The sequence below is a fragment of the Rhodothermales bacterium genome, assembly GCA_041391505.1.
Taxonomy (GTDB): domain Bacteria; phylum Bacteroidota; class Rhodothermia; order Rhodothermales; family JAHQVL01; genus JAWKNW01.
Genome location: JAWKNW010000005.1, coordinates 115,344 through 173,014, shown reverse-complemented (window position 1 = coordinate 173,014; position 57,671 = coordinate 115,344). Strand labels below are relative to the sequence as shown.

Sequence of the window (57,671 nt, the reverse complement as noted above, 5' to 3'; positions counted from 1 at the left end):
AACCGTGGGCACCGTCGCCTGAGCTTCCCCCATCCGCCTCGTTTCCTTCAGACGTCCCCTGTATTCCCATGGCTTCGCATTCCAACGATTCCCATCTGCTCGAGAACCGGTTTCGGGATCTCTTCAACGCCAACGTGGGCAAGGCGCTCAACGGCCATCATGCCGCCATCCGGCACATGCGCCAGGAAGCGATCGACCGCTTTCTCACGCTCGGCTTCCCGAACCGCAAGTCCGAGCGGTGGAAATACACCAACCTGTCGCAGACGCTGTCGCACCCGTTCGCGTTGCGGCTGGAGAACGATCCGTCGGGCGTGACCTGTGAGATCGTGGACCGGCACGCGATCCCCGATCTGGAGGTGTACCGCATCGTGCTGGTCAACGGCTATTTCCAGCCGATGTTGTCGGACCTGGCCGGGCTGCCCGCCGGCGTGGTCGTGAGCGGGCTGGACTCTGCCGGCCAGGCGCATGCGGATCTGTTCAACGCCCATTTCGCGCATTACGCCAGCCACAGCGACGAGCCGTTCATCGCGCTCAACACCGCGTTCGTGGTGGGTGGGCTCTTCGTGCATGTGCCGGCCGGGCTCGCGCTGACGCGCCCGATCCACATCCACAACATCGTCACCGGCGCGAGTGACGTGTTCGTGCAGCCAAGGCAGTTGATCGTCGCCGGCGAACTCGCCTCGTGCACCTTCATCGAGTCGCAGTATAGCCTGGCGTCCGCCCGCACGTTCACCAACAGCGTGACCGAAGTGGCCGCCGGCCGCGAGGCGCGCGTCGCGCACCACACGATCCAGCGCATGCGCCCCGAGGACACGCTCCTCACGACGCTGCACGCATACCAGGAGGCCACGAGCCACCTGACGGTGACGACCGTCACGCTCGACGGGGGCATCGTCCGGAACAACCTCAACATGCTGCCCGATGCCGAAGGCTGCGAGACGCATCTGAACGGGCTGGTGCTGGGGCGCCACACGATGCATGTGGACAACCATACGCTGGTGGACCACGCCAAACCCAACTGCTTCAGCAACGAGCTGTACAAACACATCCTCGACGACCAGTCGACGGCCGTGTTCAACGGCAAGGTGCTCGTCCGCCTCGACGCGCAGAAGACGAACGCCTACCAGTCGAACAAGTCCGTCACCCTCACCGACCGGGCGCGGATGTTCTCCAAACCCGAACTGGAGATCTACGCCGACGACGTGAAATGCAGCCACGGCGCCACGACCGGCCAGCTCGACGCCGAGGCCCTCTTCTACCTCCGCTCGCGGGGGCTCAACGAGCGGCAGGCCCGCGCGCTGATGCTCACCGCCTTCGCCCGCGACGTCATCGAGACCGTGAAGCTCGAACCGCTCCGCGCGTACCTCGACCGTGAGATGGAACGCATCCTGCAGGACTAACCACGCACCGACCATGCCGGCCCCATCCGACCTCGCCCATCCGTCCGTCGACGCCTTCGACGTCGCCCGCATCCGGGAGGACTTCCCGGCGCTCCACCAGGAGGTGCACGGGCAGCCGCTGGTGTATTTCGACAACGCGGCCACCTCGCAGAAGCCGCGCGCGGTCATCGACCGGATCACGGCCTACTACCAGACCGAAAACAGCAATGTGCACCGGGGCGTCCACACGTTGAGCCAGTGGGCGACGGACGCCTACGAAGCCGGCCGGGCAAGCGTCCAGCGCTTCATCAACGCGCGGCACAGCCACGAAATCATCTTTACCCGCGGCACGACGGAATCGATCAACCTGGTCGCGACGAGCTTTGGCCGCGCCCGGATCGGCGCCGGCGACAACGTCGTCATTTCGACGCTGGAGCATCACTCCAACATCGTCCCGTGGCAACTGATCTGTGAGGAAAAAGGGGCGTCGCTGCGCGTCGTGCCCGTTTCCGAGGCCGGCGTGCTCGACCTGGACGTCTACGGCGCGCTGCTCGACGAGCGCACCCGGATCGTGGCCATCAGCCACATCTCGAACGCGCTCGGCACCATCAACCCGGTCCGTTCGATCATCGAGGAAGCGCATCGGCGCGGCATTCCCGTGCTGCTGGACAGCGCGCAGGCCGTCCCGCACGAGGCGGTCGACGTCCAGGCGCTGGATGTCGACTTCTGTGCCTTCTCCAGCCACAAGATGTTCGGCCCCACCGGGATCGGCGTGCTGTACGGCAAAGAAGCCCTGCTCGACGCCATGCCGCCCTATCAGGCGGGGGGCGACATGATCGAGACGGTATCCTTCGAAAAAACGACCTTTAACAGCCTTCCCCACAAGTTCGAAGCCGGCACCCCCCACATCGCCGGCGTCGTCGGTCTCGACGCCGCGATCAGGTACCTGGAAGGGATCGGGATGGATGCCATCGCCGCCTACGAGCGGGACCTGCTCGCCTACGCAACCCGCAAGCTCGCGACCCTCAACGGCATCCGGTTCATCGGGACGGCTCCGGACAAGGCGAGCGTGGTCTCGTTTCTGCTGGGCGACATTCATCCCTACGACACGGGGGCCGTGCTCGACCGGCTCGGCATCGCCGTGCGGACCGGGCACCACTGCACCCAGCCGCTGATGGATCGACTGGGGATTCCCGGCACGGCGCGCGCGTCGCTGGCATTCTACAACACCCGCGAGGAGATCGACCGGCTCCACGCCGGCCTGCTCAAGGTTCAGGCCCTGTTCTCCTGACGACGCGATGACCGAGACGCAACGACGCGAACACGACATCATCGAGGAGTTCGACCTGTTCGACGACTGGATGGGGCGCTACGAACACCTGATCGATCAGGCCGCGAAGCTGCCGGCCATCGATCCGGTCTACAAAACCGACGCCTACAAGATCAAGGGCTGCCAGTCGCAGGTCTGGCTGCACGCCGAACGGCAGGACGGCCGCGTGATCTTTACGGCGGACAGCGACGCCGCCATCACGAAGGGCCTGATCGCCCTCCTGATCCGGGTGCTTTCGGGGTTGTCCCCGGATGAGATCCTCGCGGCGGACCTCGCGTTTCTCGACGCCATCGAGATGAAAGAGCACCTGTCGCCCACGCGAAAAAACGGGCTCAACGCGATGATCAAACAGATGAAACTGTACGCGGCCGCCCTCTCCGGCGCGGCCCCTACTTCTTCCTGAGAATACGCCATGCAGAGCGAAAACGACGTCACCGACGTAAGCGACGAAGAACTTGAGAATCGCATCCTCGAGGCGCTGAAGACGATCTACGATCCCGAGATCCCGGTCAACATCTACGACCTGGGGCTGATCTACGAGATCAAGGTCTTCCCGGACCGTTCCGCGTTCGTCCTCATGACGCTGACGGCGCCGGGCTGCCCGGTGGCCGGCAGCCTGCCGCAGGAAGTCGAAAACCGCGTCCGCGAGGTCCCGGGCATCACCGACGCCCGGGTGCAGCTCACGTTCGATCCGCCCTACACGATCGACATGATGAGCGACGAAGCGCGCCTCGATCTGGGGTTCATGTAAGTTGAAGCTGGCGCAGACGATAGCGATTGCCCGCCGGCTGCTCGCGGAAAACCGGGCGGCCGATGTGGCGCGGATGCTCGAACCGGTGATGACATCGGAGGCGACGCCCGGCCAGGCCGTCGTACGCGCGCTGCTCGCCCGTGTCGCCCTGCTGGACCGGAGCGACCCGGACACCGCCCTGTCGTGGCTGCTGGCGGTGGACCTCCCCGCGCTCGAGCGCCAGGCTCCGGGCGCCGCCGCGGAAGTACGATTCTGGATGGCCTGGAGCCGGCTCCGCCAGATGCCGGCGTCGCCCTACTGTGCGCTCCGCAGCGTCGACGAGGCAGCCGTCGCCTTTCGCCGGGCCTACCGGATGCCGGACTATGCCTGGGCGCGCCTCGCCCGGGCGGAAGCGTTCGATCGGCTCGACGAGCCCGCCCTCGCAGCCGATGCGCGCCGCGAAGCCGTCGCGATCTTTCAGTGGATGCCCGATGCCCAGGCCGCGCGGGTAGCGCCGGCGTCGACGGACGCCCCGGCCTGGCCGAGCGAAGCCATGCGCGCCGTGCAGGCACGGCTCGACCTCCTGTCGTCGTCGCGGCTGGCCCTCCTGTTCGCCGGCGAGCGCGGCGCGGGCAAGATGTCGCTCGCGCGCTCCCTGCATCAGCGGCATGACCCCGGCGCGCCCTTTATCTCGTTCCGGTACGACGCCTCGTCGTCCGCCTACGCGGACGCGCGGCTCTTTGGATCGGAGCGCGACGCCGGCGCCTGGACGGACGCGGCCGGCGGCACGCTCTACCTCCACGAAATCGCCGACCTGCCGGCCGGCGCGCGCGAGCGCCTCTTCGTCCGGCTCGACGCCCCCGACGGCTCGAGGCCGGCGCGCGTCATCGCCGGGACGCGCCGGTCGCTCGACGAGCTGGCGCTCGGTGACTACGCGGACATCCTGGAGCGGCTCGGCCCCGGCGCGGTGGAGGTGCCCCCGCTCCGGATGCGCCGGGAGGACATCCCGATCCTCGCGCACACCTTCATCGCGGCGTTCACGCCGGCCAGTGCGCCGGCGGCCAGCGTCACCGATGCGGCGGCCGAAGCGCTCGCCCTGCACCACTGGCCGGGCAACGTGCGCCAGCTCCGCAACGAGCTGGAACGGATCGTGACGCTCCTGCACAGCGAACCCGCCCCCGTCATCGATCTCGCCGATCTCTCGCCCGACTTGCGGGTCCACCGCCCGCCGGCGGACCGGCTCGAAGAGCCCGTCCGGCAGGCCGCCGGCTCCCTGGGCGACCTCCTCGCGCAGACCGAACGCCGCGCCATCGTCAGTGTCCTGCGCCAGCATGGCGGGCACATCACGTCGTCGGCGGAAGCGCTCGGCCTCACGCGCCAGGGGCTCTACAAAAAGATCAAGCGCCTCGGCATCGCCCTGGATCGGCTTACGCTCGAAACGACTTACCCCATGAATTGACCACGCATCGTTCCATGTCCACGCCGTCATCCTCACCCCCGTCGCCTCGTTCCCGCCCGGTGCGCGCCAGCGCCGCGCTCCGGCTCACGCATGCCGCGATCATGACGGCAGATCTGGACCGGGCGCTGTACTTCTACGTGCACATCCTCGGGCTGTCGATCCGCGTACGGGAAGAAGACCCGATTCGCAAGGGGCGGATGCGCGCCATGCTCGTCGACATGGAGGGGCTGGATGTGATGGAGATCATCGAGATGCCCGAAATGATGCATCCGAGCATCCCGGGCCGGGGCGGCATCCACCATGTGGGCTTTTGCCTGCCGCAGCGCGACTGGCACGCGCTCCGTGCGCGGATGGATGCGGCCAGTTACCCGTACGACGAGATCGAGGGCCGGCTCTTCGTGCGCGACGCCGACCAGCTCATCCTGGAGATCGAGACCACCTGAGGCTCACCACCCCCCCGAGGCCCCACCTCCGCCGAACGACCCGCCACCGCCGCTGAACGAACTCCCGCCCGAACTCGACGACCCCGAGCCGCTGCTCTGGAAGTTGCTCGGCGTGACATGGAAGGTGTGCCCGAACACGTGAATGGGCACCTTGCCGCCATTTTTCTCCGCCCGATCCCACCGCGCTGAAAAAGCTTGCCATCGGGGGGAACGCCGGATGTAGATCGCGAAGGCGATGTGCCCGATGATGTAGATGGCGAGCAGCACGAGCGCGATGCGGGGAGAGGACGTTAGCACGACGCTGCCGGTGCCGATAAACGGGGCGAAAAACAGAATGACGAACCAGCGCCCGATCCCCTTCCCAAATGCCGACGTCAGCGAAATCACCAGCGGCATCCCGACGAACATGATCCCGAAGACGATCCGGAGAAACCAGGGCATTTCCGACACGTCGTCTTCGCCCTCGTAGCTGCCGGCGATCGCATCCATGATGGCGATCACGCCGGCCCGGATGCCGCCCTCATAATCTTCCTGCTGGAAATAGGGACGAAGCTCATTCCGGATGATGCGTCCCGCGACCGCGTCCGTGAGCGACCCCTCGAGCCCGTAGCCCACCTCGATGCGCATCTTTCGGTCCTCGACGGCGACGAGCAGGAGGACGCCGTTGTCGCGGCCGGCCTGCCCGAGCTCCCAGGCGCGCGCCACCTCGAGCGAATAAGATTCAAGATCGGCGCCGTCCAGCGAACGGATGGTGAGGACGGCGATCTGGTTGGACGTGGAATCTTCGTGCGCCGCCAGCAACTGCTCGAGTTCACGTTCGGCGCCGGCGCTGAGGATCTCCGCGCGATCCACCACGCGCCCGGTAAGCGGCGGCACCTGCTGGGCGAAGGCGAGGGGGGCCGCCAGCGGAAGCAAAAAAGCGATCAGCACCAGCACCGCGGCGCGACAACGTCGCATACATCACCCCTCGTCGGAAAAACGGATATCGTTGGGTAGTTCGTTCGTATCGTCGGGCTGGATGAGCACGCCCTTGCGGTCGAGCAAGCTGCCGCACATGTCGACCGCGCGTTCCAGCCCATCTATGAATCGATTCTCGATGATGCCTTTGCGGATTTCGGCCACCACGCCGGCCCAGTCCTCGACCGTCACCTTGCGGTTGATCCCTTCGTCGCCGATGACCTCGATGCGATGTTCGAGGAGCGAAATGAACAGCAGGATGCCCGTGCGATCCTTGGTATTGAACACCTCTTCCTCGACAAAGGCACGCATCGCCCGGTTGTGCACCGTACGGTCGAGCAGCGTCGCACCCGCCATGAAGCGTTTCAGCGGATCGACATACGCGCCCGCGAGCGCCCCGAGCGCGCCGGCGACGAGCGCCATGAACGCGACGCCCTGGCCGGTATACAGCCAGGCGAGCCCCCACCCCTGATAAAACACATGCAATAGCCCTACGAGCCCCATCGCCACGATCGCCGCCATCGAGGCGCCGCGCCAGACCGTGATGTCGTACCGATCGCTCTGCGAAACCACAAACGGGACGATCTCGCCCGACGTCTGCCGCTCCGCACGCGCGACGGCTTCGCGAATCCGCTTTAATTCCTCTTCCGTGAATGTATGTCGCATAGCGTCCGTTCTGGGTTGCGTGGCGGCGTTATGAAGCGGTCCGACTCGCGCCGCCGGCGAGGCACAAGGTACAACGCGCGTTCGGACTTTGCATCGGCCGGCTTGCCGACGCGATGCCCCGCGTTACGTATCGCCTTCCCGCGGGTTGTGTAGCCGGCGAGAAAGCACCGTATGAATGATGAGGCTCAGGATGGAGATGCCCACCGCGATCCACACAAGCCGCCAGGCGCCCGCGTCGCCGCCGACCTGGTTGAGCCGCGTGAAGATCGCCAGCGGCAAGGTGCGGGTTCGGCCGGGGATGTTGCCGGCCAGGACGATCGTCGCGCCGAATTCCCCCAGCGCGCGCGCAAAAGCCAGCGTGAACCCCGCTGCGATGCCTCTGCCGGCCAGCGGCAGCACGACATAACGAAACGCCTCCCAGGTCCCGCCCCCGTAGACATAGACGGCTTCCTCCCACTCGGGGCGAATCTGTTCGATGGCCACACGGACGGTCTGCACCAGGAGCGGAAACCCGACGACGCCGGCGGCGATGCAGGCGCCCGTCCACGTAAAGGGGATTCGGATGCCGAAGGTCCCCAGCAAAAACGCGCCGAGCGCCCCTTCCGGCGAAAAAAGAACCAGCAGCAGGTAGCCGGTCACAATCGGCGGCAGTACCAGCGGCAGCTGCACCAGGTTTTCGAGCAGAAACACGCCGGGAAATGAGCGGCGGGCCATGTGATAGGCCAGCCACACGCCGGGAGGGAGCGCCACCAGCACGGAGACCAGCGCTACCCGCAACGACAGGGCGATGATGGCCCATTCTTCGCCGCTCAGCATGGCGCAGCGCCCGTCGTATCCGCCGCGACGCACCGGACAAACCCGTACCGTTCCCAGTCGGCGGCACGCGCGTCGGCCATCAGGAACGCCACCAGTTGATCCGCCTGTTGAGGATGCGTCGACTGCCGCACGCGCCCCAGGGTATAGCGGATGTCGGGCTGGCAGCGCGACGGAAGCACGAAACGCACGTCGACCGCCGGGACCGACGGGATATCGGTTGCGTAGACGATGCCATAATCGGCCACCCCCTGATCGACAGTGTGCAGCGCGGCGCGGACATCCAGCGCCGGCAGGACCGACGCCGCGAGGCGATCCCATTGCCCGAGACAGACCAGCGCTTCGCGCGCATAGATGCCGGCCGGCACGTGCTCGGGGTCGGCCAGCGCGATCGTCGCGTTGGCAGGAAGGCGGAGCAGCGAATCCACGGCCGGCGCGCCGCGGCGGGCAATCAAAACCAGCCGGTTGGATACAGGCCGGCGCACCGTCCCTTCCACGCGGCCGCGATCCACGAGATAATCGCTCCAGGCCTCATTGGCCAGAAAAAAGACGTCAGCCGGCGCGCCTTCATCGATCTGCCGGGCCAACACGGAACTGGCCGCGGCGTGCACCCGGACGGGCATCCCGGGATGCGCCTGTTCGAACGCCCGCGCCATATCCTCAGCCACATCCGTGAGGGAGGCGGCCACGAAGAGCGTCAGTTCGTTGTCTGTCGCCGGCGGCGCACATCCCGCGAGGAGGCCCAGCGCCAGCGTCAACCCGTACGCCAGACCCCGGGCCCGATCACGAATTCCCATTCCGGCCGAGCGTCCTGATGTTGGCAAGCATCACCTCGGCCTGACGATAGAGCGGATGTTCGGGGCCGACAAGCGTCTTCACCTTTTCGAACTGGGCGACGGCCTGATCGATTCGGCTGATCTGCATCAGCATCACCCCGTAATAGAAGTTGCCCTCCAGGTGATTGGGGTCCGTCTCGAGCACCTGGCGGATTTGCATGACGCCCTGCATCGGCGCGCGGGTGTTCATGTAGGCCATCGCCATGGCCGTGCGGGCGACGAGGTCGTCCGGCCCGAGGGCGAGCGCCTTGTCGTACGCGTCGGCGGTGCGCTGGGCGATATCCATCCGTTCTTCGCCCTGGACCGACTCCATGTACACGTACAGGGCATCGCCGGCGGCCTTCCAGGCTTCCGGCGTGTTGGCCTCGCGCGCCCACGCCTCGCGCAGCTCGGCCACCCGGTCGGTGCGGCCGGCGCCGGCGAGGACTGCCGCGAGTTCATCCTGTTTGGCCTGCAGCGCCGCGCCGGTGAGGCCGGCGAGTTCGTCTTCCAGGGCCGCGACCTGATCGGCCAGATCGCCCGATAGCGGCGGGGCCTGCCGGGCGTCGGTGCCGTTGGAGGACGAGCGCGTCTCGGCGACGGGAGCCTCCGGCTCGGCGGCGAAGTGGATCTTGCTCACGCTCGTGATCTGGTAGAGCGCAACGACGATCAGCACGGCGGTCGCGATCAGCACAAAGATGTGCTTGCCCGGAGGGGCGGAGACCGGAGCGGCCTGCGCCGCGGCAGGCGGGGCTGCCGACTTCCGTTTGCCGGCCGCTTGCGTTTTCTTGCGGGAGGGCGTCCGGGCCGGCGCGGGTTTCGCCGCGGTAGCTACCAGCGCCGTGCCGCAGGCGCTGCAGAACCGGGCGCCGGCCGGGTTCTGATGGCCACACATGTGGCAAAAAGGGGCCGGGACATTCATCGCAGGCTCCTCGGCAGGGGCCGCTGCCACGGCAACGCCCTCGTCCGCCGCTTCGTCAATGGCCTCGGACAGCACCGCGTGTACGTCCGTCCCGCACAGGTCACAAACCTGCGTATCGGGTTCCAGCATTGCGCCGCACGAAGGGCAGCTCAAAACCGACTCGTTATCCATCTGGGGTGGGGTTATTTTTTGACGCGGTGCCGTTTGCGGGCCGCGTCCATGACTACCGTGCGAAAGCTTTGCGAGGGTTTGAAGACGGGCACGTAGCAGGCCTCGACCTCGACCTCTTCGTTGGTTCGCGGGTTGCGCGCGATGCGGGGTGCGCGCTCCTGCACTTTAAAGGAGCCGAAACCCCGGATCTCGATGCGTTCTTCGTCGACGAGCGCATCCTTCAACACAGTTAAAAAGCCATTGATCACCGCTTCCGTCTCGATCTTCGTCAATCCGGTTCCGGTTGCTACACGGTCAATAATATCGGCTTTGGTCACGACGGTAAGGATTCTGGTTCGTATGTCGCCGCACGATGCTCCATCGCGTTCGATGACCACCTAAACGCACAAGGGGCCGCCGATGATTCACGGAAGGCCCGGAAGCGGTTGCGCCGGAACCTCTTCGGCCCATCGCGGCGACGCCGACGGCACAAAAGAGTCTCAATTCGATCTGGTCCGCGCGAGCCGGCCGGATGGGCGGCCGGCGATCGCCTTACAGGCCGATGCGAAGGTGAGCCCCGGCGTATCGAGAGGGTGTATTTAAGGACGGAATCATGGATCCGACACTGAAACCAGGCAATAAAGGATCGCGCGCCGGCAATCTCTACCGCTATAGCAATGCCGGCACGCCATTTGCGAACCGACTTATATAAGGCGATCGATATCCTACCTGTCCCGTTTCGATCGTTTCAGACTGAAGTACCGCCATCACGTATGCAAGGATTGTTTTATAGCGTAACCACGACGTTCTCCGCGCTCGTCCTCACCCTGTTCCTCTACGTCATCCAGCACAAGGAAGAACTGGCGACGAACCGCGCCCAGGAAGCGTACATGGCCCAGGCCCAGGCCGCCTATTTCATCCAGTCGCTCCAGGATGACATCGAGAACATGTTCACACCCGAGGCCGGCGCGGGATCGGAATCGCCGGTGACGTGCCGGCTCAGCATGACGCGCAATGGCCGCACCCGGAGCTTCACGTTCCCGACGCTGCGGTATCGCAATGGCGATTCGGAGCCCTCGATCGTGCATGTGACGTATGAACTTGAGGGACAGGCGCGCCAGATCGAAACGCGCAAGGGGATGCGCGATCTGTACCGCCTGCGCCGGTTCATCGACGAGGGCGACAACGTCCTCACGCTCGGCGGCAGCAGCACCCAGATCGTTGACTTCCTCGTCGAGCTCTTCCCGCATCTGCCCGACGGCAACTCGGATCTGCGCGTCCTCTCCGGCGATTGCCCGACCGACCTCAACCAGGTGCGCGTCGAATTTCGCATCGCCGTCCCCGAAAACAGTTCGACCAACGCCTGGTCCGACTCCACCGTCTACACGACCACGGCCCGCTACACGGCTACCGTCCATCCCCGCAACGAGGCCATGAGCATCCCGCAGGTGCAGGCGGACTGAGCGGGTCTGGGGTCTGGGTTCGACGTTCCAGGTTCGACGTTCCAGGAGCGGCCGGGACACGGGTCAAGGTTTACGTTTTTCTAAGAGGCTCGGAGCCCTGTAAGGCTCCGGGCCTTTTTTATGCTCCCGGCCGCAGTTTTTTGTACCGCCGGCCAAGGTCGGAGCCCCGTGCCGGCTTCCACTCCCATCGTGGGTCTTTTTCCGATCCACACGTCTTCCCCGGAAACCCGCGAGAAAGATTTGGATTATAGCAATGGCTTACCTTAGCTTAGTCAGGTTAATCCAAACACTCACTTTGGCGTGCTCCAAACATACTGCGCCAGCTCCCCGGCACGTGCGGCTCCCCCGGCTCTGAAGGCACGTCGAATGCGCAGTAGTACGTCAATGGTATGACCGCAAGGCGGCCGGCGTGAAGCTGCTTGCCCTGCCGACTGGCACGCCCTTCGCCTGAGGCGGTCATACACAAGGCTGCTTGCCCCCTTACCCCGGTTACAGGCATGAAACAAACGATGCTTGCCTTTCTTGCTATGGCGATATTTTCGTTGCTCGCGTTTACGCAGCAACGGGCCGCTTTACGCTATCACGGGCAGGTATACGGGCGTGACATCGAGCGGGCCGCGCTCGATTTCGGTCTCCAGCGCATGGCCGAAATCGAGTCCAAGGCCTTCGACGAAACGGACATGGGCAATCCGGAACTGAGGGTCGATGTATCCGGGCTGACCGGAAATATTGGCCCGGACGCCGACGAGTACGGTCCATCCACCTTCGATGACATCGACGACTACAACGGGTTTTCGGGCCCCTTCGTCCATGTCTTCAACAATGCGCAGTATGCCTTCGACCTGGACGTGTCGGTCCGCTTCGTGACGCTCGCCGACCCCGAGGTCGAAATGACCAGTGGCGCGTCGCTGGCGAAGGAAGTGACCGTGCGAATCACGGAGCAGGAAACGCCGCTGGAACGCGCGCCCGTCGAAGTCACCCTGAAACGCACGCTCTCGCCTGCCGGTATGTTTTTGCACTGAGCCCCCGATAGCCCCCCGCTATGCACGTATTGCTCGATCATATTTCGTCGATCATTGTCGCGACGATTCTTTTCGTCTCGCTGATCGCCGTGGTCAATCGCAACCGACAGAATTCGGTTGAGATGCAGATCGGTCAGATCATCGAGAAGCAGGCTTTTGAATTCGCCCGCACCGTCGAGCGCGATCTGGAGAACATCCGGAGCAAGGAGCAGACGCAGCTCTCGCTCGGCCGGCCCGAAGAATGCCTCATCGAGCGGGACGGCACGGGCAACACCACGCGCATCATCTTCCCGACGCTCGAAGACCCGTCCGCCGGCGCGGCCTCGAGCATCGTCCATGTTGAATACCGCCTCATTCCCGACGACACCACGACCATCGCCGTCGACGGGGCCAACGTACAGGTGTACCGCATCGAGCGCCGGCGCAAGATCAACGACCTGACCTTCGTCGACGACGGCGGCAGCGGCAATTTTATCACGCGTTTCGATGTAGGCATGATCGAGGAGGGCGCGCTGTCGGCCCCGACGGGCTCCCTGATCGACATCTGCCCGGACGAACTGGATCGCATCCATATCGAATTCCAGGCCGCGATTCCAACCATCGACAAGCGGAGTTCGGACCAGCGATCGACCAGCAACCTGAACATCGTACGGTACGGCAACACGATATATTCGCATAACCGATAGCGGGCCCTATCGCCCCCAGACACCATCGCTATGGGTAATTCTGCACTGATCATCGTCGCCGCCACGGTTCTAAGTGGCATCCTCATTCTCACGAATGTGCAGCGGATGTCCACGGAGTCCCAGATCGCCCAGACGCACATGCAAGAGGATGTGCTCGCTCGCGACCTGGCGCTCACGGGCAGCAACCTCGTGCTGGCCGAGATGCTCAGCAACCCCAGCGGCCTGAGCACCGCCCTCACGTACGGCACGGCGCCGGTCCCCTACAACGGCGGCTCGTTCGTCGTCGACGGCTACTCGATTGGGACCAACAACATCATCGATCTGCGCGTGGTCGGCATCTACGGCGACGCGCAATACCTCATCCACAGCCGGTACCGGATGCGTCAGGACCTGCCGGCGATGGTGATCGACACGCCTAACCTGACCATCACGGCCAGCGACAGCGCCCGCGTGAACGGCGGCCCCGACAACAAGGAAATCTGGATCGGCACCAGCGAACTGGAGCGGATGAACGCCATCCCCGAGTTGGCCGGCCTCGTCGATCTCGGGCAGATGACTACCGAGATCAACGAACAGCTCCAGAACGCCGACGACGGCCTGCCGGGCAACATCACCGAAGTGACGATCAAGGACGACGAAGAGGCGCTCAACGACGAGTTGCCGGACATCGACGCCACGCAGGACCAGTCCTGGCTGCAGGAGTTCTATTACAAGACGCTGGACAAGATGACGCTGGACGGCACGACGGCCGACGCGTTTTTCCCGGGATCGATGCAGTTCGGCAACCCCAACCCGGGCGGCATCATCGACGAGGGCGACACCAACCCGTACGCCTTCAACTTCGGCACCGCCGATAACACGTCGATCGTCCGCATCAAGGGCGACGCGACCATCCGTTCCGGAGCGTCCTTCAGCGGCTACGGCATCCTCATCGTCGAAGGCAGCCTGAAGGTCGAGCCCGGCGCCGCCCTCAACTGGGACGGCATCGTCTACCTCCGCCCGACCGACTCCTATTCGCAGACCCGGTTCGACGGCCTCGTGGACATCCGGGGTTCGCTCCTCGCCTACCAGGAGGCCGTGCCCCCCGGCAGCCACATGGACGTGACGACGCACCGCGACCTGACGGGCGTATGGGCGCTTCCCCGCGGCACGGAAGCCAACCAGGGCGGCATCCCGATCGCCGGCCCCTGGTTCGTGCACCAGCACAAGTGGGACACCGAGTGGACCGGACGCAGCGTGCCGTCGCCGGCGCCGATTTCGCCGGACCGGCTCGTAACGTTTCTCCGGAACGGGGCATCGCTGCCCGCCCACGAAGTCTCGCTCCGGTTTGCCGAGACGCTCGACGACCTGGCCAGCGCCGGCGTGACCGAGATCTATTTCAAGCTGGACCACAAGTCGCAAAGCGGGATGGGGATCATGAACCTCGTCTACACGGATCCGGTTACCGGCATCCAGAAATCCCGCTCCGGCTCCGTGGCCGCCGGCTTCGATGGCAATGGCAGCATCGTGAGCCCCGTGATGCGTCCGTCGAACCTCGTCACCCTCGAAATGCAGTTCCGCAGCGTCCGCATGCTCCAGCTGCAGCGCGACCCCGAAGGCACCCTGTCCGAGAACGACGGCGCGCACCGCGTCAGCAACGACTACGACCGCCAGGGCAGCTTCCATCTCGAATTGTACGACGCTGCGACGGATCGCCTGCTCATGACGACCTCCGTCTACCAGCACATCCGTGACAACGAGAGCGAGGAGTACGAGGCGGAACTCGACCAGCTCCGGAACGACATCATCAACGGGCATTTCGGTCTGAACATCGTGCTCGGCCCCTACACGACGATCGTTCAGGACGACCAGACGGTGACGAACGCGATGCGCCGCTTTGACCGCGCCCCCATCGCCCACATCGGCACCTGGACGCAGCGCTGCAACCAGGTCGACGCCAACTGCAATCTGGTCGGCGCGCCCTGACCCTTTGCGCCCCTTTTTTTCGAGCCACGCCGGCCCCTGCCGGCGTGGCTTTTTTCATGCGCCAGGAAGATCCAGCGAAAGCCGGCGGGTATGTGTATCTTGGGCTGTCGACTCAACCACAGCCATCACGATGCCTGCCACAGCCCTCCGCCGCCCTCTTCCCCTGCTGACGCTGCTCCTCGGCGTAATCCTCGCCGGCTGCGCGCCCCGGCCGACCCCATCGGCCGCGCCTGAAAGCGTCCGCGTGATGACGTTCAACATCCGCTACGCCAACCCGGGCGACGGCGTCCACGCCTGGCCGATGCGCAGGGACCGGGTCGCCAGCATCATCCGCTTCAATCAGGCCGACCTCTTCGGCGTCCAGGAAGCGCTGATCGGGCAGCTGCAGGACCTCGATGCGCGCCTCCCGGGTTATGCCCGGCTGGGGGTGGGCCGCGACGACGGCAAGGAGGCCGGCGAGTTCTCGGCCATCTACTACCGCCGCGACCGCTTCGAGCCGATCGAGAGTGGCACCTTCTGGCTGTCGACGACGCCGGAGGTGCCCGGCAGCGTCGGCTGGGATGCCGCGATCACCCGGGTGGTCACCTGGGCCCGGTACCGCGACGCCGGCACGGGAAAGACCTTCTATCATTTCAACACCCACTTCGACCACCGGGGCGAGCAGGCGCGGACGGAAAGCGCCCGGCTGATCGTGGAGCGGATCGCTTCCATCGCCGGCGACACGCCTGTCGTGCTGACGGGCGATTTCAACTTCGATCCTACCGCGCCCGGCTACGGCGTCCTCACGGCCGCGCTCACCGATACGCAGCACGCGAGCGAAACCGGTCATCACGGACCCGAAACGACCTTTTACGGCTTTACCTTCACCGGCGACACGGGCCGGCGCATCGACTACATCTTCACCTCCCGGGGCGCCAGGACCCTCCGGCACGCCACCCTGAGCGACAGCTGGGACGGCGCGTTCGCGTCCGACCACCTGCCCGTGTTCGCCGAGATCGCGTTCGAGCCATGAGCGACGAAACGCCGGCATCGCTCCTGGCGCTCCTCGCGCCGGACGCCGAGCCGCCGGCGGGCGGCATGACGCGCGAGGATGTCGTCGACCTCGTCGCGGGCTACGTGACCGCCCTGCTAGATCGCGACCGGGGCTATCTGCTCAGCCTCCTCTACCGGATCGACGTGCGCGAGCGCGATGTCAAGGAGGCCTTCGCCACGACGCCGCCGGCGGCGTTACCGCGCCGGCTGGCCGAACTGATGGTGGCGCGACACGAAGAAAAGCTCGCTACGCGCCGGGCGTATGCCCGGCGGCCTCCACCGGAGACTTGCTGATTTGCGGGCGTCTTCTCATCTTAGCGTGGTTTTTCGCAGTACCTGCCGTTCATTATGAAGCACCTCTTTCCGTACACCTTTGGCGAATCGGTTTTACGACTGGTCGGTTTTCGCATCATCCGTAGCATCTGGGATATTGAGATGGCCGGCGGCGGCAAGCTGGCAGACCTGGAGCGGCCCTGCTTCGTGTACGGCAACCATTCCCACAACTTCGATCCCTTCATCTTCAACATGTTTATCCCGTGGGGCCAATCGACCCGCGGGGTATTGACGCAGGAATACTTCCGGGGACCGATCATTCGGAAGATCCTGAACGATATCGAGCTGAGGCCGACACGCAAGCACGTTCCCGAGCCCCATCTCATCCGCGATATTTACCGGATGATCGCCGCTAAATATGCCATCGTGATCTATCCCGAGGGCGGGAGGCGCTGGGATGGGCGGCCGGCGCCCTGGATCGAGAGCACGGCCAAGGTCTTTGTCAAAAGCGGCATTCCGATCTACCCTGTGGTGACACACGGCTCCTACACGGCGTGGCCTCGCTGGGCCAGCTATCCGCGCCGCTCGAAGATCCGGGTGGAGGTGAAGCCGCCGCTGCAGTTCGACCGTCATACGCCGTTCGAGGAGGCTCTTGCTCTGCTGAAAGCCCAGATCGATATCGACGAAACCCACGTGCCGGACGACCTGAAGCCCTACAAGGCGTACAAGCCGGCCGCCGGCATCCACCGGCTCCTGTACCGGGATCCCGTCTCGGGAGCCAACGGCGGGGTCTTCACCAAAGACGGGACGTATGTCGAAAACACCGCCGGCACGTTCCGTTACCGGATGCTCAAGGACAGCACCCTGCTCGACGAAAAGAGCGGCGACATCGTCATCCCGAGTGTGCTGTACGATGCGATCCGGGTGCTCCCGCTCGACCGCAGGGATAATGACGCCATTGTCCGCGCCACCGTGGTGATGCACTCGGAAGACCAGTTCCCTCGTCTCGATGCCCACGGGGAGGTCGAAATCGCCCTTTTCCCGGACGAGATTCAGATCAAGGGAGCTTCCATCAACATGCGCCTTCCGCTCGAAGATGTGTTGTATACCGGGATCGAGCGCAATTCCAAGCTGCAAGTCTTCATGAGTTCGGAGATGCTGCAGTTTACCTTTAACGGGGCCGGCAGCGCCCTGCAGTGGGATCACTCCATCCAGCGTCTCAAAGCAGGTTCAGCCGAACCCGCCAGCCAGCAGGCACGCGCATGAATCTCTGGGACCTGCGCATCACCGTCGGCGATGCGGCCCTCGACATCTCCATCGTCAGCGCCCTGCTGCTGCTCGGACTCCTGTGTCGGCGCTACATCGGCTTTTTTCAGCGCTTCCTCATCCCCAGCGCCCTCATCGCCGGCTTCGCCGGCCTCCTGCTCGGTCCCGAGCTGCTCGGCGTCATCCCGTTCGATCTCGACAGGATGGGCGCCTATCTCTACCACCTGCTGGCGCTCACCTTTATCGGCATCGGTCTGCAGGGCGCCGGCGAGGAGCGCTCGCGCGGCGCGACGCACGTCGGCTTCATCTTCATCGTCTGTTACCTCATCCAGATCCTGATCGGACTCGGCGTGGCGCTCGCGCTCGTGTACACCATCTCCCCGGACCTCGTGCCCGCCGTCGGCATGCTGCTGCCGCTGGGGTTCGGTATGGGCCCGGGGATCGCCTACTCGATCGGGCAGTCGTGGGAAGCGTACGGGTTCGCCGGCGGCGGCAATGTGGGGCTGACGCTGGCCGCCGTGGGGTTTCTGGTGGCGTATTTCGCCGGGATCTGGCTCGTCAACCGGGGCATCCGCGCGGGTTCGAGCACCCTGGTCGACAGCGCGCACGGGGTGGATGTGGCGCTGCGCACCGGCATTCTGCAGGAGGACCCGCTGCCGAGCGCCGGCCGGCTCCAGTATCACGGCGGCACCATCGAGCCGCTGACGCTCCACTTCGCGCTGATCGGCGGATTGTATCTGCTGACCTACCTTGTGACGGCCGGCCTGGCCGCCTTGATGCAATCGGCCGGTCTGGAGAAGGAAGTCGCCATGCTCTGGGGCTTCCATTTCATCATCGCCAACCTGCTCGCCCTCGGCTGCCGCAAACTCCTGGGGCGCTTCCCCGCGGCGCTGCCCGTCGACAACGGGCTGCTGCATCGCCTCACCGGGTGGATGACCGACTACATGATCGCCGTCGCCGTCATGGCGATCAGCCTGAGCGTGGCGTGGGCCTATACCGGCCCGATCCTGCTGATGACCCTGCTCGGCGCGCCGGCGACGTATTTCGGGATCCGCTGGGCGGTCCGCCGCGCCTTCGACGACTATCCGTTCGAGCGGCTGCTGGGCATTTTTGGCGAGATGACGGGCACCATCAGCTCGGGCCTGGCGCTCGTCCGGGTGACGGACCCCGACTACCGGACGCCCGTCGCGCAGGATCTGGGGCTGGGAAGCGGGATGGCGCTCGTGCTCGGGTTTCCGTTGCTGATCCTCATCAACCTCCCGTTCACCCTCTTCGACGGCGCCATGAAAGGGTACGGCTTCGTTATGGGCTGTTGCGTCGTCTATCTGCTCGTGATCGTGTTTTTCTGGAAACAGTTCCTGCTGAAAAAACATCATAAGGCGGACTGAACGCCGCGCCTTCCGCAACCCGCCACCGTCTGACCCCGCCTTCATGAAAGAAATTCCGGAATCCAGATCACGTCTCGCCCGCCGCCTGCCCCTGCTTGCCCTGCTCCTCTTCGCCGCCTGCACCGACCCCCGGGATCCCCAGGCCATCATCGACCGGGCGATCGCGACGCATGGCGGGCCGGTCATCGACCATAGCGTGATCGATTTCGACCAGCGCGGCCGGCACTACCGGGCCACCCGCGACGGAGGCGCGTTCACCTACGAACGGATCTTCACCGATTCGACCGGCGCCGTGCGCGACGTGCTCAGCAACGACGGCTTCTACCGCGAAATCGACGGGCAACGCGTGGATCTGCCCGAGGAACGCGCCCTCGCCTTCGAATCCTCGGTCAATTCCGTGCTGTATTTCGCCCTGCTCCCCTACAACCTCAACGACGCGGCCGTACAGAAGCGGTACCTGTCCGAGGCCGTCGTCGAGGGCGAGCCCTATCACAAGGTCGAGGTGACGTTCCACCAGGAGGGAGGCGGAAAAGATTATCAGGACCGATTCGTGTACTGGGTCCACCGCGATCGATCGACCATCGACTACATCGCCTACGACTTCCTGACCGACGGCGGCGGCTCGCGTTTTCGTAAGGCCATGAACCCGCGCGTCGTCGAAGGCGTTCGCTTCGCCGATTACCTCAACTACATCGCCGACGACCTGCAGCAGCCGGGCCTGCTCATCGAATCGTACGATGAAAAGCTCGAAGCCGGCACGCTGCGTCTGCTCTCCGAAATCAACATCGAGAACATTCAGGTGGTCGCAAAATGAACATCGTCCACGGCGCATGACGCCGCATGGCAAAGGTTCATCCCCTCCCATATCGAATTTCCTTGATCGCTACGCGCTAATCATGTCCCTCCCCGAAGAACCCTATCTCTTTTCCCCCGAAAGCGGCATCTCGAAACCCCTGAGCGAGCAGGTGAACCTGCTGGGCGCTACGCTGGGGCGTGTGATCCGCGAGCAGGACGGCGAGGCCACGCTGGAACTCGTGGAGGAGCTGCGCCGGCTGTGCAAGGAGGCGGCAAACAACGACGAACCCTCCAAACGCGAGCGGGCCGCCGCGCGGATCACGACGCTGTCGCTGGATCAGATCGACATGTTGCTGAAGGCCTTCACGGACTTCTTCCACCTCGTCAACAAGGCCGAGCAGCAGGAGATCATCCGCATCAACCGGCAGCGCTCGCGCAACAGCCGGCCCGACCGGCCCCGCAAGGAGTCGATCGCCGAGGCCGTGCACACCGTGCAGCAGGCCGGCATCTCGTTCGAGCGCCTGCTGGACCTTCTGGCCGGGATGGACATCCAGCCGACGCTCACCGCGCACCCGACCGAGGCGCGCCGGCGGAGCATCATGTACAAGCAGAAGCGCATCGCCACCCTGCTGGGCGAGTTGTGGGAACGCTCGCTCACGCCGGACGAAATCGCCACCATCGGCGACGAGATCTACCGCCAGATCCGTCTCCTGATGGTCACCGACGAGGTCCGCGTCGAGCGGCTCACGGTGCAGGAGGAAGTCGACAACGGCCTGTTTTTCCTCCGGAACACCATCTGGGATACGCTCCCCCGCATTTATGACGATGTGCGCGACGCCGTCAGGCTCTACTACGGCCGCGAGATCGAGCCGCCCAGCTTCCTGCGGTTCCGGTCGTGGATCGGGAGCGACCGCGACGGCAACCCGAACGTCAAGCCCGAGGTGACGCGGCAGACCGCCATCACACACCGCCGGACGGCCGTGACGCTGTTCCTCGACGAACTGACCAACCTCCGCCGCGAACTCAGCCTGTCCGAGCGCGCCGTCGCGATTCCCGAGGCGCTGCAGGCATCCATCCAGGCGGACAGCGAGCGCTACACCCTGCCCGAATACTGGGAGCGGCAGTACCGCTACGAGCCCTACCGCATCAAGGTGAGCTATATGCTCCTGAAGCTGGAGGAGGTGCTTGCCAACCTGGAGACGGCGTTTCTGCCCGGCGAAGAGCATGCGGTCCTCTACAACAGCGCCGCATTCATCGAGGATCTCAGGGTGCTGCACCGGTCGCTGGTCGACACCGGGTTCGAACACATCGCGCAACATGGGCTGCTGAACAAGCTCTACACCAACGCCCGCGCTTTCGGTCTCCACATGGCCGCGCTGGACATCCGCCAGCACAGCCGGATGCACGACGGCGCCGTGGCGGCCATCCTGGCCCGCGCCGGCGTGACGGAGAGCTACAGCGACCTCCCCGAGGCCGACAAACTCGCCCTCCTGACCGCCGAGCTCCAGAATCCGCGTCCGCTTTTGCCCCGGGGCGCCGTGCTCCCCGAGATGGCGCAGGAAGTCCTGGACACCATGGAGGTCGTCCGCGACATCGTCGCACAGGAGCCGGAAGCCATCGGGAGCTACATCGTGAGCATGACACACGATGTGAGCGACCTGCTGGAAGTGATGCTGCTGGCGAAGGAGGTGGGGTTGTGGACGCTGGAGCACGGGGAAGTCCGCTCGCCCATCGATATCGTCCCGCTGTTCGAAACGATCGAGGACCTCGAGGCCGCCGAGGGCTTCATGCGGTCGATTTTCGGCAACACGGTCTACCGCCGGCACCTGGCCGGCCGGCAGAACATGCAGGAAATCATGCTGGGGTATTCCGACAGCAACAAGGACGGCGGCTACTGGATGGCGAACTGGGCCCTGCACAAGGGGCAGGCCGCGCTGGGCCGCGTATGCAAGGAGTTCGGGGTGGATTTCCGGCTCTTCCACGGGCGCGGCGGCACCGTGGGCCGCGGCGGCGGTCGGGCGAACCAGGCCATCCTGGCGATGCCGGACGTCAGCCACAGCGGGCGCATCCGCTTCACCGAACAGGGCGAGGTCATCTCGTTCCGCTACGCGCTGCCGGACATCGCGCACCGGCATCTCGAGCAGATCGTCAATGCCATGCTCCTGGTCTCGGCGGAGGCCGACCGCCCCTCCGAGGAGCACTCGACCACCGACGACGCCGAGGGCCAGATCATGGAGTCGATCGCCGAGCGCTCGATGGTCGCCTATCGCGGCCTGATCGACCATCCCCGCCTGTGGCCGTGGTATATCCAGGTGACGCCGATCGCGCAGATCAGCCGCCTCCCGATCGCCTCGCGCCCCGTGTCGCGAAAGTCGGCCTCGGAAGTCGACTTCGACAGCCTCCGCGCCATCCCCTGGGGGTTCGCGTGGACGCAGACGCGGTACATGATCCCTGGCTGGTACGGCGTCGGCGCCGGCCTGCGCCGGGTGCTGGAGGCGGACCCGGACAACCTCGGCCGGCTGAAGAGGGCATACAAGAACTGGACGTTTTTCCGGGCCGTCCTCAACAATGCCCAGCTCGAGATGGCTCGCTCCCGGTTCGACGTCGCCCGCTACTATGCCGACCTCGCCGAGGGGCAGTCCTTCCACGACGTCATCCTCGAAGATTTCGCCCTCGCGCGCGACGCGATCCTGCAGATCACCGGGCAGAAGGAGGTGTTCGACTACAACCCGGTCATCCAGCGGTCGATCACGCTGCGAAATCCCTACACCGACGTCCTGAACCTGCTTCAGGTAGAGCTTATCCGCCGGCACCGCGCGGCGGACGAATCCGACGAGCGGGAGGCGCTGGCGCGGGCGATCTTCCTGAGTATCAACGGGATTGCCGCGGCCATGCAGAGTACGGGGTGAGCCCGGCTATTTCCGCGTCGCCATCAGCGGCATGCCGGCGACGTCGTAGGTGAGGTTATCGACCGTGCCGATCAGCAAGTCGCCGTCGAGTGTGGCTTTAACCTTGAGCCGGCCGCTCTGGGGACCATCGACGTCGAACATGAGGATGCCTCCGTCGAAGGTGGTGTTGGTGACCGTGAGGGCTCCGATGGGCTGGTCCGATTGCATCGCAGCCGCGACGCCGGCATCGGTTTTGGTGACGACGAGATTCCCGGTGTACACCTCTTCAGGGGCCTCAACCCGATAGCTCCATTCCCCGACGACGGAGTTTTTGCCCGAGCGCCCCAGCAGGCTGCAGGCGGAGAGGCTGGCGGAGAGGACGAGGAGAACGACGAGGGTGCGAAGGGTGGTCATGGGACGGCTCGATGGGGGATGGGATCGCGTTGGGGGCATGACGCGTCCCGAGCCGGCGAGGTTACACCGCGGCATACGGCATCGCGTGATGGCCTTTTGCCTACCCCGCACTGAAGTGCGGGGCTTGTTGGGGCTCTTGCCATTCGATCGACGGCATGCATCATCTCCCTGGCTTTACGCCATGCCCAGGATTTGCTGCAGCCGCTTCTTGTTGTTGGCGTAGTTCATCGCCGTCTCGCTGGAGATTTTACCGGCCTTGAGCAGCATCGCCAGGTCCTGCTCCAGCGTCACCTGGCCCTGGGCGCGGCCTTCCCACATCATCTGGTAGATCTCGTTGACGTTGTTGCTCTTGATGGCGGCGCGGACGGACGGCGTCACCCAGAGCACCTCCTTGGCCATAATCCGGCCCCCACTGGTCGTCGGCAGCAGCTTCTGGCTGATGATGCAACGGAGCACGTCGGCCAGGCGGTAGCGGATGCGCTCCTGCTCCTCCGTCGCATATTCGCCGACGATACGCGCGACGCTTTCGATGGCGGAACTGGTATGCAGGGTGGAGAAGACCTTGTGGCCGGAGTCCGTCACTTCGATCGCGGCCGAAATCGTCTTCGGATCCCGCATTTCACCGATGACGATGATGTCCGGGTCCTGACGCAGCGACTGCACGACGCCGTCACTGAAGGAGCCGACGTCCTTACCGACTTCACGGTGCCGCACGATGCAACGCTTCGACGCGTGCATGAATTCAATCGGCTCGCCGATGATCACGATGTGCCCCGGGGTGCGGCGGTTGTTGGCGTCCACGATGGCATCCAGCGTCGTGCTCTTCCCGGAACCGGTCACGCCGGTGACCAGGGTCAGGCCGTCGCGGACGTGCTCGAAGAGAAGCCCTTTCTGGATGGTAGGATGGAAACCGAGCGACTCCAGGTCGCGCAGCTCGTTCGTGATCGACCGGACGTTGAGCGCGAGGTTGTCGTTGTCGAAATAGATCGTCATTCGAAACCGGTGCCACTCGCCGTTGTCCTTGCCGGCCTGGAGCTGGTAAGAGAAGTCGACCGCGTAGTTCTTGAGCAGGTTCATCGTCTGTACCTCGCTCAGCATGTTCAGAAAGAACACGTTGCACTCCGCCGGCGAATAGTTGCCCAGCTTGCCGTGCGGCTTTTTGTCGCCGTGGATGCGGTACCATACATTGCCCCGGCAAGAGTCTCCGCCCATGTCCAGGTCGCTCGCGTCGATGTGGGTCATGTGCCGCACCAACGCCTCGAGATGGAGGGTGATCGACGCTCGAGGACCCTCGTCGAGGCTGCGCAGCGCCTTGGCGACACCCTTGAGCAAGTCCATCCCGCGCAACGACTTCGGAACGCGGTTCAGCACTTCCTGACAGGCTTCCGGAGCGTACGGCGTGACGGGGGGTTCTGCATCCGGGCGATGCTTTCTGAGACGAACGGACGCGGGTTCGACCGTGGCGAGGGCGGCGGACGCTGCTGCGTCGTCGCCGGCGGAATAGGGATTCATACCGTCGATGGATAGCGATGGCGGATGGCGCGAACGGACCGCGGGGGTGGCGGGATCGTGGGTCCGGTGTGGTACGCGCAGGTGGCGTAAGGAAGGGATCGACGCACCGGCGGCGATATTAAGCCGCCGCGACGGAACGGCCGCTCACGCGGCGGAGAAAGGCAATGGAGAGGTCGTTAAACACGTCGGGCTGGTCGACATTGCAGACGTGGCCCGAGTTTTCGATGATTTGCAGCACGCTGTTCTTGTGCCGGGCCACGAGGGCCCGCACGGGTGGGAGAAAGAGATGGTCCTCCTCCCCCATCAGATACAACGTCGGCGCCGGCAGCTCGCGTTCGCGGTAGAACCTCAATAACGGACTCAACTCGTACGTCAGCTTGAACCACCGGAGAAACTCCTTCTGGCAGAGCTTGCGCGCCTCGTTGATGAACAGCAGGCGCGACTCGCGATGCCGCTTCCGGGGCATGATGATCCACGCGAAGAGGCTGTACAACCACAGATACGGCATCACCCGCTTGAACAGGTTGCCGACGCCGACCAGGAAGCGGGATCGAAAATCCAGCCGAACGATCGCGCCGCCGAGGACGGCAGACTGCACCCGATCCGGCGCCATCTCCCCCAATACCCGGATGATCAGCGATCCGAGCGAGATGCCGATGAAATGCGCGCGCTGGATGCCGGCGTCGTCGAGCACATCCACAATCTCCCGGCTGATCTCCTCGAACGAATACGTCCCGGGGTGACGCTGATCGACATGGTCCTGGGATTTGCCGTGGCCCCGAAGATCGACCAGCAGCACGTTGAAATGCGCGTTGTAGGCCCGGAGCTGCTTGAACCAGATGGACGAACTCCCGCCGGCGCCGTGAACGAACACCACCCAGTCCCGATTCGGGTCGATTTCGTGTTTCTTGTAGTACAGCAACGGACTAGCGCGATGTGACTCGCGAGGAGATTGCGGGGTATGCAAGCTTCAGGGTTCTATCCGAAGGATCGGCCAGCGTGCACATAAACCATACACGCGGATCCACGAACGAACCTAGTTCCAGAACAGCCCATCCTTTTGCGCGTTGAGATCCGATATGTTTCATCAGCCGGCCTGGCCGGCGTACAGCCCTTCCGTGCGCATGAACGTCGCCCGATATTCGCTCTTTTTTTCGCTCCTCCTCGCCGGCGCCTGCGCCTCGACCGATCCGCAGCCGGTTTCGACCGTGGCGAGCCAACCCGCGCCGACTGTCGCGATTATGCCGGCAGGCGCAGACTCGCTCCCGCTCGACCCGGCCGTACGGGCGGGCCGGCTGCCGAACGGGCTCCGCTATTTCATCCGGCACAACGAAGAGCCCCGCAACCGCGTGGAGATGCGCCTGGCCATCAACGCCGGCTCCCTCCTCGAGGATGACGACCAGCGCGGACTCGCCCACTTCCTCGAACACATGCTCTTCAACGGCACCCGCCGCTTCGAAAAAAGCGAGCTGGTGGACTTCCTGGAGCGCACCGGCATGCGTTTCGGCGCCGACGTCAACGCCTATACGTCCTTCGACGAGACGGTCTACGAACTGACGCTGCCCGCCGATAGCGCTTCGATCCTGGCGAAGTCGTTCGACGTGCTCGAAGACTGGGCCGCCTACGCGACCCTCGACCCGGAAGAGGTCGACAAGGAGCGCGGCGTGGTGGTCGAGGAGTGGCGCCGCAGCACCCAGAACGCCGGCGGCCGCATCCGCGAGCAGACGTTACCCGTCCTCCTCCACGGCTCGCGCTATGTGGAACGCATCCCGATCGGGGACACCACCACCCTGCGCCATGCGCCGCGCGAAGCCATCGAACGCTTCTACCGCAGCTGGTACCGCCCGGATCTGATGGCCGTCGTCATCGTGGGTGACATCGACATCGACGCGATGGAGGCGGAAATCCAGGCGCATTTTAGCAATCTGCCCTCACCGGCCACACCCCGCGAACGGGCAACCTATCCTGTGCCAGGGCACGAGCAGCCGCTTTACGCCATCGTGACGGACCCCGAGTACCCGTTCACGACCGTCGCCACCTACTACAAGCGCGACGCCCAGCAATTCATGACCGAGGCCGACTACCGCAAGCGGATCGTCGCCGGCCTGTTCAACAGCATGCTGAACAAGCGGCTCAGCGAAATCGCCCAGCAGCCGGCGCCGCCGTTCGTGGGCGCCAGCGTTTCCCAGGGCAGCATGGTTCGCTCGTCCGCCTACCACAGCCTCGGCGCGCAGGTACAGGACGACAGCGTGCTCGTCGGCCTCCAGGCCCTCCTTCAGGAGGCGCGGCGTGTCCGCGAGTACGGATTTACGGCCACCGAACTCATGCGCGATAAACAGGAGACCCTTCGCGCCTACGAACGCGCCTACAACGAGCGTGAGAACACCCAGTCCTCCAGCTTCGCCAACGAATACGTCTCGTATTTCCTCGAAGCCGAACCCACGCCCGGCATCGCCTATGAGTACGATCTGGTGCGCGAACTCATGCCCGGCATTACGCTGGACGACGTAAATCGCCGCGCCGCCGAGCTGCTGGCGGAGCGGAACCGCGTCATCATCGTGACGATGCCGGAGAAAGCCGGCCTGACGCCGCCTACCGAAGCCCAGCTCGCAGCCGTCTTCCAGCGCGTCGAAGCGGAACCGGTCGAGCCCTGGGTGGACGCCGTGAGCGACGCGCCCCTGATGGCGGCAATGCCGGAGCCCGGCCGTGTCGTCGAACGCGCCCGGATCGAGGAACTGGACGTGACGCAGCTTACCCTGTCGAACGGCATACGGGTGTACATGAAGCCGACCGATTTCAAGGAGGATGAAGTCCGCTTCAACGCGTCGAGCCCGGGCGGCACCTCGCTGGCGGACGACGACGCCTATTTCACCGCCTCGAGCGCGACGATGCTGGTCGGGCAGAGCGGCGTCGGTCCGTTCGATCCGATCGAACTCGACAAGGCGCTCTCGGGCAAGGTCGTCTCGGTTCAGCCGTTTATCGGCGCCTACGAAGAAGGCCTGGGCGGCGGCGCCTCGCCGGCGGACCTGGAAACGCTCTTCCAGCTCATCCATCTGTACTTCACGGATTCACGGGTCGATAGCTCGGCGCTGACCTCCTACCAGAACCGAATGCGCGCCTACCTGCCCAACCGGGCCGCCACGCCGCAGGGCGTCTTTCAGGACTCGCTGCTGCAAGCCCTCTACCATAACCACCCGCGCGTGCAGATCCCCACGCTCGACATGGTCGAGTCGCTCGACATGGAGGCCGCGCACCGGTTCTACGAAGACCGCTTCGCGGACGCCGGCGACTTCATTTTTTCGTTTGTCGGCCACTTCGACCCCGCCCAGCTCGAGGACCTCGCGGTGACCTATCTCGGCAGCCTCCCGTCCACCGGGCGCGGCGAAACCTGGCGCGATGTCGAGCCCGAGCTGCAGGACGGCGTCGTGAACGTGTCGGTCCGCAAGGGCATCGCGGACCAGAGCCAGGTGCTGTTGCTCTTTCATGGCGACTTCGACTACACCCGCGAAAACCGCCACGCGATCCGGTCGCTCGTCGACGTCTTCAACATCCTGCTGCGGGAGGACCTGCGGGAGGCGCGCGGCGGCGTCTACAGCGTCTCCGCGCAATCCAGCGTGGATGAGAAGCCGAAGCCGGCGTATCAGATCTCGGTGAGCTTTACCTGCGATCCGCAGCGCGTCGACGAGCTGATCGGCGCGGTATTCGATCAGATCGCCGCATTAAAAAACACCGGCGCATCGGACGAGAACCTCGCCAAGATCAAGGAACAGCAGCGCCGATCCCGCGAAACCCAGAAAGAAACGAACGGCTTCTGGACCGGCATCCTCGACTTCTACAGCACGCATCCGGACGAGCCCTGGCTGGACGTGCTTCATTACGAAGACATGATCGAGGCCATTGATTCGGACGATATCCGGGCGGCCGCGCAAGCCTATTTCAACGAGAGCGACTACGTCCGCGCCGTGCTCTACCCCGAGGCCGCGACGGAAAGCGGCTCATCCAGCCAGAACTGACCGTGTCGCATCCTACCGATCCACGGATCTGGCGCGAGTCGTTTCGCGTCCGCGCCTACGAAGCCGGCCCCGATCAGCGTCTGACGATCGCCTCGCTGTGCAACTACCTGCAGGAAGTCGCCGGCAACCACGCCCAGGCCCTCGGCGTCTCGGTGACGCAGCAGCCGGGACTCACGTGGATGCTGAACCGGCTGCACGTGCGGATCGATCGCCTGCCGGTCTGGGGCGACACGGTGACGGTGGACACCTGGCCCTCGGGGCACAACGGCCTCCTGGCCTGGCGCGAGTTTCTCGTGCGGGACGGCAACGGCGCCCTCCTCGTTGCGGGCGCCAGCGCGTGGGTGATGATCGACATTGAACGCCGGCGCCCGATCCGGCTGCCGGCGTTCATCGACGCCATCCCGCTGCCCGACGCCGAGCGCCCCATCGCCGATCCGTTTCCGAAACGGGTACCGCCGCCCGTGGCGACGCATGCCGCCGCGTTCACCGTGTATCCGGGAGACCTGGACCCGAACGGTCACGCCAACAACGTCTGTTTCGCCGGCTGGGCGCTGCACGCGCTCCCTCCGCAGGCCGGCGCGCTGCGTAGCTTGGAGATCGACTTCAAGGCCGAGGCCCACCTGGGCGATCGCATCGTTTCCGAAGCCGCCCCGTCCGGCGAGTCGGCGTTCGCGCACGGGCTCTACCGGGAAGAAGACGGGGGCAGGCGCCTGATCGGGGTGGCTCGCACGACGTTCGGCTGACGCGATGACGGGAGCACGTCAGGATTGCCGCATGATGGCATATCCCCCATCACCCAAAAGAGCACCATCATGCCTGTAGTCTCAGACTTCACCATCATCCACGGCGTCGGCACCGGCCTCGTCATAGGCGACAGCGGACATCATCCCATTTTCGAAACCCAGTTCAACACCGGCGGCCGCCGTTCGACCGGGCACGCCATCATCACGTTCATGGTGCGCGGCTTGACCGCCGCGACGCAGGGACCCCAGATCAAGATCAACAACAAGTTCGCCGGCCGGGTCGAACCCGCCCGCGGCGCCGACCCGGGACACTGGTTCACGCAGACGATCAACATCTCGGGAGCCCTGCTGAACGACGGATCGAACGAATTCGAAGTGCACGCCGCCCCGAATCCGCTGGGGACGGATACCTACGACGACTTCGTGCTGAAAAACATCATCTGCCACTTCCAACAGGAAGCCTGACCACGCATGCCCCGCATCGCCTATCCGGATACGCCCCTCGCCGGCGACCACGTGCGCCTCGCCCCCCTACAACCCGACCACCTGGACGCCCTTTGCGCCGTAGGCCTCGATCCGGCGTTATGGACCTGGAACCCGCGCCAGGTGACGAACCGGGACGACCTGGAGGCGTACCTGCAGGTCGCCTTCGAGGGCAGGGACCGGGCGAGATGTTGCCGTTCGTGATCGTCGAGCGGGCGACCGACACCGTCGTCGGCAGCACCCGGTACGGCGCCGTCGACCTGGCTAACAGGCGGTTGGAGATCGGGTGGACGTGGATCGGCCGACCCTGGCAGCGTACGGCCGTCAATACGGAGACCAAACTCCTGCTGCTCACCTACGCCTTCGAATCGCTCGGCTGCCAGCGCGTCGAACTCAAAACCGACGTGCTCAACGAAACCTCGCGACGGGCCATCCTGCGCCTGGGTGCGAAGGAGGAAGGGACGTTCCGAAACCACATGGTCGTCGCCGGCGGACGCGTGCGCGACACCGTCTATTTCAGCATCGTCGACACCGAGTGGGAAGACGTCAAACGCCGGCTGCAGGATAAACTGTCCCGACGGAGCCAGGCCTCGCCTAGAACGTGAAGTCGACGCCGATGCGGGGCAGCACCACGTCGGTGCGCGATTCCAGCACGTCGAACGTCACCTGGCCGTTTTCGCGCCGGATCGAGCCGCGTTTGAGGTACGAGGCATTGCCTCCGAGGAGATAGTCCGCCCCGACATGCAGGAGGAAGGAGGTCGTGTGACCCGTCTCGCTGGTGGTGCTGCCGAGGACGAAATCTACGCCGGCGCCGATGCCGTAGCTGGCCGCGATATCGTCGAAGTTGGTCGATGAGGCCACATCCTCGTCGGACCCGATGTCCTTGATGGACGTCTGGGTGAAGAGGTATTTGAATCCGAGCAGCGCCTGCGCGTAGGGCTGGACGCGGTTTGCCGTGGGCTGGAAGCGAAAGAAGAGGTGGCCCAGCGCGATATTGTTCGTGGTTTCGACGCGGACGCGGACGTCCGGGATCGTGGTGCTGAACGGCTCGGTCCGGCGCTCGAACCCGTAGACGAGGTAGCCGAGGTCTATCCCGAGCATCGCCGGCGAGGAGCCGAACTGCAGCAGCCCCATCCCGCTGATCCCGAAACCGGGATGCCCTACGCTGTCGGAGAAGTCACCCACGGGCACGCCGACGGCGAAATCGATCCCGGCGCGCGGTCGCACCTGGGCGGAGGCATCGAGAAGGAAGAACGTCAACGCCGCGAGTGCGAGGCTGCGAGGAAGCATCGTACGGACACGCATGGGAGGGTTCGGTGGTGGCAATGAGGGTGGGGTGGATGGATGGCGACGGATACGCAGGGGAAGGCCGGAGGATTCAGCCGCCTTCGAAACGCCGCGCATCAAAATAGCGATCTTCCGCGTCGGCGGGAAGCCCGAGGACGCGTTCGGCCAGCATCCGCCCGATGCGAAAGCCGTAGCCCATGCCGTGCCCCGTCAGCCCGCCGGCCCAGAAGGAACCCGGCATGTCCGGCACCGCGCCGATCACGGGCAGATGATCCGGAGAAAACCCCATCGTGCCGCTCCAGGGCCGCTCCACCCGCAGCGCGCCCGCCACCGGAAAATGCGCCTCGACATACGCTACGAGCGCCTGTTGCAGCGCCGGCGTGACGGCGTCCTCGAGACCGACCTCGACGTCGGCGAACAGGTGGCGCGCGCCGCCCACCAGCAGCCGGCCGTCGGGCATCTGGCGGATGTAGTAGAATCCTTCGTGCGAATAGACGGGCTCGTTCAGCCAGACGGGCACCGGGGCGGTGGCCAGCATCTGCGCGCGGACCGGACGCACATACGCGCTCATCCAGGGAAAAAGACCGGGGCCGTACGCGTTGAGCGCGAACACCGTCTGGCCGGCCTCGATGCGTCCGCCCGGCGTTTCCAGCGACACCCGACTCCCATCCCAGTCCGCCCGCACCACCCGCCGATGCTCGAGCAGGTTCGCGCCGCTCGCGCCGGCGATGGCGCGCACGAGGCGAACCGAGTCGACCGTACCGCCGGTCGGCACGTACATCCCCCCGTAAAACCCGTTTGCCTGGATGCGCCGGTGCAACGCGTCGGCATCGAGAAACTGCACCGGCTCGCCCTGCTCGCGGAGAAGGTTCGCCGAGCGCAGGAGCCGCTCCGCCTCGTCGGGCGTGCCGGCGACGGTCAGGCTCCCCGTCCGGGCCAGATCGAACCGTTCACCGTCGAACGCGCGTTCGACCCATGCCCGATTCTCGCCGGAGATGCGCCAGAGATAGGCGGCGACGTCGTTTCCATACCGCTCGATGTCCGAGGCATAGTCGGAGGCAGAACCCTGGAGCAAAAACCCGGCATTACGTCCGCTGGCCCCGCTGGCGAGGGCGCCGGCGTCGACGAGGGCCACGCGCAGGGAGGGGCGAAGCTGCCCCAGCCAGTAAGCGGTGGAGGCCCCGACGATGCCGCCGCCGACGACCGCCACGTCGGTGGATTGGACCGGGCCGGCGTTGCGATGCTGCCAGAATGAGATCGTGCCCATGCGTTCAGCCGTTTACGTCTACGACAAATCGCCCCGTCACGCCTCCGCGCATCAGGGCCTCGCAGGCCGCCGGCACGCCGGAAAGCGGCACCGTTTGGAGGTGGCGCTCGAACGTTTCGCTGCGGGGCAACGCGCTGAGACGGTCCCAGGCCTCCACGCGATCGGCGTACGTGCAGGTATTCGAGTCGATGCCCTGCAGGGTGACGCCGCGAAGGATGAAGGGGAACACCGTCGTGGAGAACTCCGCCGCGCCGGCGAGGCCGCACGCGGCCACGCAGCCGTGCCGCGCCGTCTGGCTGAGGATCGCGGCGAGCGTGTTGCCGCCGACCGAGTCGACCGCGCCGGCCCATCGCCCGGCATCGAGCGGCCGGCGAGGCCCCTGCCCCAGCTCGTCTCTTCCGATGACCTCCGCCGCGCCGAGATCGCGCAGGTAGGGTCCGGCGTCCGCCTTGCCCGTCGAGGCCGTGACGGCGTAGCCGAGGGACGACAGGATGCGGACGGAAAAGCTGCCCACCCCGCCGGTTGCCCCGGTCACGACGATGGGGCCGGCATCCGGCGCCACGCCGTGTCGTTCGAGCGCGAGGGCGGATAACATGGCCGTGAGGCCGGCGGTGCCGGCGGCCATGGCCTCGAAGGGCGTCATGGCCTCGGGCAGCGGCACCAGCATCGAGGCCTCCACGCGCTGGAGCTGGCTGTAACCGCCCCACCGCTCCTCGCCGATCCCCCAGCCGGTGCCGATCACGGCGCGGCCGACGGGGTAGCGCGGATCGTCCGAACCGATCACCTCGCCGGCGAAGTCGATCCCCGGGATAAACGGAAACGCGCCGCGCACGATCTTGCCGCGCCCGGTGACGGCGAGCGCATCCTTGTAGTTGATGGACGAGTAGGCGATGCGCACCGTCACGTCGCCGGCGGGCCACGCGTCATCGGCCACCGGGCGCACCCGGGCGTCCATACCGTCCGTCTTTTTTTCGAGGAAAAGCGCGTTCATGGTACCCAATGTCCCAAAAAATAGCCTTTAAGGTCAGGAGGCGGTCACGATGCGTTCGTGGCACGTGACATGGCGCAGGTTTGCGCGGCGATCGATGGGTGCGGGATGTTGGATGCAAGATGCAGGATGTTGGATGCAGGATGCAGGATGTTGGATGCAAGATGTTGGATGCAAGATGCAGGATGTTTGCCGGCAATTTTGCCCTGGATCGATGATCCTGCATCTTGCATCCCGTATCTCGTATCCCCCCTCCCCATGTGCCCTGAACGCGGGCCCGACCCTTACAGTTCGCTACCGGCAACAATTCGATCCGAGATTCGTCTCCAGCATAGACCAACCCGATGCCGGCCATGCCCGCACCCACGGCTTCGCGCCAGATAGTGTCCCGAATCCGCCTCGAAGGCAAACGTCCCTGCGACGCCACGCTGATGGGCCACGCCCCGTTCCGCATGGCGCTCGGGTGGACGCTGGCGCTGCTGGTGACGACGCTCGTCTTCCGCATCCCCTGGGCGCCGGGCGAAGCCTATCAGGGGTGGCGCACGGCGTCCTATCGAAATGACATCGAGCTGCAGCCGGCTCCCGAGGAAATCATCGAGAAACGGGAGATCGAGGGCGGACTCATTACGACGTTCGACGCCGAGCCGGAGGACGCCGAGGAGACGGAGAAAAAGGAGGAGGATACGAAGGGCGATGAGCCGGAAGCCATCATCCCGGAGCCCGTTTCGCGCGCGGTCGATCTCAAGCGCATGACCCAGCGCCCGATCCTGGAGTTCGCCGATCAATCGCCCCAGATCGAGGGCGGCATCGGGGCGCTGTATCTCAATATCCACTATCCGGCCGAAGCGCTCAAGGACAACGCGCAGGGCCGCACGGTGATCGAATTCGTGGTGGAGGAAGATGGAACGACGAGCCACATCACGGTGCTCCAGGCGCTCCATCCGGCGTGCGATTCCGTGGCGGTGAGCGCCATCCGGGGGACCCGGTTCGTTCCGGGCCGGCAGAACGGCGAGCTGGTCCGCGTCAAGATGCGCCTTCCGATCCGATTCCGCCTCCTGCAGCAGGGTCGGCCGGCAGACACTACCGATACCGGGACCTGATCAGCGCCGGCCGTTGAACGACGGCACCACGGCGGCTTCCACGGTCTGGTCTTCCGGCTCGACGCGCCCGCTTTCGAGATACCCCCGGTCTTCGGGCTCGAAACGGGGATCGGTGGTGAGCAGGATCTGGTCGACGTACAACCCGTCCTCGCGCATCCAGAGGTGCAAGGTGTGCATACCGGGACGGTCCACGTCCAGCATCGCCGCGCTGCGCCGGCCGCGCACGTCTCCCGTCCATTGCCAGCGATCGTACCGCTGCGTCTCGATCCGCAGCGCGGAGCGCTGCGCCACGCCGTCGAGCCCTACGTGCACCGAGTTGTCGTCGGTCCCCTCCGCCCAGACGCGCAGCCAGACATAATACGTGCCGGCGCGATCGAACCGCACCCCGTACACCAGTTCCGGGCTTCCGTGCCGGTCGGGCGCCTCGATCACCCGCCGGTGATCCGGGAGGGCGACCATGGCGCCTTCGCCCTGGTAGCCGGCGATATCGGTGCGCTTCTGCCAGAGCTGGCCCCGCGCCGGCTCGTTGGCGTCGAAGTGCTCGGCCTCGATGATGAGCAACCCCTCCACGGCATCGTATAAGCCGGCGTCGATGACGGGCACGCGATCCACGGAGAGCGCCCCGATGTCGATCCGGTCGCCGCTGACCCGGGATTGCCAGCGGCGCAGGCCGTTTCGATCGCCGTCGGCCAGCTTGAAGCTGCCGCTCGAACCATCCTCGGCCACTTCGAGCGTGCCGCGGATGCGGTAGGCGCTGCGCACGAACGTAGTGCTGCTCCAGCTGACCTCCATCTCCACGGTGTACATGCCGCGTATCGCGTTGAACTGCCAGGTGTCGACGTACGCAACACTCTTGCGGTCGTCGACGAACGGGTCGATGATTTCAATGATGCGATCGGCGGCGCGTTCGGCGAGCTGCCCGACTTCCGTCTGGCGCTCGTCATTGGTCTTCACGCGCACGGCGCGGCTGAGCGACGCGATGGCGCCGTCGATGCCGGCGAGATCCAGGTACACGTCAAACCGGATGGTGGCGCTCTGCCGATTGCGGAGTTCCGAGTCGAGCGCAAACTTGAAGTCGCGGTAGTTCGCGTCGCGCCCCAGATCGAAGCTCCCCTTTTCGCGGGCGAACGCGACCTGCACCGGCTCGTTCTCCCGGCCTTCGACATAGGCCTTGAGGCGGCCTCGCAGGCTGCGTTTCGGGCGTATCGGCTCCCAGTTTTCGGTGTCGTAGACCTGTCGCTCGAGCACGATGGGCAGTTCGTAGGTGCCGCGCTGCACGTCCTGTTCGAGGGGGTACGTGAGGTCCGGCGTGATCTGCACGCGTTTGGGAGACGCCAGCACCGAGGCCTGTTCGCACACGAGAAAGTCCTGCACCGTCCCGCACACATCGATCAGGATGCGTTCCTCGCTGCCGAGATCGGCATCGGGGATGTAGAGCGGGACGTTCGGGCCGGCGTACAGCGTGTCGTAGGCGGCATCAAGCATAAACACCACCACGCTGTCCGGGGCCACCGGCTCGTCGCCGCGCATGCGGGTCCGTTCGGCAAATACCGGCGTGACCCGCACGGAATCCCATCCCGAACGGGCCACCTGCAGATCGGCCATGACATAGTTGTGCCCGGGCCCGCATCCTGGCATCCCGACCAAAACCACGAGGCCGCATGCCAACCACCCTAACAACGGCATCAACGTCCTTTTCACGGCATTCCGGGTACCTAACGTACGGATCTCAGGCCCCCCCGCGCTCCGATCATCCGACGCGGGATTCGATCCGAGGCGATTTGCTGCATCGCGCATCGGGCATCGAGCGTCTGTCAGCGTGGATGTATGGCGGCCAGGGGGCATGTCGGTAAGGTAAGTCACTGATTGCGGCGAATCGCCCCATTGCTTCAAAGCAACCCGCGCTGCATCGCCCAGAGCAACGCGGTCATGTGGATCCCGTGCACGATTTCTCCGTCCATCATCGCCTCCAGGAGGTCGCCGGCGGGCATGCGGTGCACGCGGATCATCTCCTCCTGATCGAGCGCCTGCTCGGCGGAAGGGCTGGCATCGCGGGCCAGGTACAGGTAGGCATAGTTCGAATGGTTGCTCGGATCCGTCGAGCACCGCCCGAGAAAGGTCCAGTCAGCCGACGTATACCCCGTCTCTTCCACGAGTTCGCGCCGCGCCCCATCGAACGGATCCTCGTCCGGCTCGATGACGCCGGCCGGCAGCTCAAGACTAAAACGCCCGATCCCGTGGCGATATTGCTCCACCATCACCAGCTGCCCTTCGGTATCGAGACACACCGAAGCCGCCCAGTTGGGGTATTCGACCACGTGAAATTCTTCGATCTCATGCCCGTTGGGGAGCCGAACATGATCTTCGCGGACCTTCATCCACGCCCGATCCAACAAATACCGACGTTTTAAGACACTCCAGAGTTGCATGCGCGACAGGATGAGAAGACCACGACGCTCGGGGCCGGCGTCGAAATAGCGTGTGCGGTGTATTCTTGGTGCACCGGATTGATCCGATTCGGGGCCCGGCGACGGTCAGGTTTCCGACATGAAATTATCGCAAACCGTGTTCAGGATGCGCACGAGCTGCTCGTAGTCGGCATCGCTGTTCCCCTTCCACCCCACCCGGCGCAGTTCGAGAACGACCGGGAAGGCCTGCTCTACGAGGACGCGGCCGGCATCGGTGAGATAGATCCGGTAACTTCGTTTATCGGCGTCGTCGGGCCGTCGCTCTAGCAAGCCGCGGCGGCCGAGGAGGTCGACAATGCGGGATAGCGTCGCCGCGTGCTTGAAGCTGTGGCCGGCGAGGTCTTTCTGGGTGGGCCCGTCTTTCTCGTACAGGTTCGACAGCACGATCCATTGCTCGGGCGTGATGTCGATGCCGGCGTGCCGGAACGCACGCTGGTACTGTTGTTTGATGATCTTGTAGGTCTGATCGAGGTACGCCCCGAAGTTCTTCGTATTCGCGTAGTCCAGCATCGTACGATTCACGCTGTAGGAAAAGAACGCTGGATGATACGCGCCGGCCCGCAAGCGGGCAATCTTTGGCGGTTTCGGGATCAAACCTGGCTCCCGATTAGTTGCTACAGCAACTATAAGCACCAACCGGCCCGATGCCAGATCGCCCCCAGGCGAGGCCGGCCGGCGAGGAATAGTTGTTGCCCCTGCATCCCTTGATAACCACGCGTACGCATACCCCTTCCCGTTGGAAGCGCTTCCCGAACACCGAAGCTTGTGCTACGCGCCAGGATAGAACCCGAGCATCATGACTACCCATTCCGTACTGGACGAACCGACGGCCGGCGTCGAAGAGGATTTTTTGCCGATCAACGGCACGGACTATGTCGAATATTATGTCGGCAACGCGAAACAGGCGGCTCATTATTACCAGAGCGCCTTCGGTTTCCAGTTGATCGGCTACCGGGGCCCCGAAACCGGCTATCGGGCCACGGCCAGCTATCTGCTCCAGCAGGGCAAGATCCGGCTCATCCTCACGACGCCGCTGCGCCCCGGCAATTTCATCGCCGACCACATCTATCGGCACGGCGACGGGATACGGGACATCGCCCTCTGGGTGGACGACGCCGCGAAATCGTTCGAAGCCACGGTGAGCCGGGGCGCCGTTCCCGTGCGTGAGGTCACGGTGGACGAAGATGAACACGGTCATATCGTCACGGCGTCCATCGCCGCCTATGGCGACACGATCCATACATTTGTGGAACGCAAGGCCTACCGGGGGCTGTTCATGCCCGGCTTCGAGGCCCGCGAGAATCCGTACTGGAAGCCGGCCCCGATCGGACTGGAGTACGTCGACCACGTCGTCGGCAACGTCGATCTCGGGGACATGAACCGGATGGTCGACTTTTACGGGCACGTGATGGGCTTCAAGCAGCTCGTATCTTTCGACGACAAGGACATTTCGACCGAATATTCGGCACTGATGTCCAAGGTGATGTCGAATGGGAACGAGCGGATCAAATTCCCGATCAACGAGCCGGCGGAGGGGAAAAAGAAGAGCCAGATCGAGGAATACCTCGATTTCTACCAGGGCGCCGGCGCACAGCACGTGGCGCTCGCCACGAACGATATCCTGCACACCGTCACCGAACTCCGTAACCGCGGCGTCGAGTTCCTGCACGTCCCGACCACCTACTACGACGACCTGCAGGAACGCGTGGGATCCATCGACGAAAACCTGGGCGCGCTCCGCGACCTCGGCATCCTGGTCGACCGCGACGATGAAGGCTACCTGCTCCAGATCTTTACCAAACCCGTGGAAGACCGCCCGACCGTCTTTTACGAACTGATCCAGCGCAAAGGCGCCCGCTCGTTCGGCAAAGGCAACTTCAAGGCCCTCTTCGAAGCCATCGAGCGTGAACAGGCGCTCAGGGGGAATCTCTGAACGGCCGGCGGGGCTCGCTACGCGAGCTGTCAGGGCTCGCTACGCTCGCTGTCATTGGTCACTGGGCACTGGGCACTAGGCTTCAGGAACATGGCTCGCTACGCTCGCGGTCATTGGTCGAATGCGTCGCTCCATGCTGGCTCACTATACCAGCGCCCGATGACCAATGACCAGTGACCGCGCCCAAAGGGCGTAACGACCGCGCCCGAAGGGCGCCATGACCAGTGACCGCGCCCAAAGGGCGTAACGACCGCGCCCAAAGGGCGCCATGACCAGTGACCGCGCCCAAAGGGCGCCATGACCAGTGACCGCGCCCGAAGGGCGCAATGACCAGTGACCGCGCCCGAAGGGCGCAATGACCAGTGACCGCGCCCGAAGGGCGCTCCCCCTCCCCCTTACTCCTTTTTCTCGAAATCCAGCGCGGCGGAGTTGATGCAATAACGGAGCCCGGTGGGGTTGGGGCCGTCGTTGAAGACATGGCCGAGGTGGGCGCCGCACGACGTGCAGGTCACCTCCACGCGATGCATGCCGTGGCTGAAGTCGGCGTGCTCCTTCACCTTCTTGCGGTCCGTCGGCTGGTAAAAACTCGGCCAGCCCGAGCCGGAATCGTATTTCGTGTCCGCATCGAAGAGCGGCTCGTTGCACACGACGCAGCGATACATGCCGGCGTCCTTGTTGTCCCAGTACACGCCGGTGAATGCACGCTCGGTCCCCTTCTCCTGCGTCACGTGATACTGCTCCGGGGTCAGCCGGCTGCGTAGATCGGTCTCGTTCGATGGATGGCGCTTGTCCGTCATGATGATCGTACCGGATGATTTAAAAGGACGCCCTTTAGTACCCCGGATACGTCAATCGGTTACATCCTCGGGCCGGCAATTCGTCCACACCAAGTTGCTACAAAGCTCCCATCAGGTCTGTCGGTTTGGCGCATACGCATCCCCTACCTCGGGATGTACCATGGCTCGTCGTTTTGTATCGCGCCACGACGCCCTTCAGGCCTATTCCCGCGGAGCGCAAGGCTCCGAGAGCCCATGACCGTAACCGGCTACTCTGTCGCCTCGGTTCCCTACGCCATCCGGCGCCAGGCCCTTCGCCGTTATGCCGCCTTTGCGCTGGTATGCATGGCCCCCTTCTTCGTTCTGAGCGCCCGCTGCCGGCCGGTCCCGAGCCGGCAGGGCGTTCAGATCCTCGGCGAAAAGCGCCTCTGGCATCCCATCACGCTGCAAATGGACGGGCCGGCGGCCTCCGAGGTGGATGCGTACAACCCCTTTCTCAACTACCGGCTCGACGTCACCTTCACCCATAACGGCACCTCGTACGTCGTGCCCGGATACTTCGCGGCGGACGGCAACGCCGCCGAGACCAGCGCCATCGCCGGCTCGGTCTGGCGCGCGCATTTCGTGCCTGACGAAACCGGGGTGTGGACCTACGAAATCTCGTTCGTCGAAGGCCCGGACATTGCCATCGCCGACGACGCGTCCGGCGGCGCGCCGACGGCGTTTCACGGCCTCACGGGCTCCTTCACCGTGACCGACACCGACAAGGAAGGGCGAGACTTCCGCGCCGTCGGGATGCCGCGGTATGCCGACACGCGGTACATGCGGCTCGATAACGGCGACTGGTTTCTGGAGAATGGCTCGGGAAGCCCGGAAAACCTGCTCGCCGATCCGGAGATCGACGGCACCTACAACTTCGCCGGCGATCACCTGAAAACCTACAGCGCCCACCTCCAGGACTGGCAGGCGGGCGACCCCACCTGGAAGGGCAGCAAGGGCAAAGGGATCATCGGCGCGATGAACTACCTCGCCGGCAAGGGGATCAACAGCCAGTTCTTCATCACGATGAACGTCGAAGGCGACGGCAAGGATGTCTGGCCCTGGACGGCCTACACCGAGCGCTACCGCTTCGACGTCTCGAAGCTGGATCAGTGGGAAATCATCTTTTCTCACATGAGCGAAAAAGGCATCCTGCTCCACGTCGTCCTCCAGGAACTGGGGAACGAGTTTCTGCTCGACGGCGGCGAACTGGGGCCCCAGCGCCGGCTCTATTACCGCGAGATCATCGCGCGCTTCGCCCATCATCCACTCAAATGGAATCTGGGCGAGGAGCACAAGATCGAAGGAATCGGCAACACGGACGCCCAGCGCCAGGCGTATGTGGCGTACATCAGTGCGACCGACCCGTACAAGCATGTCATCACCATGCATTCGCAATCGGGCACGACGTTCTACATCGCGATCTATGGGCCGCTGCTGGGCAACGAAGCGTTCAGCGGCATGTCGCTGCAGGTGCACGGCGGCGAATTCGATGTCGCCGGCGACAAGACGTACAACTTCATCAAGGACTGGATCGGTCGCTCCACGGACGCCGGCCATCCCTGGATTGTCACGCTCGACGAGTGCTGCGGCTGGAACTCGGGCGTCGAGCCCGACACGAGCAATATGGACGCCGTCCGCCACTCCGAGATGTGGGGCAGCCTGATGGCCGGCGGCGCCGGCTACGACTGGTATCTCGGCTTCACCACCGAACAAAAACGCGACCTCAACCTCCAGGACTTCCGGATCTACGATTTCCTCTGGACCCAGTCCACCCACGCCCATACGTTCTTCACGACGTTCGTCCCGTTCCAGGAGTTGAAGGCCCAGACCGGCCTCACGCCGGACTATCAGAACCGGGTGCTCGCCATTCCGGGGTCGCTCTATGTCGTCTATCTCCCCAACGGCGGCACGACCACGCTGGACCTCGGGTCGACCAGCAAGACGTATCCGATCTACTGGTACAACCCCCGCACCGGCGGCAATCTGCAGACCGGCTCCAAGACCAACGTCAGCGGCCCGGGCGTCAAAACCATCGGGGATCCCCCGGAGGATCCCGAGCTCGACTGGGTGGCCGTCGTCGGCGTCCCGATTCGCACCGATATCCCGGGTACCCACCTGCCCGTCGCGTTGACGTCCTTCGACGCCGTGGCCGACGGCGGGGCGGTCGATCTGGTCTGGACCACCGCCAGCGAACTGAACAACGCCGGCTTCGAGGTGCAAATGCAGCGCGACCACACGTTCGAGACCGTCGACTTCGTGTCGGGTCACGGCACCTCCAGCGACGCCCATGTCTACCGATTCCGGACGCCGCAGCTCGCCCCCGGGTCGCACACCTTCCGGCTGAAGCAGATCGATTTCGACGGCGCCTTCGCCTACAGCCACACCGCATCGGCGCGGGTAGATCTCACGGCCAGCTACGCGCTGTCGCCGGCCTCGCCGAACCCGTTTAATCCACAGACCCAGTTTACGCTGACCGTCTCGCGTCCACAGCCGGTGACGATTGCGCTGTACGACCTGTTAGGCCGGCGGGTCGCCACGATCTTCGACGGCGAGATGCCCGCCCAGGAGGCCCGGCTGTTCCGCCTCGACGCCGGCGCGCTGCCGAGCGGTCGCTATTTCATCCAGGCACATGGCGCCTACTTCTCGACTTCGCAGTTGATCGTGCTGCAAAAATAGAACGTTACGCTCCGGGCGGCGCTGTCGTATCTTATCCCCCGGCTGCAGTCGGCATTTCCTTACAACAACGACCCGTTTCGCATCGCAACCTTGCCGGTGTTTTACACCGAACTTGGATCTGCGTGTGTCATCGACGCCTGCACTTCGTCCTTTCGATGCGCGGCCGTGGCCGTGCTTCACGTCGACTTACACGATCATGCTCAACGTGCTACATCGTCCGCCGGTCGCCTCGGGATGGCTGACCGTTTTTATCCTCCTCTGGTGCGCCATGCCATCCCGGGCGGGCGCCGCATCCTTCGATGACGCCGCGCCGGCGCCGGACCAACAGGCGGTGACCGTCACCGGCGAGTTGAAAAAGTGGCATACCGTCACCCTCACGTTCGACGGCCCCTCGACCTCCGAAACCGCCAGCCCCAACCCGTTCCGGAATTACCGCCTTAACGTCACGTTTACCAAAGGCTCCAAGACCTACGTCGTACCCGGCTACTACGCGGCCGACGGCAACGCCGGCGAAACCAGCGCCACGAGCGGCGCCAAGTGGCGCGTCCACTTCACGCCGGACGAAACCGGAACGTGGAACTACAGCGTATCCTTCGTCACCGGCACCGACATCGCCGTCAGCACCTCCGCCGGCACGCCGACCTCGTTCAACGGCACCTCCGGCTCGTTTACCATCGCGGGGACGGACAAAACCGGCGACGACTTCCGCGCGCGGGGTCGGCTCCGCTACGCCGGCAAACACTACATGAAGCTCGACAACGGGGACTGGTTTATCGAAAACGGTTCAGGCAGCCCGGAAAACCTGCTCGGGGATCCTGACTTCGACGGGACCTTCAACTTCGCCGGCGACCACCTCAAAACGTACAGCGCCCACATCCAGGACTGGAAGACGGGCGATCCATCCTGGAAAGGAGGGAAAGGCAAGGGGATCGTCGGCGCCATGAACTACCTCGCCGGCGAAGGCATCAACTCGCAGTTTTTTATCACAATGAACGTCGAGGGCGACGGCAAGGATGTCTGGCCCTGGACGGCCTACGAAGAGCGCTACCGCTTCGACGTGTCCAAACTCGATCAGTGGGAGATCCTCTTCACCCACATGAACAACAAGGGCATCCTGCTCCATGTCGTCCTACAGGAACTGGGGAATGAGTTTTTGCTTGATGGCGGAGACCTCGGCCTCCAGCGCAAGCTCTACTACCGGGAGATGATCGCCCGCTTCGGGCACCACAACCTGAAATGGAATCTGGGCGAGGAGCACAAGATCGAGGGCATAGGCAACACGGATGCGCAGCGCATCGCGTTTACGGGGTACATCAACGCGAACGACCCGTACAAGAGCATCATCACGATGCACTCGCAGGCCGGCACGGACAAATACCTGCTCATCTACGGCCCCCTCCTGGGTAACCCTGCCTACAGCGGCATCTCCTTCCAGATTCACGATGGCGAATGGGATGTCGCCGGCGACAAAACCTACAACCGCATTACCGAATGGCGCGACTACTCCACCGACGCCGGCCGGCCGTGGATCATCACGCTGGACGAATGCTGCGGGTGGAACGGAGGCGTACGGCCGGACGAGTCCAACATGGAGGCCGTCCGAAAATCCGAGATGTGGGGCAGCCTCATGGCCGGCGGCGCCGGGTTCGACTGGTACCTCGGGTTCGATGTCGATAAACGTGACCTGGAACTGGAGGACTTCCGGCGGTACGACTTCCTCTGGGAGCAATCCACCATCGCCCACACGTTCTTTACAGCGTACCTGCCCTTTCAGGACATGGAGCCCAAAAGCGGCCTCGCCCCGCTCTACTCGAACCGCGTCTTCGCCAAAACAGGCTCCATTTACGCGGTATACCTGCCGAACGGAGGTACCACCACGCTCGACCTCGGCGCTACCGTCAAGACCTACCCCGTCCAGTGGTATAATCCGCGCACGGGCGGCGCGCTGAAAAACGGGACGGTCACGTCGGTGTCCGGACCGGGCGTCAAATCGATCGGTAGCCCGCCTTCGGAGACGACCAAAGACTGGGTGGCCATCGTGGGTGATCCGCTCGACGGTCCGGTTGACCCGCCACCGCCTCCGCCGCCTCCATCCACCGCCGGCGCCTTCCTGGAATCCGGGGGCCAGGTGGTCATAGAAGCCGAACACTACGCCGCCTCCATCCCACGCGGCGGCCAGGAATGGCTCCTCAAATCCGATAAAACCGGCTTCAGCGGCGATGGCGCGATGGCGGCCCTTCCGGATCTGAATAAAAACCTCTATTCGTTTGTCAACACCAGCCCGGAGATGATCTTTGACGTGTCGTTCGGCACCACCGGCACCTACTACGTGTGGCTGCGGATGTGGGCGAATAACGCTGATGACAACCGGGTACATGTAGGACTCAATGGGCAGTCCTCCAACGCCGCGTCGTTTATGGTGACCAACACCTACAACACGTGGACGTGGACCCGCACGCGTCTGACTTCGAGTACGGCCACGCTGGGCGTCAACAGCGCCGGCACACACACCATCAACGTGTGGATGCAGAAGGACGAAGCGTATGTCGATAAGATCGTCCTCACCACCGACGCCGGCTTCACCCCCACCGGCGCCGGCCCCGCGGAAAGCCCGCGCGAAGGCGGCGAGGATCCGCCACCGCCTCCGGGCGATGCGCCGGCCGTGACCAGCCTGACGCTTATCAACGCGGTGACCGATCTGCCGATCGCCGGCTACGACCCGATCCCTGCCGGCGCGACGCTCAACCTCGCCACGCTGCCGACCCGCAGCCTCAACATTCGGGCCAACGTAAACTCCCTCACGAAAAGCCTGATTTTCGGTTACGACACGAACGATACCTACCGCAAGGAATCCCTGGCGCCCTTCGCGATCGGCGGTGATGCTTCGGGCAACTACAGCGCGTGGACGCCGGCGACCGGCTCGCACGAGGTGCGCGCCACGCCCTATGGCGGGACCAGCTTCACGGGCGCCGTCGGCGCCACGTACAGCCTGTCGTTCAGTGTGATCGACCCGTCGTCTGCTTCCAAAACGGGCGCCGTCGATGCCTCGCTCGCGATGGAGGCCGTCCCGCTCGTCTTCGCCATCGAGAGCGCCTACCCCAACCCGTTCACCGAGCGCGGCGAAGTCGTCATCACGGTCGACCGCGACCAGGTCGTGCAGGTGAGCCTGTACGACGTCCTCGGGCGGGAAATCGGGACGTTATTCGCCGGCACGCTGGAGGCCGGCGTCCGCCACCGCATCGCCGTGGATGGCGCATCGCTCGCGCCAGGCCTCTTCGTTGTCCGCGCCCGCGGCGAGACGGAGGCCCTGCAACGGATGCTCGTCCACGCCCGCTAGCCCAGACAAGATGGGCGATGCGGGATGCCAGGCCTCAAGCCATCATCCCGCATCGCTCATCCTGCATCCCGCATCCTGCATCCCCACATCCTGCATCCCGCATCCTGCATCCCGCATCCTGCATCCCGCATCGCACATCCCACCCCATCTCCCCATCCGAAACATTTCCCCCCCTCGCTCTTTGACACAGGCTGACGCATAGATTTCTGCCTCATCCAAAGGTCCAGTATGTCTACCATCGCCGAGTCTCTCGCTCGTGAGCTGTCACTCGAAACCTGGCAAGTCAACCATACCCTCGAACTCTTCGCAGACGGCGGCACGGTGCCATTCGTCGCCCGGTACCGAAAAGAGCGGACCGGCGGGCTCGACGAAGTCGTGCTGCGCACCCTGCAGGACCGGCATGCCTACCTCACCGAACTCGCGGATCGCAAACTGGCGATCCTCAAGTCGATCGAGGAGCAGGGCAAGCTGACCGACGAACTCAGGAAGCAGATCGAAGCCTGCGAACAGAAGGCCGAACTCGAGGATCTGTATCTCCCCTACAAGCCGAAACGCCGGACGCGCGCCACGCAGGCGCGTGAAAAAGGCCTCGAGCCGCTGGCGGAATGGATCAAGTCGCAGAACACGGCCGCGCCGCTGAGCCAGCCGCTCGACGAGGCGGCCCGGGCCTACGTCGACCCCGAGAAAGGCGTGGCCACGCCCGAAGAGGCGCTGCAGGGTGCGGCGGACATCATCGCGGAAGAGATCTCCGAGAAAGCGGACCTGCGGGCCTACATCCGCGACTTCCTCTTCAAGACCGGCGAGTTCACCTCCTCGATCAAGAGCGATTATCCGGAGGGGACCACCCAGTTCGAGAACTACCGCTCGTTCAAGGCGCCCGTCAAGTCCATCGCCGCGCATAACATGCTGGCCCTGCGGCGCGGGGAAGCCGAAGGCATCCTCTTCATGGAGCTGACGTTCGACGAGGCCCATGTGCTGACGTTTCTCGGCGAAAAAGAGATCGTCAGCAGCGACGACACGCTGCACGCCTTCTACACCACGCTGATCGCCGACGCCTTCAGCCGGCTCATGAAAAACCCCATCGTGGGCGACATCCGGCTGCAGAAGAAGCAGGAGGCCGACGAGGAATCGATCACGACCTTTGCCGCCAACCTGCGCGAATTGCTGCTCGCCAGCCCCGCCGGCATGCGCCCGACGCTCGGCATCGACCCCGGCTTCCGGACGGGCTGCAAGGTGGCGGTGCTCGACGCGACCGGCAAGTACCTCGCCTATCAAGCCATCTTCCCCCATACCGGATCGGGCAAACGCGAAGAAGCGAAAGCCGCGCTCAAACGCATCATCGCGACGCACCAGATCGAACTCATCGCCATCGGCAACGGCACCGCCGGCCGCGAGACGGATCAGTTCGTGAACGAAGTCATCGCCGACATGCCGGCGCCGCCGATCAAGGTGATGGTCAACGAATCGGGCGCCTCGGTGTATTCGGCGAGCGAAGTCGCCATCGAGGAGTTCAGCGAACTCGACCTCACCATCCGCGGCGCGATCAGCATCGGACGCCGGCTCCAGGACCCGCTCGCGGAGCTGGTCAAGATCGACCCCAAGTCGATCGGCGTCGGGCAATACCAGCACGATGTCGACCAGACGCGGCTGCGGCAGAAACTGGAGGAGACGGTCGAGAGCTGCGTCAACTTCGTCGGGGTCAACCTGAACACCGCCTCGAAGGAATTGCTCCGGTTCGCCTCGGGCATCACGCCGGCGCTGGCCAAGAGCATCGTCGACTACCGCAATGCCAACGGCCGCTTCAGCCGCCGCGAGCAGCTGATGGACGTGCCCCGCTTCGGACCCAAGGCCTTCGAGCAGGCCGCCGGCTTCCTCCGCATCCCCGAAGGCGAAAACCCGCTCGACAACACGTCGGTCCACCCCGAACGCTACGACGTGGTCTCCCGCATGGCGGCGGACCTCAACGTGCCGATCGAGACCATGACCCGCGTGCCGGAGCGGCTGAAAGAACTGAAGCTCGACCGGTACAAGTCCGACGAGATCGGACTGCCGACCCTGCAGGACATCATCGACGAGCTCAAGAAACCGGGCCGCGACCCGCGCACGGCGTTCACGTACGCGACCTTCCGCGAGGATGTCACCGAAGTGAAACACCTCCAGGTGGGGATGATCCTGGAAGGCTCTGTCACCAACGTGACCAATTTCGGGGCGTTCGTCGACATCGGGGTGCACCGCGACGGGCTGGTGCACGTTTCGCAGATGGCGAACCGGTACGTGAGCGACCCGACGGAGGTGGTGAAGGTCGGCCAGGTCGTCAAGGTCCGCGTCACCGAAATCAACGAAAAGCTCAACCGCATCGGGCTTTCGATGAAGCTCGAGGACAAGCCCGCGCCGGCCGGCAAGCAAGGCGGCGGCAAAAACCGGGGCAAGGACAAGGGCAGGGGCAAACCCGAGGCGCCGCACCATACGCTCGAGGATCTGGTCAAGAAGTTCAACGCCCGATGAGCGCCCTCCCCGACAGTTTCCCGTTCGGTCAGCAGATCGCGTGGCAGCCGAATCCTGACTGGATCGAGGAGAGCAACCTGACCGCGTTCATGCGCCGGCACGGGATCGCCGATTACGACGTCCTCCTCGAACGCGCGGCATCCGACATCGCCTGGTTCTGGGATGCCGTCATGGACGACCTCGACATCCAGTTTTACCGCAAGTACGACCGGATCGTCGACCTCAGCCGCGGACCCGAATTTCCCGCGTGGTGCGTGGGTGGCGAGCTGAACATCGTGCACAACCTGCTCGACAAGTGGCAGGCGACGGACGTGCGCGACCGCATCGCGTTTCGATCGGAAGGCGAAGACGGTGAGACGCGCACCTATACCTATGCGGAGCTGGACCGGGAAGTGGGCCGATGCGCCAACGCCCTGCGGTCGCTCGGGCTCGGCAAGGGCGATGCGATCGGGCTGTACATGCCGATGACGCCGGCCCTCTGCGTCGCCTTCCTGGCCATCGTCAAGATCGGCGGCGTCATCCTGCCCCTCTTCAGCGGCTACGGCCCGAGCGCCATCGCGACCCGGCTCAACGATGCCGGCGCCAGCGCCCTCTTCACCGCCGACGGCGCGTTCCGACGCGGTCAACGCGTCCCGATGAAGCACACGGCCGACGAGGCCCTGCGGGACGTCCCGTCCGTCCGCCACGTCATCGTCGACCGCCGCGCCGGCATCGACGTGGCCATGCAGGCCGGCCGGGATATCTGGTGGGACGATCTGGTCCCGGGCCAGTCCCCCGACGCCGCCACCGAGCGCACGTCCGCCGAAGACGTCGTGATGATCATCTACACCAGCGGGACGACGGGCAAACCCAAAGGCGCCGTCCACACCCACTGCGGCTTCCCGATCAAGGGCGCGCAGGACATGTACCACAGCATGGACCTCAAGCCCGGCGACGTCATGTACTGGATGAGCGACATGGGGTGGATGATGGGGCCGTGGCTTGTCTTCGGCACCCTGGCGATCGGAGCGACGATGGTGTTCTACGACGGCGCGCCGGATTATCCGGATGTCGACCGCCTCTGGGCGATGGTGGAGCGGCATGGCGTCACGCACCTCGGGCTCTCGCCGGTGCTGATCCGCGCCCTGATGGTGCACGGCGTGGAGCCGGTGAAGCAGCACGACCTGAGCCGGCTCCGCGCCGCCGGCTCGACCGGCAGCCCCTGGGACCCCGACAGCTGGCTCTGGCTCTTCCACAACGTCCTCGACGGAACGAAGCCCATCCTCAACTATTCGGGCGGCACCGAGATCAGCGGGGGCATCCTCTGCGGCAACTTCTTTAAACCGCTCAAGCCCTGCGCGTTTTCGGGCCCCGTTCCGGGGATGGACGCCGACGTGGTGGACGAGACCGGCCGGCCCGTCCGCGGCGCCGTCGGCGAACTCGTCATCCGACAGCCCTGGATCGGGATGACGCGCGGCTTCTGGGGCGACAAACAGCGATACCTCGATACCTACTGGGGGCGGTTTGAGGGGCTGTGGCTCCACGGCGACTTCGCCGCCATCGACCGCGACGGGCTCTGGTACATCCTCGGCCGCAGCGACGACACGATCAAGGTGGCCGGAAAGCGGCTGGGGCCGGCGGAGGTGGAAGCCCTGCTCAATGCCCACGACGCCGTGGCCGAAAGCGCCGCCATCGGCGTCCCGCACGACATCAAGGGCGAGGAAGTCGCGGCGTTCTGCGTCCTGAAACCGGGCGTCACGCCGGACGAGACGCTGCGCGCCGCGTTGATCCGACGGATCGTCGACGAACTGGGCAAGCCCCTCAAGCCCCGTGCTATTCTCTTCGTCTCCGCCCTGCCGAAGACGCGCAACGCCAAGGTGATGCGCCGGCTGATCCGCGCCACCTACCTCGGCTTCGATCCCGGCGACGTCAGCAGCCTGGAAGACCCCACCACCCTCGACGCGATCCGGGCCGCACAGTGACCCGCCCGGGGGCTCCCCCTGAAAACACAAACGCGGCGCCCGACCGGAGTCGAACGCCGCGCTGCAGGCCGAAGCCGTATGGGGTATCGCTCAGCGGCTGCCGCCGATCGGAATGCGAATGCCGGCGCTGATCACCAGCTGGTCGAAATCCGAAAGGACGTATTTCACTTCGCCATACAGGTTGCCGAACGGCATCCCGTACTCGCCGCCGGCACCGACGTTGAGGCCGAGTTCGGTCGACGAGGCGTCAAACCCGAAACCCGGAATCTCGGGAATGTCGAAGTCCGACTTGATCGTGTAGTTGGCGATGTTGATGCCGCCGAGGGCGTAGACGAGGAATTCCTCCGTCGTCATGAAGATGTAGTGGCCGTTCAGGTTGATCGTCCAGAGACGCGTCGAACCCGAGCCGAAGTCGTCTTTCAGGAAGAAGATGACGTCGGCCGCGCCACGGATCTTCCCTTCCTGGGCTACCGGCAGGTTGGCATTGAGTTGAAGACCGATCTTTTCGATCTCCGTGCCGAAAGCCAGGCCGGCGCCAACCTGGAGCTGTGCCTGTGCCGCCATGGGCCGGATGGCCAGGAAACCCAGTATCGACAGCACCAGCAAGGACGTGCGAATGTAGGTGGTGCAATTACGCATACGTGTGACTGATTTTGTTATGACAATGTGACCTCTAGTGCAAGGTGCCTCGCGGGCGCGGTACAGGGGCCATGGGTGACGCCTGACGTGGTGGTGGGCGCAACGCGGAGAACCTGGTACAGGGCCAGGTTCGGGACCATAGCACGCAGTTGCATGTATGATCAGGCGAAAGCAATATACAGCGGGCGAAGAAAGAGTACACCCCCCGCACAGAAACTGCATAATAGACGGTTTCAGTGCCCCACCGGGTGGCCACCGCCGCCGCATCCAGTGGACAGGCATGGCGAGACGAGCCTCCTGAAACCCCGAATTCCAGCCATATCGGGCATCTCTCCCGGCATGGCGCGGCAATTGCCGCGAGACGAGAAACGCCTCACGTTCCCAACAGACGCATGCGACCGATTCGAATCCTGATAGCAGGCCTTCTGCTCCTCGCTGCCGGCATAGCGCCGGCCTTCGCGCAACCCCAACCCGCCGCCGTGCTGACCGGCACCGTCGTCGACGACTCCACCGGCACCCCGCTCGCCGGCGTCAACGTGTTCATCGCCTCGTCGATGATCGGTACGACGACGGACGGCGAGGGCCGCTACCGGCTCGAGAAGGTTCCGCTCGGGGCGCAGCGCCTCTACGTCTCCAGCATCGGGTTCGAGCCGCAGGCGCGGGACATCATCCTCCGTGAATCGAAACTGTACACCTTCGATTTCCGCATGGCCGAAGCCGTCGCCGAGCTGGGCGAGATCACCGTCGAGGCCAAGGGCGACAAGCGTTGGGCCCGCCGGCTCGAGCGGTTCACCAGCCTGTTCATCGGCGAGACGCCCAACGCCCAGGAGACGAAGATCCTCAACCCCGAGGTGCTCGATTTCGCGGACAAGGGCGGCACGCTGCTGGCTTTCGCCGGCGAGATCCTCGTCATCGAAAACCGGGCGCTCGGCTACAAGGTGCAGTACTTCCTCAAGGACTTCGCGGCCGAACCCACCCGTACCCGGTACGACGGCGAGCCGCTGTTCGAGGAACTGACGCCGGCCAACGCCGAAGAAGCCGCGATGTGGGAGGAAAACCGCCGCAAGGCGTTCTACGGCTCGGTGCGGCACTTCTTCCTCGCGGTGCTCTCCGGCCGGGCCAAGGAGCATGGCTTCGAGACGTTCCAGCGGGCCAAACCCGCCGGCGCCGCCGGCCAGGGCACGTTCAGCTCCGCCGGAAACGGCCTCGACACGCGCGTTCCGTACGATCCTGCCTCGATGCTCAAACCGGGCGACAATCCGAACGAAAAGGTCCTCGACTTCGAGGGCGCTATCGAGATCGTCTTCAAGGGCGAACTGGAGGACGAGTCCTACGCCCGATGGCAGCAGCAATACGGCGGTGTCGGCGGCAAGCGAAACGACCGGCTCCAGCGCTCGCTCATCTGGCAGGAAGACGGCCCGACGATCATCGATTACAAGGGCGACATCCTCAATCCGTACGGTGTCACGGTCTCGGGCTATTTCGCCTTCGAGCGCATCGCGGACGAGTTGCCCAAGGAATACCGGCCGTCGCGGTAACGGCCGGCGGGGATACCATCGGGGGTTAATGCGTACTACCAGGGCACCAGCATGGCAAGGCCCGTGTCCCCACGCATCATCCCATCCCGCTTCATCCCCGGCATCCTGGCGCTGCTTCTGGCCGCCGGCTTCGTAGCCGAGCTTCGCGCCCAGGACCTGCCCTACCGCACGCTCTCCGGCGCGGTGAAAAGCGCGGATACGGGCGAGGCGTTGCCCGGCGTGCATGTCTTCATCGGCCGCACGATGATCGGCACCGTCACCGACGCGGATGGACGCTACGAACTCGCCCGGGTGCCGTACGGCAAACACAAGCTGTGGGCCTCGATCGTCGGGTTCGAAACGACATCCAGAGACATCGCCGTCGGCGACACCACCCGGGCCGCGTTCGACTTCGAGCTGCCCACGGCCGTCATCGAGATCGGCGAACTGACGGTGGAAGCGAAGCGGGACCGGCGCTGGCGCAAACGCTTCGAGACCTTCGAGCGGCTGTTCATCGGCGAGTCGCAAAACGCCGGCGAAACCGTCATCCTCAACCCCGAAGTGCTGGATTTTGACGCCAGCTGGGTGGGATCCTTCAGGGCGAGCGCCGCCGGCCCGCTGCTCATCGAAAACCGCGCGCTGGGCTACCGCATCCAGTACTTCCTGAAAGAGTTCGAGCGCGAAGGGGGCACCATCCGGTACGACGGCGACCCGCTCTTCGAGGATCTGGAGCCGGCGTCGCCGGAGGAAGCCGCCTACTGGGAGGAAAATCGGCGCACCGCTTTTTATGGCTCGCTGCGGCACTTCCTGCTCGCCCTCTGGGATCGCCGGTCCGAAGCCGAAGGATTTGAGCTTTACCGGATCCCCTCCATCGAGGATTTCAACCGAAACGACCGCCGGTTCAGCATCGAGCCCGACGAACTGTTTGTACCTGCCGGCATCCCCACCGAGCGGCTGCTCACCTTTCACGGGCTTATCGAGATCACCTACACCCAGGAACGGGAAGAGCAGAAATTCCTCTCGTGGCAATCCGGCTCACCCCACCGTCCGCTGCGGGATCAACGCTCCTGGATTCGCCTCACCGACGGCCCCACGGAAGTGGACGATCAGGGCGAGATCATCGACCCCTACGGCGTGACGGTGTACGGGTATTTCGCCTTCGAGCGGATGGCCAATGAGGTGCCGAAAGAATACCGCCCGGAGGGGAATACCTATCGCAAAACGGACCTGACAAAATGAGGGCTCTTCGGAGGCAAGGCGGATGGTCGAGACGCGTCCGATATCCCGCATCCCTTCACCGTGCCCCGTGGCACGCCGTCGCCCCGCTCAGGTCGCATCCTTGAAATGCCGGATTCGGGGCGGATGCGTGGCGAGAATGCCGACGACATCGAAGCGGCAACGGGCGTCGTCCAGCCGGTGTTCGTGCAGGTAGTGGTCCGCGGCAACCTCCATCTTCGCGAGCTTGCGGGGGTCGACGGCTTCTTCGGGGGCGCCGTATGCCATCGTGCGCCGGAGCTTGACCTCGACAAAGACGACGGTTTCGATCCCATGCTCCTCGTGCCGGCAGATAAGGTCGATTTCTCCGCCTTTCGCGCGGTAGTTGCGTTCGACGACGCGGTATCCCCGGGCCTCCAGATATTCCGCCGCGATCGCCTCACCGCGGCTTCCCTTCTCCTGATTCGAGGCCATGGGCTCCGCCGGCGGTTACTCCACTTCCTTCAGCACCAGCGTCCGCGCCAGCTCGATTAGCTCCTTCGCATCGCTCATGCTGCGCTCCTTGATAAAGGGAAACAGCGCCTGGGAGAATCCCTCGAAGACCTGCATGAGGTCGATCAGGTTGTCGATCCGCTCGCAGAACTGACGCTCGTTGTCGTCCGGGCTTTCGCAGGCACCCTCTTCGGTCGTCACGAGCATCTTGCGACATTCCTGCAGCTGCTGCATCACGGGCTGGATTTCCCGCTTCTCACGCTCGCGGATCACGCGCGCGGTGATCTTCCAGACATCCTTCTCCGCCGTGTAGAAATCCTTGCGGGAGCCGGCCTGATGCACCTTTCGCACCAGGTCCCACCCGATCAGCGAACGCAGGTTCATGTTCGCATTGCCCCGGCTGATCTGGAGCCGTTCCATGATCTCGTCGGTGTCCAGCGGTACCTCGGAGGCATACAGGAGCGCGTGGATCTGCGCCATGGTCCGATTGATACCCCACCGAGAAGCCATTTCACCCCAGAAGAGTATAAACCGATTTAATGCCTCCTGGTGGTTGGTGCTGTAGGCTGGTGTGTGTTCGGCCTGAGACATGTTGGGATTCGGCGGAGCAGCAGCGGAAGGCAAACGCGCATGGCTTGAAAAAGCACCAGCGAGAGCGGCGTGGAAGCTCTCGGGATCCCGCGCGCCATGTTGCTGTTCAGACCGGATTGTTCGATTTCAGTTCCGCACTTTTCCTATTTTCAATAAATTCTGAAAGCTGATCGATCCGGAGTTTTTCGTAGATTCCCGGCGACCTGGCACGGAGCCTCATCGGTTTTTTCTGTGAATCGCATTCTAACGTTAACGACAGATTTCGGCGTTCGCGACGCCTATGTCGCGAGCATGAAGGGGGTGATTCTGGGGTTAGCCCCTGAAGCGCGGTTGATCGACATCACCCACTCCATCCGTGCCCACGATATCATGGAGGCCGCGTTCGTGTTGCGCAACGCGGTCGATTTTTTCCCCGCCGGCACGGTGCATCTCGCCGTGGTGGACCCGGGCGTCGGCTCGGACCGGCGCCCCGTCGCCCTCCGCGCCGGCGATCGCTGGTTCGTCGGGCCCGACAACGGCCTGTTCTCGCTCGTCCTCACCGACCGCACCATCGACGAGCGGGTCGTGCTCGACCGGCCGGCCTACTGGCGTACGCCCGCTCCGAGCCATACCTTTCATGGCCGCGACATCTTTGCCCCGGCGGCGGCGCATATTCTCCGAGGCACCCCCCTCCGCGATCTCGGTACCCCCATCGAGGCGCTCAAACCGCTCCACTGGGCGCTGCCGATCGACGACCAGCAGGGCATCCAGGGATGGGTCGTCCACGTAGATCGGTTCGGAAATTGCGTGACCAATATCTCGCGCGCCCTGTTCGACGACCGCCGGAAGGATCGCTCGGTGAAATGCTACATCGGATCCACGATCATCGATGGCGTCGCCTGCACCTACTCGGACGCCCAGGCCGGCGAACCGCTCATGCTGTTCGAAAGCAGCAATCATCTGGAAATAGCCGTAAACAACGGGAACGCCGCCGAATTGCTGGGCATTCGCAAAGGAGGCTCCGTGAATGTAGTTTTCATCGACGAACGTACCTGAGCGCACTCGTTCTCTCGCCCATCCCTGTTCACCGGATTATCGCCGCATCATGTTTCCCGCCACCGACCTCTCTTCCTTTTTGCTTTTTGCGGATGCCGCGCAGGGTACGGACGACGGCGAGGCGCACGAACTGCTCCGGCATCTGGAATCGATGTACACCCTGGCGCAGGTCCTGACGCTGGACGCCGACCAGGCCGCCCGGCTCGTCGAGGAAACCTATCTGGCGGCGCTGGACGCCGGCGCCGTCGAGGGATCCGATGCGGTCGACCGGTCCTGGCTCTTCGCCCGCATGCGCGCGATCCACGCCGGCCAGCAGGAGGCGACGGTTGCCGACGCCGCCGCAGAGGCCGACGGCGAAAAACCCCGGCTATTCGCGCATCAGCACAACATCAAGCAGCGTCTCGTCGATCCGTTCCTGCGCAACGCGGCGCCCGTCGCCTTCGCCTCGCTCGAAGAACGCGACCGGATGATCCTCATGCTGTGCGATGCGGAGCGGATGTCGTGCGCCGACGCCGGCCGCATCCTCGGCGAGGCCGGCGAGGTGGTCTGCCGGCAGCTCGATTTCGCGCGCTCCGCCTTCCAGTTCGCCGTCGTTTCACAGGCCTCGCCGATGATTCGCGACCTGCTGAACACCTTCGACCGGGAAGAGTGGGTACCGTCCACCCTGCGTCGTGCCATCAAGGCCGAGTTCGGCAACGTGCCGCCCACGCTCGAACCGTCCATCAAGGCCACGCTCAACGCGCCGCCGATTTTGCAGGCGCTCGCCCACGAGGCTGCCGACCGCGAGGCGAAGAGCCACACCTCGCGGGAAGACGTATGGATCGGGCGATTCAAACGCTTCATCGCCCCGATCATGCTCATCGTCACCGCCGGCCTGGTCGGCTACATCGGCTCCGAAGTGCTCATCAAGCCAGCCGATCCGAACGTCATCACCCTCGCGGTCCGACACGTCGACAAGGTCTCGGTGGCCGAGACGACGGAAGTGCCGGAGGAAGCCGAGCGCTTTATCCAGGACCGGCTGAACTGGAAGCTGCACGTTCCGACGATCGAAAACGCGACGCTCGTCGGCGCCGGCACGGCCGAACTCGCACACGACGTGTTCGTGCCGGCCTTCGTCTACGCCGACGGGGACGCGGCCGACCGGCTGGTCGTCTATGCCTTCACTTACGCGCTGCTCGACCGGTATGCCGACCGCCTCTTCCTGGAACGCAACATCCTCACCGCCATCGCCGACGACAGCCATTTCGACCTGTACAGCATGTCCGACGAGCACAAGATCGTCATCTGGCGCCGCGCCGACGACATTTTCCTCGCCGTGACAACAAGCGATCCGACCGCGCTGAAAGACCGCATTCAGCGCCCCTGAGGCGCCGCCGGCAGCGTGATCCGGAACGTCGTTCCTTCGCCGAGGCGGGACTGGAGGACTTCCAGGCTCCCGCCGTGGTATTCCTCGACGATCCGTTTGGCGAGGCTCAGGCCAAGCCCCCATCCCCGCTTCTTGGTGCTGTAGCCGGGGCGAAACACGTTCTTCCACTGCCGGCGATCGATCCCCTTGCCGGTGTCCTGCACGTCGATGTGCACCCGCTGTCCCTCCCGGGTTGCGGCAAGGGTGATGGCGCCTTCCTCGGACTCGATCGCGTCGAGCGCGTTCTTCAGGAGGTTTTCGATCACCCACTCGAAGAGCTCGGTATTGAGCGGAACGGCGATGTCCGGGGCGACCTGCGCCTCCAGCCGGACACGCCGGCCGACGCTCGGCATCCGCCGGCGGATGTACTCCACCATGCCCATGATGACGGGCTCCAGCGGCGTTTCGAGGAGCTGGGGGCGGGAGCCGATGTTGGAGAAGCGGTTGGCGACGCGTTTCAGCCGGCTTACGTCCTTTTCGATCTCCTCGACCGCGGAGCCCCGCTGGGCTTCGTCGAGGTCGGGCATCCGCAGCAGTTCGATCCAGCCCATGAGGCTCGATATCGGCGTCCCCAGCTGATGGGCCGCCTCCTTGGCCATGCCCACCCACAGGTTGCTTTGCTCGTTGCGGCGGATGTACGAGAAGCCGAAATACCCCACCGAGATGAACAGCCCGACGATCAGCAGCTGAACGTAGGGAAAGATGCGCAGTTCACGGATGAGGCGGGATTCGTTGTAGTGCACGTATTGCCTGAGGTTGCCGTGCACGGGATCGTCGATTTCGATCGGGATCGGCGGATTCGCGGCGTCCATTTCCCGCTGGTACGCCGC

General features: G+C 64.5%; 52 protein-coding genes (2 of these 52 cut by a window edge). 32 read left to right on the top strand and 20 right to left on the bottom strand.

All coding sequences use genetic code 11. The features are described 5' to 3' along the window. The 7 genes in view from sufC to R2834_07395 are tightly spaced (at most 46 nt apart) and all read left to right on the top strand, a layout consistent with a single transcriptional unit that may run on beyond the window. Positions 1-22, top strand: partial view of a Fe-S cluster assembly ATPase SufC gene (gene sufC / locus R2834_07425; protein MEZ4700145.1) — the 3' end only. Its footprint begins 740 nt before the window's first position; the window shows 22 of its 762 coding nt (coding positions 741-762); its start codon lies beyond the left edge, outside the window; the stop codon is at positions 20-22. A 46-nt stretch (positions 23-68) separates the two neighbouring features. Continuing rightward, entirely contained in the window at positions 69-1,400 is a 1,332-nt protein-coding gene (sufD, locus tag R2834_07420) for a Fe-S cluster assembly protein SufD (protein ID MEZ4700144.1), read from the top strand. A 13-nt stretch (positions 1,401-1,413) separates the two neighbouring features. Further along, a complete protein-coding gene (locus tag R2834_07415; GenBank protein MEZ4700143.1) occupies positions 1,414-2,670 on the top strand; it encodes a cysteine desulfurase in 1,257 nt (418 codons plus the stop codon). Positions 2,671-2,677: 7 nt separating this feature from the next. Then, complete coding sequence (locus tag R2834_07410; protein ID MEZ4700142.1) at positions 2,678-3,112, top strand: SufE family protein; 435 nt, start codon at positions 2,678-2,680, stop codon at positions 3,110-3,112. Positions 3,113-3,121: 9 nt separating this feature from the next. Further along, complete coding sequence (locus R2834_07405) at positions 3,122-3,460, top strand: SUF system Fe-S cluster assembly protein (protein MEZ4700141.1); 339 nt, start codon at positions 3,122-3,124, stop codon at positions 3,458-3,460. Between the two features lies 1 nt (position 3,461). Continuing rightward, positions 3,462-4,898 (top strand): sigma 54-interacting transcriptional regulator, encoded by a 1,437-nt coding sequence (locus R2834_07400; GenBank protein ID MEZ4700140.1) that lies wholly within the window; start codon positions 3,462-3,464, stop codon positions 4,896-4,898. Between the two features lie 14 nt (positions 4,899-4,912). Then, complete coding sequence (locus R2834_07395; protein ID MEZ4700139.1) at positions 4,913-5,341, top strand: VOC family protein; 429 nt, start codon at positions 4,913-4,915, stop codon at positions 5,339-5,341. Positions 5,342-5,344: 3 nt separating this feature from the next. Here the strand turns inward: R2834_07395 and R2834_07390 are convergent, their stop codons facing one another. The 6 genes from R2834_07390 to R2834_07365 form a co-directional block, all read right to left on the bottom strand. Beyond that, positions 5,345-6,298, bottom strand: a complete 954-nt coding sequence (locus R2834_07390; protein ID MEZ4700138.1) for a TPM domain-containing protein — start codon at positions 6,296-6,298, stop codon at positions 5,345-5,347. A 3-nt stretch (positions 6,299-6,301) separates the two neighbouring features. Beyond that, on the bottom strand, positions 6,302-6,964 hold the full coding sequence (locus R2834_07385; protein MEZ4700137.1) for a hypothetical protein: 663 nt from the start codon (positions 6,962-6,964) through the stop codon (positions 6,302-6,304). Positions 6,965-7,087: 123 nt separating this feature from the next. Then, positions 7,088-7,780, bottom strand: coding sequence for a molybdate ABC transporter permease subunit (gene modB, locus R2834_07380; GenBank protein ID MEZ4700136.1), 693 nt, complete (start codon positions 7,778-7,780; stop codon positions 7,088-7,090). Then, complete coding sequence (gene modA, locus R2834_07375) at positions 7,774-8,574, bottom strand: molybdate ABC transporter substrate-binding protein (GenBank protein MEZ4700135.1); 801 nt, start codon at positions 8,572-8,574, stop codon at positions 7,774-7,776. Before modA ends, modB begins: the two co-directional genes overlap by 7 nt. Then, on the bottom strand, positions 8,561-9,514 hold the full coding sequence (locus R2834_07370) for a zinc-ribbon domain-containing protein (GenBank protein MEZ4700134.1): 954 nt from the start codon (positions 9,512-9,514) through the stop codon (positions 8,561-8,563). Before R2834_07370 ends, modA begins: the two co-directional genes overlap by 14 nt. A gap of 182 nt (positions 9,515-9,696) precedes the next feature. Next, positions 9,697-10,002, bottom strand: coding sequence for an HU family DNA-binding protein (locus tag R2834_07365; GenBank protein MEZ4700133.1), 306 nt, complete (start codon positions 10,000-10,002; stop codon positions 9,697-9,699). Between the two features lie 435 nt (positions 10,003-10,437). Between R2834_07365 and R2834_07360 the strand changes: the two genes are divergently transcribed. From R2834_07360 to ppc, 10 genes are all read left to right on the top strand, one after another. Then, positions 10,438-11,127 carry a hypothetical protein gene (locus R2834_07360; GenBank protein MEZ4700132.1) on the top strand — a complete coding sequence of 230 codons (690 nt, stop codon included), beginning with the start codon at positions 10,438-10,440 and terminating at the stop codon, positions 11,125-11,127. 497 nt (positions 11,128-11,624) lie between these two features. Then, complete coding sequence (locus tag R2834_07355) at positions 11,625-12,149, top strand: hypothetical protein (GenBank protein ID MEZ4700131.1); 525 nt, start codon at positions 11,625-11,627, stop codon at positions 12,147-12,149. 20 nt (positions 12,150-12,169) lie between these two features. Continuing rightward, positions 12,170-12,835: a hypothetical protein gene (locus R2834_07350; GenBank protein ID MEZ4700130.1), complete on the top strand. Its 666-nt coding sequence runs from the start codon at positions 12,170-12,172 to the stop codon at positions 12,833-12,835. A 30-nt stretch (positions 12,836-12,865) separates the two neighbouring features. Next, the gene (locus tag R2834_07345) at positions 12,866-14,800 is read left to right on the top strand and encodes a hypothetical protein (GenBank protein ID MEZ4700129.1); all 1,935 of its coding nucleotides are present in this window, start codon (positions 12,866-12,868) and stop codon (positions 14,798-14,800) included. A gap of 130 nt (positions 14,801-14,930) precedes the next feature. After that, positions 14,931-15,812, top strand: a complete 882-nt coding sequence (locus R2834_07340) for an endonuclease/exonuclease/phosphatase family protein (protein MEZ4700128.1) — start codon at positions 14,931-14,933, stop codon at positions 15,810-15,812. Continuing rightward, positions 15,809-16,126 (top strand): hypothetical protein, encoded by a 318-nt coding sequence (locus R2834_07335; GenBank protein MEZ4700127.1) that lies wholly within the window; start codon positions 15,809-15,811, stop codon positions 16,124-16,126. The genes R2834_07340 and R2834_07335 overlap by 4 nt, the downstream gene beginning before the upstream one ends. Positions 16,127-16,180: 54 nt before the next feature. Next, positions 16,181-17,371: a lysophospholipid acyltransferase family protein gene (locus R2834_07330; protein MEZ4700126.1), complete on the top strand. Its 1,191-nt coding sequence runs from the start codon at positions 16,181-16,183 to the stop codon at positions 17,369-17,371. Continuing rightward, positions 17,368-18,759, top strand: a complete 1,392-nt coding sequence (locus R2834_07325) for a hypothetical protein (GenBank protein MEZ4700125.1) — start codon at positions 17,368-17,370, stop codon at positions 18,757-18,759. The genes R2834_07330 and R2834_07325 overlap by 4 nt, the downstream gene beginning before the upstream one ends. 43 nt (positions 18,760-18,802) lie before the next feature. Continuing rightward, positions 18,803-19,573, top strand: coding sequence for a DUF6503 family protein (locus R2834_07320; protein ID MEZ4700124.1), 771 nt, complete (start codon positions 18,803-18,805; stop codon positions 19,571-19,573). An 82-nt stretch (positions 19,574-19,655) separates the two neighbouring features. Further along, positions 19,656-22,463, top strand: coding sequence for a phosphoenolpyruvate carboxylase (gene ppc / locus R2834_07315; protein MEZ4700123.1), 2,808 nt, complete (start codon positions 19,656-19,658; stop codon positions 22,461-22,463). A gap of 6 nt (positions 22,464-22,469) precedes the next feature. Here the strand turns inward: ppc and R2834_07310 are convergent, their stop codons facing one another. The 3 genes from R2834_07310 to R2834_07300 all read right to left on the bottom strand — a co-directional run bounded on the left by R2834_07310 (position 22,470) and on the right by R2834_07300 (position 25,290). After that, positions 22,470-22,856, bottom strand: a complete 387-nt coding sequence (locus R2834_07310; GenBank protein MEZ4700122.1) for a hypothetical protein — start codon at positions 22,854-22,856, stop codon at positions 22,470-22,472. 174 nt (positions 22,857-23,030) lie between these two features. Then, on the bottom strand, positions 23,031-24,368 hold the full coding sequence (locus R2834_07305; protein ID MEZ4700121.1) for an ATPase, T2SS/T4P/T4SS family: 1,338 nt from the start codon (positions 24,366-24,368) through the stop codon (positions 23,031-23,033). Positions 24,369-24,486: 118 nt separating this feature from the next. After that, positions 24,487-25,290 (bottom strand): alpha/beta hydrolase, encoded by an 804-nt coding sequence (locus tag R2834_07300; protein ID MEZ4700120.1) that lies wholly within the window; start codon positions 25,288-25,290, stop codon positions 24,487-24,489. Positions 25,291-25,492: 202 nt separating this feature from the next. On the opposite strand from R2834_07300, the gene R2834_07295 reads away from it, so the two are divergent. The 5 genes from R2834_07295 (at position 25,493) to R2834_07275 (ending at position 30,212) form a co-directional block, all read left to right on the top strand. Next, positions 25,493-28,381, top strand: coding sequence for an insulinase family protein (locus R2834_07295; protein ID MEZ4700119.1), 2,889 nt, complete (start codon positions 25,493-25,495; stop codon positions 28,379-28,381). 2 nt (positions 28,382-28,383) lie between these two features. Then, on the top strand, positions 28,384-29,124 hold the full coding sequence (locus tag R2834_07290) for a thioesterase (GenBank protein ID MEZ4700118.1): 741 nt from the start codon (positions 28,384-28,386) through the stop codon (positions 29,122-29,124). Positions 29,125-29,193: 69 nt separating this feature from the next. Next, a complete protein-coding gene (locus R2834_07285) occupies positions 29,194-29,589 on the top strand; it encodes a hypothetical protein (protein ID MEZ4700117.1) in 396 nt (131 codons plus the stop codon). Between the two features lie 6 nt (positions 29,590-29,595). After that, complete coding sequence (locus R2834_07280) at positions 29,596-29,811, top strand: hypothetical protein (protein MEZ4700116.1); 216 nt, start codon at positions 29,596-29,598, stop codon at positions 29,809-29,811. Next, entirely contained in the window at positions 29,796-30,212 is a 417-nt protein-coding gene (locus R2834_07275) for a GNAT family protein (protein ID MEZ4700115.1), read from the top strand. The genes R2834_07280 and R2834_07275 overlap by 16 nt, the downstream gene beginning before the upstream one ends. On the opposite strand, the gene R2834_07270 is transcribed toward R2834_07275, so the two are convergent. The 3 genes from R2834_07270 to R2834_07260 form a co-directional block, all read right to left on the bottom strand. Further along, the gene (locus R2834_07270) at positions 30,202-30,912 is read right to left on the bottom strand and encodes a hypothetical protein (protein ID MEZ4700114.1); all 711 of its coding nucleotides are present in this window, start codon (positions 30,910-30,912) and stop codon (positions 30,202-30,204) included. The genes R2834_07275 and R2834_07270 overlap by 11 nt on opposite strands. A gap of 73 nt (positions 30,913-30,985) precedes the next feature. Beyond that, positions 30,986-32,161 (bottom strand): FAD-binding oxidoreductase, encoded by a 1,176-nt coding sequence (locus R2834_07265; GenBank protein ID MEZ4700113.1) that lies wholly within the window; start codon positions 32,159-32,161, stop codon positions 30,986-30,988. Between the two features lie 4 nt (positions 32,162-32,165). Continuing rightward, entirely contained in the window at positions 32,166-33,152 is a 987-nt protein-coding gene (locus tag R2834_07260; protein ID MEZ4700112.1) for an MDR family oxidoreductase, read from the bottom strand. Between the two features lie 350 nt (positions 33,153-33,502). Between R2834_07260 and R2834_07255 the strand changes: the two genes are divergently transcribed. Beyond that, complete coding sequence (locus R2834_07255) at positions 33,503-34,249, top strand: energy transducer TonB (protein MEZ4700111.1); 747 nt, start codon at positions 33,503-33,505, stop codon at positions 34,247-34,249. Here the strand turns inward: R2834_07255 and R2834_07250 are convergent, their stop codons facing one another. From R2834_07250 to R2834_07240, 3 genes are all read right to left on the bottom strand, one after another. Continuing rightward, positions 34,250-35,854: a hypothetical protein gene (locus tag R2834_07250; protein MEZ4700110.1), complete on the bottom strand. Its 1,605-nt coding sequence runs from the start codon at positions 35,852-35,854 to the stop codon at positions 34,250-34,252. A 284-nt stretch (positions 35,855-36,138) separates the two neighbouring features. Beyond that, positions 36,139-36,627 (bottom strand): NUDIX hydrolase, encoded by a 489-nt coding sequence (locus R2834_07245; GenBank protein MEZ4700109.1) that lies wholly within the window; start codon positions 36,625-36,627, stop codon positions 36,139-36,141. A 156-nt stretch (positions 36,628-36,783) separates the two neighbouring features. Further along, positions 36,784-37,239 (bottom strand): MarR family transcriptional regulator, encoded by a 456-nt coding sequence (locus R2834_07240; protein ID MEZ4700108.1) that lies wholly within the window; start codon positions 37,237-37,239, stop codon positions 36,784-36,786. A gap of 274 nt (positions 37,240-37,513) precedes the next feature. Between R2834_07240 and hppD the strand changes: the two genes are divergently transcribed. Further along, positions 37,514-38,650, top strand: coding sequence for a 4-hydroxyphenylpyruvate dioxygenase (gene hppD / locus R2834_07235; protein ID MEZ4700107.1), 1,137 nt, complete (start codon positions 37,514-37,516; stop codon positions 38,648-38,650). Positions 38,651-39,045: 395 nt separating this feature from the next. On the opposite strand, the gene msrB is transcribed toward hppD, so the two are convergent. Then, positions 39,046-39,447 carry a peptide-methionine (R)-S-oxide reductase MsrB gene (gene msrB / locus R2834_07230; protein MEZ4700106.1) on the bottom strand — a complete coding sequence of 134 codons (402 nt, stop codon included), beginning with the start codon at positions 39,445-39,447 and terminating at the stop codon, positions 39,046-39,048. 234 nt (positions 39,448-39,681) lie between these two features. Here msrB and R2834_07225 point away from each other — a divergent pair, with 234 nt between their 5' ends. The 4 genes from R2834_07225 (at position 39,682) to R2834_07210 (ending at position 49,947) form a co-directional block, all read left to right on the top strand. Beyond that, positions 39,682-42,144 (top strand): DUF5060 domain-containing protein, encoded by a 2,463-nt coding sequence (locus R2834_07225; GenBank protein MEZ4700105.1) that lies wholly within the window; start codon positions 39,682-39,684, stop codon positions 42,142-42,144. A 196-nt stretch (positions 42,145-42,340) separates the two neighbouring features. Continuing rightward, positions 42,341-45,481: a DUF5060 domain-containing protein gene (locus R2834_07220; GenBank protein MEZ4700104.1), complete on the top strand. Its 3,141-nt coding sequence runs from the start codon at positions 42,341-42,343 to the stop codon at positions 45,479-45,481. A gap of 228 nt (positions 45,482-45,709) precedes the next feature. Beyond that, positions 45,710-47,986: a Tex family protein gene (locus R2834_07215; protein MEZ4700103.1), complete on the top strand. Its 2,277-nt coding sequence runs from the start codon at positions 45,710-45,712 to the stop codon at positions 47,984-47,986. Next, positions 47,983-49,947 (top strand): AMP-binding protein, encoded by a 1,965-nt coding sequence (locus tag R2834_07210; GenBank protein ID MEZ4700102.1) that lies wholly within the window; start codon positions 47,983-47,985, stop codon positions 49,945-49,947. Before R2834_07215 ends, R2834_07210 begins: the two co-directional genes overlap by 4 nt. A 90-nt stretch (positions 49,948-50,037) precedes the next feature. Here R2834_07210 and R2834_07205 read toward each other — a convergent pair whose 3' ends face one another. Next, positions 50,038-50,586 (bottom strand): hypothetical protein, encoded by a 549-nt coding sequence (locus tag R2834_07205; GenBank protein ID MEZ4700101.1) that lies wholly within the window; start codon positions 50,584-50,586, stop codon positions 50,038-50,040. A 392-nt stretch (positions 50,587-50,978) separates the two neighbouring features. Between R2834_07205 and R2834_07200 the strand changes: the two genes are divergently transcribed. Then, positions 50,979-52,124 (top strand): carboxypeptidase-like regulatory domain-containing protein, encoded by a 1,146-nt coding sequence (locus R2834_07200; GenBank protein MEZ4700100.1) that lies wholly within the window; start codon positions 50,979-50,981, stop codon positions 52,122-52,124. Positions 52,125-52,187: 63 nt separating this feature from the next. Continuing rightward, positions 52,188-53,342 (top strand): carboxypeptidase-like regulatory domain-containing protein, encoded by a 1,155-nt coding sequence (locus R2834_07195; protein ID MEZ4700099.1) that lies wholly within the window; start codon positions 52,188-52,190, stop codon positions 53,340-53,342. 87 nt (positions 53,343-53,429) lie between these two features. Here the strand turns inward: R2834_07195 and R2834_07190 are convergent, their stop codons facing one another. Both R2834_07190 and R2834_07185 read right to left on the bottom strand, forming a co-directional pair. Beyond that, positions 53,430-53,792, bottom strand: a complete 363-nt coding sequence (locus R2834_07190) for a YraN family protein (GenBank protein ID MEZ4700098.1) — start codon at positions 53,790-53,792, stop codon at positions 53,430-53,432. A gap of 15 nt (positions 53,793-53,807) precedes the next feature. Further along, on the bottom strand, positions 53,808-54,290 hold the full coding sequence (locus R2834_07185) for a hypothetical protein (protein ID MEZ4700097.1): 483 nt from the start codon (positions 54,288-54,290) through the stop codon (positions 53,808-53,810). 342 nt (positions 54,291-54,632) lie between these two features. Between R2834_07185 and R2834_07180 the strand changes: the two genes are divergently transcribed. Both R2834_07180 and R2834_07175 read left to right on the top strand, forming a co-directional pair. After that, the gene (locus tag R2834_07180) at positions 54,633-55,436 is read left to right on the top strand and encodes an SAM-dependent chlorinase/fluorinase (GenBank protein ID MEZ4700096.1); all 804 of its coding nucleotides are present in this window, start codon (positions 54,633-54,635) and stop codon (positions 55,434-55,436) included. Between the two features lie 49 nt (positions 55,437-55,485). Further along, complete coding sequence (locus R2834_07175) at positions 55,486-56,802, top strand: hypothetical protein (protein MEZ4700095.1); 1,317 nt, start codon at positions 55,486-55,488, stop codon at positions 56,800-56,802. Here R2834_07175 and R2834_07170 read toward each other — a convergent pair. Further along, positions 56,790-57,671, bottom strand: the 3' portion of a protein-coding gene (locus R2834_07170) for a HAMP domain-containing sensor histidine kinase (GenBank protein ID MEZ4700094.1). Its footprint extends 483 nt past the window's final position; the window shows 882 of its 1,365 coding nt (coding positions 484-1,365); its start codon lies beyond the right edge, outside the window; it ends in the stop codon at positions 56,790-56,792. The genes R2834_07175 and R2834_07170 overlap by 13 nt on opposite strands.

Excerpts from the sequence above, each read along its gene's own strand:
- R2834_07245 (MEZ4700109.1), bottom strand. The coding sequence starts at position 36,627 with ATGAAGGTCCGCGAAGATCATGTTCGGCTCCCCAACGGGCATGAGATC.
- R2834_07260 (MEZ4700112.1), bottom strand. The coding sequence starts at position 33,152 with ATGAACGCGCTTTTCCTCGAAAAAAAGACGGACGGTATGGACGCCCGG.
- R2834_07250 (MEZ4700110.1), bottom strand. The coding sequence starts at position 35,854 with ATGGCCGATCTGCAGGTGGCCCGTTCGGGATGGGATTCCGTGCGGGTC.
- R2834_07200 (MEZ4700100.1), top strand. The coding sequence starts at position 50,979 with ATGCGACCGATTCGAATCCTGATAGCAGGCCTTCTGCTCCTCGCTGCC.
- R2834_07265 (MEZ4700113.1), bottom strand. The coding sequence starts at position 32,161 with ATGGGCACGATCTCATTCTGGCAGCATCGCAACGCCGGCCCGGTCCAA.
- R2834_07325 (MEZ4700125.1), top strand. The coding sequence starts at position 17,368 with ATGAATCTCTGGGACCTGCGCATCACCGTCGGCGATGCGGCCCTCGAC.
- modB (MEZ4700136.1), bottom strand. The coding sequence starts at position 7,780 with ATGCTGAGCGGCGAAGAATGGGCCATCATCGCCCTGTCGTTGCGGGTA.
- R2834_07205 (MEZ4700101.1), bottom strand. The coding sequence starts at position 50,586 with ATGCGTAATTGCACCACCTACATTCGCACGTCCTTGCTGGTGCTGTCG.
- R2834_07275 (MEZ4700115.1), top strand. The coding sequence starts at position 29,796 with ATGTTGCCGTTCGTGATCGTCGAGCGGGCGACCGACACCGTCGTCGGC.
- sufD (MEZ4700144.1), top strand. The coding sequence starts at position 69 with ATGGCTTCGCATTCCAACGATTCCCATCTGCTCGAGAACCGGTTTCGG.
- ppc (MEZ4700123.1), top strand. The coding sequence starts at position 19,656 with ATGTCCCTCCCCGAAGAACCCTATCTCTTTTCCCCCGAAAGCGGCATC.
- hppD (MEZ4700107.1), top strand. The coding sequence starts at position 37,514 with ATGACTACCCATTCCGTACTGGACGAACCGACGGCCGGCGTCGAAGAG.
- R2834_07310 (MEZ4700122.1), bottom strand. The coding sequence starts at position 22,856 with ATGACCACCCTTCGCACCCTCGTCGTTCTCCTCGTCCTCTCCGCCAGC.
- R2834_07385 (MEZ4700137.1), bottom strand. The coding sequence starts at position 6,964 with ATGCGACATACATTCACGGAAGAGGAATTAAAGCGGATTCGCGAAGCC.
- R2834_07295 (MEZ4700119.1), top strand. The coding sequence starts at position 25,493 with ATGAACGTCGCCCGATATTCGCTCTTTTTTTCGCTCCTCCTCGCCGGC.
- R2834_07175 (MEZ4700095.1), top strand. The coding sequence starts at position 55,486 with ATGTTTCCCGCCACCGACCTCTCTTCCTTTTTGCTTTTTGCGGATGCC.
- R2834_07305 (MEZ4700121.1), bottom strand. The coding sequence starts at position 24,368 with ATGAATCCCTATTCCGCCGGCGACGACGCAGCAGCGTCCGCCGCCCTC.
- R2834_07285 (MEZ4700117.1), top strand. The coding sequence starts at position 29,194 with ATGCCTGTAGTCTCAGACTTCACCATCATCCACGGCGTCGGCACCGGC.
- R2834_07370 (MEZ4700134.1), bottom strand. The coding sequence starts at position 9,514 with ATGAATGTCCCGGCCCCTTTTTGCCACATGTGTGGCCATCAGAACCCG.
- R2834_07345 (MEZ4700129.1), top strand. The coding sequence starts at position 12,866 with ATGGGTAATTCTGCACTGATCATCGTCGCCGCCACGGTTCTAAGTGGC.
- R2834_07190 (MEZ4700098.1), bottom strand. The coding sequence starts at position 53,792 with ATGGCCTCGAATCAGGAGAAGGGAAGCCGCGGTGAGGCGATCGCGGCG.
- R2834_07210 (MEZ4700102.1), top strand. The coding sequence starts at position 47,983 with ATGAGCGCCCTCCCCGACAGTTTCCCGTTCGGTCAGCAGATCGCGTGG.
- R2834_07410 (MEZ4700142.1), top strand. The coding sequence starts at position 2,678 with ATGACCGAGACGCAACGACGCGAACACGACATCATCGAGGAGTTCGAC.
- R2834_07390 (MEZ4700138.1), bottom strand. The coding sequence starts at position 6,298 with ATGCGACGTTGTCGCGCCGCGGTGCTGGTGCTGATCGCTTTTTTGCTT.
- R2834_07320 (MEZ4700124.1), top strand. The coding sequence starts at position 18,803 with ATGAAAGAAATTCCGGAATCCAGATCACGTCTCGCCCGCCGCCTGCCC.
- R2834_07255 (MEZ4700111.1), top strand. The coding sequence starts at position 33,503 with ATGCCCGCACCCACGGCTTCGCGCCAGATAGTGTCCCGAATCCGCCTC.
- R2834_07330 (MEZ4700126.1), top strand. The coding sequence starts at position 16,181 with ATGAAGCACCTCTTTCCGTACACCTTTGGCGAATCGGTTTTACGACTG.
- R2834_07215 (MEZ4700103.1), top strand. The coding sequence starts at position 45,710 with ATGTCTACCATCGCCGAGTCTCTCGCTCGTGAGCTGTCACTCGAAACC.
- msrB (MEZ4700106.1), bottom strand. The coding sequence starts at position 39,447 with ATGACGGACAAGCGCCATCCATCGAACGAGACCGATCTACGCAGCCGG.
- R2834_07220 (MEZ4700104.1), top strand. The coding sequence starts at position 42,341 with ATGCTCAACGTGCTACATCGTCCGCCGGTCGCCTCGGGATGGCTGACC.
- R2834_07280 (MEZ4700116.1), top strand. The coding sequence starts at position 29,596 with ATGCCCCGCATCGCCTATCCGGATACGCCCCTCGCCGGCGACCACGTG.
- R2834_07185 (MEZ4700097.1), bottom strand. The coding sequence starts at position 54,290 with ATGGCGCAGATCCACGCGCTCCTGTATGCCTCCGAGGTACCGCTGGAC.
- R2834_07340 (MEZ4700128.1), top strand. The coding sequence starts at position 14,931 with ATGCCTGCCACAGCCCTCCGCCGCCCTCTTCCCCTGCTGACGCTGCTC.
- R2834_07270 (MEZ4700114.1), bottom strand. The coding sequence starts at position 30,912 with ATGCGTGTCCGTACGATGCTTCCTCGCAGCCTCGCACTCGCGGCGTTG.
- R2834_07225 (MEZ4700105.1), top strand. The coding sequence starts at position 39,682 with ATGACCGTAACCGGCTACTCTGTCGCCTCGGTTCCCTACGCCATCCGG.
- R2834_07355 (MEZ4700131.1), top strand. The coding sequence starts at position 11,625 with ATGAAACAAACGATGCTTGCCTTTCTTGCTATGGCGATATTTTCGTTG.
- modA (MEZ4700135.1), bottom strand. The coding sequence starts at position 8,574 with ATGGGAATTCGTGATCGGGCCCGGGGTCTGGCGTACGGGTTGACGCTG.
- R2834_07360 (MEZ4700132.1), top strand. The coding sequence starts at position 10,438 with ATGCAAGGATTGTTTTATAGCGTAACCACGACGTTCTCCGCGCTCGTC.
- R2834_07335 (MEZ4700127.1), top strand. The coding sequence starts at position 15,809 with ATGAGCGACGAAACGCCGGCATCGCTCCTGGCGCTCCTCGCGCCGGAC.
- R2834_07415 (MEZ4700143.1), top strand. The coding sequence starts at position 1,414 with ATGCCGGCCCCATCCGACCTCGCCCATCCGTCCGTCGACGCCTTCGAC.
- R2834_07405 (MEZ4700141.1), top strand. The coding sequence starts at position 3,122 with ATGCAGAGCGAAAACGACGTCACCGACGTAAGCGACGAAGAACTTGAG.
- R2834_07350 (MEZ4700130.1), top strand. The coding sequence starts at position 12,170 with ATGCACGTATTGCTCGATCATATTTCGTCGATCATTGTCGCGACGATT.
- R2834_07395 (MEZ4700139.1), top strand. The coding sequence starts at position 4,913 with ATGTCCACGCCGTCATCCTCACCCCCGTCGCCTCGTTCCCGCCCGGTG.